The following is a 57,488-nucleotide window of genomic DNA, read 5'->3' as shown; positions in this document are numbered from 1 at the left end:
CGCGGCGGCTGACGACGACCTGGCCGGCCTTGGCTTCGTCGCAGAGGCGGGAGGAGAGATTGGTGACGCTGCCGATCGCGGCATATTCGAGCCGCTGCTCGAAGCCGATCTGGCCGAGCGTGGCGTAACCCATGGCGACGCCGACGCCGAAGCCGAGCGAGTGGCCGCGGTTCTTCCATTTCTCGGTCAATTGGCCGATCACATCGCGCATCTCGACGGCCATCTTCACCGCGCGCTTGGTGTGGTCGGCGAACTGGATGGGCGCGTTGAACAGGATCATCACGCCGTCGCCGGCGAAGCGGTCGAGCGTGCCCTCATAGCGGTGGATCAGCTCGCCGAGCGCGGCGTGATATTCGCGCAGCACGTTCATCGCCTCTTCCGGCTCGGTCGCCTCCGTGAACGAGGTGAAGCCGCGCAAATCGCAGAACACGACGGTGACCTCGCGGCGGTGGCTGTCGAGCAGCGCGTCGTGGCCGTCGGACGAGGCGATCAGTTGCGCGACTTGCGGCGCGAGGAAACGTTCGAGCCGCTTGATGCGGCCGATCTCGCCCAACTGTTTCTCGACCCGCTCTTCCAGCGAACGGTTCCAGTTGCGGAGTTGCTCCGTCTGCTCCTGGAGCTTGGCGGCCTGCTGCTGCACGGTTTCGTGCGCCGCCGCGAGCTCGCGGCCCTTGTGGTCGACCTCGGTGAACAGCCGCGCATTGCGCATCGCCAGCACGGCCTGGTTGGCGAAGGTGCGCATCAGGCCAATGATGCTTGGGGCGAACTCGCCGCTGGCGCGGCGCAGCACCACCAGCGAGCCGAGCGTGCCCTGCTGGTCGACCAGCGGCACCACCAGCACCGAATGGAAGCCGGCCTCGATCGCGACGTCGCGCAGCGGCTGCTCGGAGGCCTGGTCGAGATCGGCAATCACGATCGGCTCGCCGCTCCCGGCCGCATCGCTCAGGATATTCTCGCCTTCGTCGATCGTGACATGGGCGCCGTCGGCGGATTTGTCGATGCCGTTGGCCTCGACCAGATTGAAGCGGCGCACCTCGGCGTCATAGCCGTAGATCAGCACCGCGTCGGCATGGGTGATCTCGATCGCACGCGCGGCGATGGTCGGCAGCACGGCGTTGAGATCGAGCGAGGCGGCGACCGCGCGGCCGACCTCTTCCAGCACCTTGAGCTCGTTGATCGACTGCGCGAGATCGCGGGTGCGCTCCTCGACCTTGGTCTCCAGGTCCGAATAGGTCTCCTGGATCTGGTCGGCCATGCGGTTGAACTGGCCGGCGAGATCTTCCAGCTCGTCCGCGGTGTGGACCTCGATGCGATGGCTGAAATCGCCCTCGCCGAGCTTGTGCGCGCCGTCGCGCAGCGCCGTGATCGGAATGATCATGCGGCGCGCCAGAAGCGTGCCGGCGAGGATCGCGACCAGAAGGCCCATGCCGATCAAAAGCGCGATGCGCACCAGCTGGTCGCGGATCGGCATCAGGGCTTGCGTGGTCGGCTGCTCGAACAACACGCTCCAGCCGAGCTTCGGCACAGTGCTCGCCGCGCTCATCACTGCATGGCCGTTGAAGTCGGTGCCCGAATTGTCGGGCTCGTGGCCCGGTGCGACCGCGGCCGCAACCTGCGGCAGCTTCGAGAGGTCCTTGCCGATCTCGGGCCCCTTCGAGGACGTCGCCAGCACGCGGCCGCGCGGATCGACCACATAGGCGAAGGCGGCCTTGCCGACCTGTGCGTCGGAGAGGTACTCGGAGAGGAAGCTGAGATCGAGCTCGGCCACGGTGACCCCGGCGTTGAAACCGGAATGCGCCACCGAGATCGACATGAACGGCGTCCGGTCGGAGAACCAGGCCGGCGCGTAGCTGACGCCGCGGGCGACCGTGTCGGTGAAGCGCATGTCGCGGGAGAGATCGGCATTGCTGCCGGTCGTGGTCGACTGGCGCGAGACGCGCAGCACCTCGCGGCCGTCGCCGTTGAGCTGGAACAGCTGAGTGACGACCGAGACCTGCTGCAAGAGCTGGGCGTAGTCGGCGCGACGCTTCTCGAGCGTGTCGCGGCTGGCCGTCGTCACCCAGCTGATCTGGCGCTCGAGCTCGGAGATCGACTGCTCGATCCGCCGCGCGGCCGCCTGCGCCCTGTCCTCGAGACCGTCGGTCAGCTGTGTTTTGGTGGCGCGGTAGGAGATCCAGCTCTCCATCGCGCCGTTGACGGCGAGCACGAACACGACGAGGCCGACGAGAGAGACGACGTATTTGGCGAACAGACCCTCGCGCAGAAACCGTGTCTTGTCGTTCGCTCCTGCCATCCCGATCCTCTCGCGCCGCCATCGGCGCCGGCGCTACGGGCCGCACGGACCCTGCGAGCCTTCTAGCACAATTTGGTCCAACGGACTGTGAAGGGACTGGTCGGGGCCGCCTGACCGGCCGGTGTGGTTACCCGATGTGGGCGTCGGGGCAGGCGGAAGCATGGTGAATTGTCGCAGTCTCATCCGTTTGGGGGAAGCCGCCGCCGGGCCAGCCGATGTAAGGGGGTAGCCTTGGCAAGGGAGGGCTGGGAGTCCAGCGCTTTGGTCCTGCAATCATCGATTAAAGAGCTGCCGCAGCACGTCGTTCATCGGTTGGCTGTCCTGCTGCGCCGCCGGCGGGTCCTCCAGGCCGGGGGACGCCGGCGAAGCTTGCGGCATCAGTGTGGATGGCGCTGCAGGCAGGCTGCGGCTGCGGCCGGTGGCAGTGCCGGTGCCGGTGGCAGTCCCAGTGGCAGTCCCAGTGCCGTTTCCCGCGCCACCGGAAAGTCCCTGCTGGATCAGATTGCCGAGCGCCTCGCCCAAGGGGCCGCCGAGCGGGTTCTGTCCGGGCTGCTGGGTTTGCGGATTGGCATTGCCGGCCGCATTGCCGCCACCCGGCGCGGTTGTCCCTCCGAGGCCGAGGTTGCTCAAAATATTGCCGAGCCCGGCCCCATCAGCGCCGAACAGCCCCTTGCCCATCTCGCGCAGCTTGGCATAGGCGGCATCCGGATTGTCCAGCATGCCGGCCATGTCGGGATAGATCCGCGGCTGCGACCAGGTGCCCTGGATCATCACGGGGATGCCGAAGCCGACCGGCTCGGCGGCGCGGCCCTGGCCTTCGGTCGTCATCACCAGCTTCGGCTCGACGCGAAAGCCCATCATCTTGGTGTCGAGTGCGACCGTGCCGGCGCCGGTCACGCGGACCAGCGGTCCGGTCAGGCTGAGATCGGTGGTCACCGCCTGGCCCTTGTCGATCCGGAACGACGCCGAGAGCTGCGACAGATCCGTGCTCTGCTCCCGACCGTTGTCCTGGTTTGCCTGCCAGCCGGACAACGTGCCCGAGGTCAGCGAGCGGATCATCTGCGCGACGTTGATGCCGCGAATGGCGCCGTCCTGGAAATTGACGAAGGCCGTGCCCTGCATGTTCGCCATCAGCGCGCGCTGGCTGGTGCCGGCGCTGCGCAGTGCGAGCTTGGCCTGCAGCTTGCCGTCGATCCGGTCGAATTCGGCGAGGCCCTGCAGCAGCGGCAGCGCGCGCACGCCGGCGAGGTCGGAATGCATGGCAAAGCTCGGCGCGCCGCTGGTCGCATCCAGGATCAATTCGCCCGAGACCTGGCCGCCATAGGCGCCGAGATTGGCGGTGCCGGCCTTCAGCACGCCGCCGGCGAGTTTTGCATCGACCGCCAGCGGCGCGAGGCGTGCCTCGCCGATCACCGCCTCGTGCGCGGAGATCCTGATTTGCGCATCGACATAATTGAGCCCGGACACGTCGATCGGCGCATCGCTCCAGGGCTGCCCGGACGCGCCTTCCGGCGATTTCGCCAGCGGGATCGCGAGCCGCTGGAAATCGAGATCGACCTTGACCAAAGGCTTGCTCGCGATATCGACCGAGGCCCAGCCGTTGAACGCGCCATCGCCGAGCGTGCCGCTCACGCCGTTGATCATCACGACATCGCCGCTCAGCCGCATCTCGGCATGACCCGCGAGCCGGGACTTCAGTACGTCCGGCATGTCGATGGCGAAATCCACCGGAATGGTCGGCCGGTCGGCCGGCGGCGCCGGCGTGGTTGCCTTGATGTCGAATTTGGTCGGATGCTCGCCGACCCGTGCGGTGCCGGTGATATTGATCTTGCGATCACGGCCAACGATCGCATCGGCATTGATGGCGCTGATGCGGCTCTCGACGCGATCGCGCACGCGCGCGAATGCGATCTCGCCATCGGTGACCTTGATGCGGTCGATGGCGGCGCCGTCGGTATCGAGCGCGACCGGCTTCGACGTGCCGCCGGCATTCGGCAGGCGCTCGCGCAGCAGCGGCTGGTAGAGTACGGGATGGGTGACGACGAGTTCGCTGATCTTCGGGCGGCCCGACCAGACGCTCGAGAGCGACATGTCGGCCTGCACGCTGTCGATGGTCAGGCGCGCGATGCCGCTGCGGTCCTTGGGGTCGGCAAGCGTGAGGTCGTTCAGCGTCACGTTCAGCGTCGGCCACAGGCTGATTCTGGTGGTGCCATCGATCGACAGGCGATAGCCGGTCGCGCTCTCGACCCGCGAGGCAATCCTCGACGTCAGGAAGCCCGAGGGAATCCCGACCACGAGCAGGAGTGCGATCACGATGACGATTGCGGCCACCGCCGCGCCGGCGAATTTCACGGCTCTCATGTCGACTTTCCAGCGGCGGACGATCGGCGTCGAATCCGGCACATGACCGTCATTTGCACCCGTCCTTTGCGCCTGAGTTTATCCCGGGACGGGAAGCGGCTCCAAGCACGTAAAAATAGTCTGGGGGTGCTGCAAAGTTATGTGACTTATGGCACACTTCCCCGGCGCGGTTTTACGCGATCCTGATGTTGATGGTTCCAAGCGATTTGCCAACGAAATTCACAAGGACATTGAAATGAGCAAGCAGGCCGAATTTGCGGTCATCCTCAAGATGAATGCGATGTTCGCCGATCTCGGCGCAGACGAGCTCCAGCGGCTGGCGAATCTCTGCCACACCCAGCATCTGGGGAATGGCGAGGTGCTGTTCCAGAAGGGCGACGCGGGCGATGCGCTGTTCGGCGTGCGCCGAGGCCAGGTCCGGATCGAGACCGGCGCCTCCGACGGCAGCCGCCTGACGCTGAACTTCATGGGGCCGGGCGACCTGTTCGGCGAGGTTGCGGTGCTGGACGGCCAGAGCCGCACTGCGGACGCGACCGCGGGCGAAGCCAGCGAGCTGTTCGTGCTGCGGCGCGAAGACTTTCTCGCCTTCCTCGAACGCGAGCCGAAGGTCGGGATCAAGATCATCGCGCTGCTGTGCCAGCGCATCCGCTGGCAGAGCGAGCGCATGGAAGAGTCCATGCTCCAGCCGCTGCCGGTTCGCCTCGCGCGGCGCCTCTGCGCGCTCGCCGCCGATTTCGGCTCGGAGGTGCACATCTCGCAGGAGCAACTCGGCGTCTTCGTCGGCGCCGCCCGCGAGAGCGTCAACCGCCAGCTTCAGGCCTGGCGCAAGGAAGCGATCCTCGATCTCCAGCGCGGCCGCATCCTGCTGCGGAACATGACCAAGCTGACGGCGATCGCGCGCAACGAGTAGGGGCGTCAGGTCCGTGCCTCACGGCCATGCCAGATTCTCGTAATGAGAATATCGCCTGTCTCGGGAGCGATGACATATCGCAAGATGTAACCTGACGAGCCGAAGCGGATGATGATTTGGCGGATGACGGCATCCTCAGTCGGTTTGCCCAGCGCCGGCAATTCCGGCAGCCGATCGATTGCCTTCCAGATCGAGGCCAAGGCGCGCTTCGCGGCGCCAGGATTAGCAGTGTCGAGGAATGTTCGCAGCCGCTCGATGTCTTCGACAGCGGCTGGCGAAAGCTGGATCATTTCACCTTGCGCGGCTGGGGACGGGGCAGCTCGTCTGCCGAGTCCCAGCTTGCCACCCACGCTTTAACGTCGTTGAGTGGGACAGCTAGGCCGGTGCGCTTGAAGTCGTCGTAACGACTGCGGTCCTCTGCGAGGTCTGGACTAGAAACGTCGATCACTGAATCGAGCAATGCGACGGCCTCTGCGAGAACCGTTGCGACGTCCTTTCCCCGCTCGGACGCGATCTCCCGGAGACGGGCATCGGTGTCGGCGTCGATCTCGAGCGTTCGGCTTATGAGGTTCATTCCCGAAAGATAGCACTTCACTTGCCGATGTCGAGCCCGAGATCTGGAGGCAATAGCTACTCCGCCGCAGGGTGCACGATGTTCTTCGGCCCCGGCATGGCGTCGGCCGGCGCCGCTTCATGATGACCGGCGCCCTCCGCATCTTCGCTGTGCACGACCAGCCGCTTGGCGAAGCGCCAGATCAGGGCGCCGAGATCGTCCATCACCATGAACATCGCGGGCACGAACACCAGCGACAGGATGGTCGAGAAGATCAGGCCGCCGATCACCGCGAGCGCCATCGGCGAGCGGAACTCGCCGCCCGCGCCGACCGCGAGCGCGCTTGGCATCATGCCCGCGGCCATCGCGATTGTGGTCATCACGATCGGGCGTGCGCGTTTCATGCCTGCGTCGATCATGGCTTCTTCGCGCGGTGTGCCGGCGTGAATGGACTCGATGGCGAATTCCACCAGCATGATCGCGTTCTTGGTGACGATGCCCATCAGCATCAGGATGCCGATCCACACCGGTGTCGTGAGTTGCTTGCCGGTGATCAGCAGGGCCGCGATCGCGCCGCCGATCGAGAGCGGCAGCGAGAACAGGATGGTGATCGGCTGCAGGAAGGTGCCGAACAGCAGCACCAGCACGGCGTAGACCATCATCAGGCCCGCCGTGATCGCGGTGGCAAAGCCTTCGGACAGTTCGTTCAGGCTTTCGGCATCGCCGGAGGGTGAGACCTTCACGCCCTTCGGCCGGCTCTTCATGACCGGCAGGTCGTAGATCTTCTTGGTGGCGTCGCCGAGCGCGGCGGAGCCGACGAGGTCGGCCGCGACGGTCGCCTGTCGTTCGCGATCGTAGCGGTTGATGCTGGTCGGACCCTGGTCGAGCTTGACGTCGGCGATGACGGAGAGCGGCACGCCGCCCTTCTCGCCATGCTCGCCGAGCGGCACGCGCAACTGTTCGAGCGTCTTCAGATTGCCGCGCGCGGCATCCTCGAGCTGCACGCGGATCGGCACCAGACGGTCGCCGACGTCGAACTTGGCGAGCGCGGGGCCGACGTCGCCGATGGTGGCGACGCGGATGGTCTGCGACAGGCTTTCGGTCGAGACGCCGAGCCGTGCGGCGAGATCGGCGCGCGGTTCGACGCGCAGCTCGGGCCGCTCCAGCGTGGTTTCCGAGATCACGTTGGAGATGGTGGGAATCCGCTTCATCTGCGTCGCGAGCTCGCTGGCGACGTTGTTGACGATGTTGGCGTCTGCGCCGGTCACGACCAGCGAGATGGCGCGCAGGCCGTTCTCGTCGAGGAACCAGAAGCGGATGTCCGGAATGTTCTCCAGCTCCTGGCTGATCGAGAATTCGAGCTCGCGCTGGGTGATGTCGCGGCTGTCCTTGGGCGTGTAGTTGATGATCAAGGCGGCGCGCCGGACTTCCTGGGTCCCCGGTGGAACGCGGCCGCCGTCGACGAAGATGCTCTTCACCTCGGGCCGCTTGCGCAGGCGCGCGACGATGTCTTCAGTGACTTTTTCGGTGTAGGCGAGCTGCGTGCCCGGCGGCAGCTCGAGGGCAACCAGCGAGCGCGAGCTGTCCTGCGCCGGCAGGAAACCCTGCGGCAGCAGCGTGATGCTCCAGATCGAGGCAGCGAAGACGCCGAAGCCGGCCAGCACCGTGATGAAATAGTGCTTCACCGACCAGGCCACGAGCCTGTGATAGGACCGCAGCACGCGGCCGGGCGGCGGCTCTTGGTGATTGCCATGTTTGAGGAAGTAGGCGGCGAGCACCGGCGTGACGAAGCGCGCCGCGAGGAGCGAGAAGAACACCTGCACCGAGACGGTGATGCCGAACTGCTTGAAGAACTGTCCGGCGATGCCCGACATGAAGCTCGCGGGTGCGAAGATCGCGATGATCGTCAGCGAGATCGCGATCACCGCGAGGCCGATCTCGTCGGCGGCTTCGAGGGCAGCACGATAGGGCGATTTGCCCATGTTCATGTGCCTGACGATGTTCTCGATCTCGACGATGGCGTCGTCGACCAGAATACCGGTCGACAGCGTAATGGCGAGGAAGCTGACGAGGTTGAGCGAGAAGCCGAGCAGGTCCATCGCCCAGAACGCCGGGAAGATCGACAACGGCAGCGAGATCGCGGCGATGATGGTGGCGCGCAGGTCGCGCAGGAACAACAACACGATGACGACGGCGAGGATCGCGCCTTCGAACAGGGTCGAGATCGCCGCGTGGTAATTGCCGTTGGTATATTCAACCGAGGTGTCGATCACCTTCAGGTCGACGTCGGGATAGGTGGCCTTGAGCGTGTCGATGCGCTTCTGTACCGCCTCGGCGACCTTCACGTCGCTGGCACCCTTGGAGCGCTTGATGCCGAGCGCGACGATCGGCTCGCCGTTGAAGCGGGCGAAGGTGCGGCGGTCTGCGATGGTGTCGGTCACGGTGCCGAGATCGTCGAGCCGGACCTCGCCGCCGCCGAACAGTGGAATCATGGTGCCGGCAAGGTCGCTCAGCGTCTTGGCGCCGGCGAGGGTGCGGATCGCCTGGTCGTTCTTGCCGATCTCGGCGCGGCCGCCGGCGACGTCGACATTGGTGCCGCGCAGGCTCTGGCTGACATTGACGGCCGTCAACCCCATCGACTGCAGGCGGTCGGGATCGAGCGAGACAAGGATCTCGCGCTCGACACCGCCGATGCGCTCGACCTGGGCGACGCCGCGCACGCCCTGCAGCGCGCGCTTGACCACGTCGTCGACGAAATAGGAGAGCTGCTCCGGCGTCTTTCCGGGCGAGATCGCGGCGTAGGTGACGATCGGCAGGCCGATGACGTCGACGCGCTGGATCAGCGGCTCGGTGACGTTCTGCGGCAGGTTCGAGCGCACGCGCGTCACCGCGTCCTTGACGTCGTTGAGCGCGCGGTCGGTGTTGGTTTCCAGCGCGAACTGGATCGTCGTCACCGACAAGCCATCGGTGATCTGCGAGGTGATGTGCCTGACGCCTTCGACACCGGATACGGCGTCTTCAACCGTCTTGGTGACCTGGGATTCGAGCTCGGCGGGTGCCGCGCCGAATTGCGATACCGCGACCGAGATCACGGGAATGTCGGCCGAGGGTAGCCGCGTCACTGCGAGCTTGGTGAACGACACCCAGCCGAGGATCAGGAGGATGATTGAAAAAACCACCGACGGCAGCGGATTGCGGATCGACCATGCCGAGATATTGAGAGCCATCAGCGTACCCGCGTGCGATCGAGTTCATCAGCGAACATGGTCTTGATCTGGTCGCCGTCATGCAGCGAAGAGCCGGCGTCGGCGACGACGATCTCGCCGACGTTGAGGCCTTCCAGGATTTCCGTCGCGCTGTCCGATGACAGCCCGACCCGTACCTTGCGCGTCTCGACAATGTTGCCCTTGACGACCTGCACGGTGAGATGGTCGATCGCGGTCTTGGGAACCGCGACGCCGCAGCTTCGCTTGGCGTCGATCGAGGCGCGGGCGAACACGCCGACTTTCAGCGAGGGATTGTTGGTGACGCTGATGCGCACGCGGCCGAGCTGGGTGGCGCGATCGATTTCGGGCGCGACCAGCCTGACTCGCCCGATCAGATCGGGCGCGTCGTCGCGGCTGATGCGCACGGTCGCGCCGGAGCTGAGCTTGGCCATGTGCACAGCAGGCACCTGCGCGTCCAGCTCGATCTCGTTGTTGACGGCGATGCGGAACATCGGGCCGGCCTGCGGCGAGGCCGGCGCGCCGACGATGGTGCGGACCTCCGTGACGAGGCCCGGCGCAGAGGCTTTCAGCGAGACCGGACCTTGCGGGCCGGGCCGCTGCGGCTGGCCCGGGATCTGGGGCGGCGCGGTCAGGCGCGCCAGCTCCTGATTGTCCGTGACGAGGGTGCCCTCGGTGACGAAGAGGTCGGTGACCCTGGATCCCTCCTGGTCGGCGATGACCACGGCTTCGCGGCGCGGCACGAAGAAGCCGGTCACCCGGACCAGGTCCGAGAAGCAGGCATTGGTCGACTTGGTCACGATGACCAGCGCCTCGCTCGGGGTTTCCTTGGGCTCGGCCCGGTGCCGGTGCTCGAACAGATAATAGCCGACGCCGAGCGCGACGACGAAGACCACCGTTCCGGCCGGCTTGAGATATTGGGAGAGGTTCATTGCCGGATCGTCCTGGCCTGGCTCACGGCCATCCGCGCGCGGCCCATGAAGAGCGTTTCCCTGAAATAAAGCAGCGTCCCGCAAGCCTGCGGGACGCGCGCTGGAAGCGAGACTTTACACCACATCACGACTTGTCACTTCAAAGGATTACGTCGTGCTCACTTCGATGCGGTGGTCTTGTTTTCCATGTTGACGACCTGCACGCGACGATTGACCTCCGCCATCGGCTGGGCCGGGTCCTTCAGCTTGCTCTTGCCGTAGCCGACGGTGACGAGGTCGGTCGCGGAGATGCTGTATTTGTCGACCAAATAGCGCTTGATCGAATCCGCGCGGCGCTCCGACAGATCCTGATTATAGCTCTCGCCGCCGGCGGCGTCAGTATGCCCGGCGACCACGAAGGTCGAGCCTTTCAGGTCGGGGCTGGTCAGCGCGCGGCCGAGCGCCTGGACCGAGGCAAGTGATTTGGCGCTGATATTGGCCGAGTTGTAGTCGAACGTGATTTCCAGATCGATGTTCGGCTTGTCCTTGGCCGCCGACGCGATTTCTTCGCGCTCGGTCGATGACAGCGACCGTGTCGAGCGGCCGCGCACGGACTGGATCAGCTTGGTCTCCGTCGCACTTGGTGCGGGATCGGGCTGCGGAGCGATCGAGAGGCCGCGGGTCAGCGGCTTCTTCGACGGCGGCGCCAGCGCGCGGACGATCTCGTCCTCGGTGACGTTCTTGCTGTTGCCGTCGTCGCCCGCGAATGCCAGCGGGATCGTCAGCGACAGCGCGGCGCTAACGGTGATGATGGACAGGATTGCGGTAAGTCCCTTTGCAGCCAATCTCATAGCCAGTCCCTCCTGCGCAGCCAGCTGGCGCGGTTCGAAAATCCTGCAGTAAGCCGCCCCGTAAAGGCGGGCGGTGACATCCGTTGAATTAGTCTTCGCCGGGCCGTCGCGGGTTCGAGGCACATCGGCCCCGGTTCAAAAAAATATCAACGCACTCCGTAGCTTGCGAATTCCTGAACAATGTTCGGGTCCATTGCCTTGGCATTGGCGATGTCGAGTGCACCTTCCTGGGCCGAGCCGTTGCGCTGCTTGGCGATCCCGCGTCCGAACAGCGAGGAGGTCAGGCGCGGATTGATCCTCAGGGCAGCCTCGAAATCGGCGATGGCGTTCTTCACCGCCCCCGATTTCAGATTGACGAGCCCCCGGCTGTCCAGCGCGTCGACGAAGTTCGGTCGCAGCCGCAGGGCCTCGTTGCAATCCTTCAGCGCGCCCTGGAGGTCGCCGACCACGGTGCGGGTCCAGCAGCGATTGTTCAGGGCCTCGACGTCCTTCGGGTTGATCCGGAGCGTCTCGTCAAAATCCTTGATGGCCAGGCTGTAGGCGCCCTTGCTGGCATAGACCTGGCCGCGCCGGTAAAGCGCGTTCACGTCGTCCGGATTGGCCGCGATCTTGGCGGTCAGCCCCTTGATCGTGGGGTCCTCGGCCAGCACGGCCGCACTCGGCCCGCTCTCCATGCTCGGAGCGGTGACGGGATCGGCCGGAATGACAGGCGGTGGCGGCGGCGGTGCCGGCGGCAAGGCAGCCTCGACCTGCGGCTTCGGTGACGGAGCCGGTGCTGCCACTGTGTCGGCCGGTTTCGGCGGCACAGGTGGTGGCGCGGGCGGAGCCGGCGGCGGGTTGTTGGCGACGACCGGCGGCGGCGCGGGAGGCGCAGGTGGTGGCGTCGTTGTCGGGCGCGAGCCGCCGGCCCCCGGAATGAACGAGAAATCCTCGGCCAGTGACGACGAGATCCACGGCACCTGCTCGCCCCTGGAGGCACGGGTGACGCCCATCTTGGTGCGGTTCAGCGTCTCCTCGGCCATCAGGTCGGGGACGCGGATTTCCTTGAGGAGTTCCTGGACGAACAGGCTGTGCTCGCCGCCGGCGTCCGAGACCACCGAGGCCAGCGCCGCCGAATACATCACCAGGGTGCCGTTCGGCGCGATGACGGGGGTGAGGCCAGCCGAGAAGCTGCGGAACCGGCGCTCGAACGGGTTGCGCCTGGAGGCATCGACCAGCGCGATCTTGACGCCGGCGCCGCGGGTGTTGAGCTCGCCGAGCACGGTTTCGAGGCTGATGCCGTCGCGCCGCACGTCGGATTCGGTCCAGATCTGCGCATCGATCGGCAGCAAATAGCTCTGCCGCGCGGACTGGATGCCGAAGCCGCTGAAGAACACCAGTGCCACCGACCCCGGCTTGATCTTGCCGTAGAGCTTGTCGAAGGCGCGGCGCATGCCGTCGCCGGTCAGGTTCTCACCGGTCTCGACGGAAAAGCCGTCGCGCTTGAGCTCGTCGGCGACATCGCGCGCGTCGTTGAGCGGTTCCTTCAGGGGAGCGTCGGCGTCCGGATATTTGGCATTGCCGATGACCAGCGCAAAGCGATCGCCGGCCGCCAGTGACGGAGCGGTCGGGATGAGCGACACGAGCAAGGACAGAACGAAAAGCAGGCGAATTTTCATAATTAGCGCGATCCAGCCAAAAAGGCGCCGTTTCCAGCTTGCGCCGCGGCGACCTTAACTTACGCAATGTGCATTATCAAACCGGGGAACGGGGGCGTCAACCGCTTGCGGATTCGGCGCTATCGCGACAATTGACCGCGACACTTGGGCACCTTGCGGGGGGAATAAACGGGCGGTCACGATTGCACGCGATGCATTCTGGTTGTCATTGCGGCTGCACGTTAGGGCAGCCGTGGCGACAACAATGTGATTGGTCTCACATTGCGGACGGGCTTCCTTCGCAACCTCCGGTGTTTGACCTTTGCGGTGGACGATGGCTTGGTGCGGTCGATCGCCCTGAAGGTGCATCCACAAAAGAGCAAGATCAAAACCATGGGAAACGCCTACGAAATCTACGCCCTGCGCTATGCGACGATGTCGCCGCGCACCCCCAATATGAACTTCCTCGCGCCCGACCCGCATGACAGCGCGGCGCAGGACCTCGACTATTTCGTCTGGCTGATCCGCGGCAACGGGCGCGACATCCTGGTCGATACCGGCTTCAATGCCGAGGAAGCGTCCGCGCGGGCGCGCAAGCTGACGCTCAATCCGGTCGATGCGCTGGAGCGCTTTGGTGTCGCGGCAGCGAGCATTCGCGACATCATCGTGACGCATCTGCATTACGACCATGCCGGCAATCTCGACCGCTTCCCGAACGCGCGCTTCCATCTCCAGGAGCGCGAGATGGCCTACGCGACGGGGCGCTGCATGTGCAACGGACTGCTGCGACATCCGTTCTCGGTCGAGCACGTCACCCAGATGGTCCGCCATGTCTATGGCGAGCGCGTCAATTTCTATTCCGGCGACGGCGAGGTCGCGCCCGGCGTGACCGTGCACCGCGTCGGCGGCCATTCGGACGGCCTGCAGGTGGTCAAGGTCGAGACTGCACGCGGGCCCGTCGTGCTTGCGTCCGACGCCGCGCATTATTACGCCAATCTCCAGCGCCGCAGCCCGTTCCCGATCGTCTATAATGTCGGTGACATGGCGGTTGGCTGGGAGACGATCGAGCGTCTCGCCGGCCATCCTGACCGGTTCATTCCCGGGCATGATCCGATCGTGACGGAGATCTATCCGCGCGCCAGCGACCACGGCGATGTCTGGGCGCTGCATTTGCCGCCGTCGCGATCGTTTGCGAAGTGATCAATACGCCTGCTTGGCGTCGGCCTCTTCGCTGGTCTGGATCAGGTCGAGGCTCTGTTCGATCTTGCCGAGCAGCGTCGATAGCTGTTTGCGTTCGTGCGCAGAGAGGCAGGCGAGAATCTCGTCTTCCCGTCGCAGCAATTGCGGAAACAGTTCCTCGTAGAGCGTGCGGCCTTTCCTCGTCAGTCGGAGGCGGAATTCGCGGCGGTCGGCTTCGTTCTCGACGCGCTCGATCAAGGCCTGTTGCAGCAACATGGTCACCGCGCGGCTGATGGTGGATTTGTGCGTGCGGGTGCATTGCGCGACGTACTGCGCGCTGCAGGCATCGTTGCGGAAGCCGAGCGTCGCGATCACACGCCAGGCCGGGATGTCGAGGCCGTGACGTTCCTGATATTCGACCGAAAGCGCGGCGCTGACCTCCGCCGCGAGCCGGTTGAGGCGGAACGGCACGAACCTGAACAGGTCCAGCCGCGTTTTTGGCCGCGCTGAAGCCTCATCGGCCTCGCGTGTCTTCAGCGCGATGTCGCTGGATGTCCTCGCCAAGGATAGCGCTCCGAATTCCAGTTGACGGCCGGCCGGCTCCGGTCCAAAATAGTTGCACGTGAGACTATTAGCAGATCAGGCCTCTCCTGACCAGAGCCGAGGTTAGCGCATGGCGAAGGCCAATACGCATCAGGCCAAAACCCAGTTCGGCTATCGCCGCCACCCCGATCAGGATCGTCCCGGCCAGAGCGCGGCCGAGCATCCCGTGGTGATCGTCGGTGCGGGCCCGGTCGGGCTGTCGCTGGCGATTGACCTTGCCCAGCGCGGCCAGCGCATCGTCCTTCTGGATGATGCCGACCGCATCGGAGAGGGCTCGCGCGCGATCTGCTTCTCGAAACGTTCGCTGGAATATTGGGACCGGCTCGGCGTCGGCGACCGCATGGTCGAGAAGGGCGTGGTCTGGAGCGTCGGCCGCATCTTCCACGGCGAGCAGCAGCTCTACCAGTTCAATCTGCTGCCGGACGACGGTCACAAGCGGCCGGCCTTCATCAATCTCCAGCAATATTACGCCGAAGCCTATCTGGTCGACCGCATCAGCGAGCTGCCCGAGATCAACCTGCGCTGGCGCAACAAGGTGACGGCGCTGGAGAGCCGCAACGATTCCGTCGCGCTGACGATCGAGACGCCGGAGGGCGCCTATCGCCTGCGCGCGCAATATGTCGTCGCCTGCGACGGCGCGCGCTCGTCGCTGCGGCAGATGGTGGGCGCCGACTTTGCGGGACAGGTGTTCGAGGACCAGTTCCTGATCGCCGACGTCAAGATGACCGCGGAATTCCCAACCGAGCGCTGGTTCTGGTTCGATCCGCCGTTTCATGCGGGGCGCTCGGCGTTGTTGCACCGACAGCCCGATGATGTCTGGCGCATCGACCTCCAGCTCAATCGCTATGCCGACCCCATCGTCGAGAAGAAGCCGGAGAACGTGCGGCCGCGGATTGCGCGCATGCTCGGCCACGACAAGTTCGAGTTCGAGTGGATCTCGCTCTACAAATTCCAGTGTCGGCGGATGGACCGCTTCGTCCACGGCCGCGTGATTTTTGCAGGCGATTCCGCACACCAAGTCTCGCCGTTCGGCGCGCGCGGCGCCAATTCGGGACTCGAGGACGCCGAGAATCTCTCGTGGAAGCTCGACCGCGTGCTGCGCGGCGCCTCACCCGCGAGCCTGCTCGAGAGCTATCATGTCGAGCGCAGTCTGGCGGCCGACGAGAACATCCGCGAGTCCACCCGCTCGACCGATTTCATGGCGCCGAACTCGCATCAGGAGGCGCGACTGCGCAAGGCGGTGCTGTCGCTGGCCAAGGAAACGGAATTCGGCAAGCGCATGGTCAATGGCGGGCGGCTCTCGGTCCCGTGCAGCTATGACTCGCCACTGTCATCGCCGGATGCGGACGCCTGGCGCGGTGGACCGCTCCCGGGTTGTTCGATGCTCGATGCTCCCGTTGCGACACGCGCGGGCGAGCAAGCCTATTTGACGGATGCATTCCGGCAGGGCGGAACGGAGTTCACGTTGCTGTCGTTCAGCAATGGCACGGCGATTGAGGCGCCCGTTGGTGTGAAGGACATCTGCATCGGCGGTGAGGACGGGCTCGCAGATCCGGCGGGGCTCACCGCAAAGCGCTATGATGCGGAACCAGGCTCAGCCTACCTACTCAGGCCGGACGGCTACGTTGCGGCGCGCTTCCGTCACCCCACGCGCGCTGGCGTCGCGGCAGCGCTGTCACGCGCCCAAGGCTTGAATTGAATTGAGGATTCGCATGCCGCTCTCGACCAGCTCCAACTTCGCGCGGCCCGACGACGCCTTTCGCGCCATCGTGGAGGCGCATCGGGGCTTCACCGACGAGCAAAGCGCCGATTTCGACGCGGCGCTGGTGCTGATCCTTGCCAACCATATCGGCGATATCGACGTGCTGCGGGAGGCGATCCTGCTCGCCAAGCGGCGCATGATCGATGGCCAGCAGCAACAGCAACAACAATAATAACCCAGTGACTTGAAGGATGAACTGATGGCGAAGAACTTCGCATCCACCGGCGACCTCTCCGAGAAGAAGATCACCTTCTCCGAGATCGGCACCGATCTCTACGCCTTTACCGCGGAGGGCGATCCGAACACCGCAATCATCGTCGGCGACGACGGCTGCCTGGTGTTCGACGCGCAGTCGACGCCGGCGATGGCCAACAAGGTGATTGAGCGCGTCCGTGCCGTCACCGACAAGCCGATCAAATATGTCGTGCTGTCGCATTATCACGCCGTGCGCGTGCTCGGCGCATCCGCCTACAAGGCGCAGGGCATCGTTGCTTCGCAGGAGACCTATCGCCTGATCGAGGAGCGTGGTCAGCAGGATTGGGATTCCGAATATGGCCGCTTCCCGCGCCTGTTTCAGGACGCATCGAGCATTCCCGGCCTGACCTGGCCGACGCTGACCTTCGAAGGCGAGATGTCGATCTATCTCGGCAAGCGCGAGGTGCGCCTGATGCAGCTTGGCGCCGGCCACACCTCCGGCGACATCGTCGCCTGGGTGCCCGATGCCGAGGTGATGTTCTCCGGTGACCTGATCGAATACCACTCGGCCTGCTATTGCGGCGACGCGCATTTGCGCGAATGGCCGCTGACGCTGAACGAAATCCGCAACTTCAATCCGAAGGCGATCGCGCCGGGCCGCGGCGATGCGCTCAAGGGTGTCGCCACAGTGCGCGAAGCCATCGCGATGACGCGCGACTTCGTCGCCTCGCTCTACGGTGCCGCCGAAATCTCGGTGGCCAAGGGCCGTACGCTGAAGGAATCGATGGCGGCGACGCGCGAGGTCATGGATCCGAAATTTTCGAGCTTCGCCATCTACGAGCACTGTCTGCCGTTCAACGTGTCGCGCGCCTATGACGAGGCGTCGGGGATCGACGACCCCGTGATCTGGACCGACAAGCGCGACCAGGAGATGTGGGCGGCCCTGCAAGGAGGAGGATCATCATGAACATCAATACCTCGCCCGATCAGATCATTCGCAGCACGGCCCAGGTCACACCGGGCTACATGTCCGGGTTCGGCAACAGCTTCGAGACCGAAGCCCTGCCGGGCGCGCTGCCGATCGGACGCAACTCGCCGCAGCGCTGTGCCTACGGCCTCTATGCCGAGCAGCTCTCCGGCTCGCCCTTCACCGCGCCGCGCGGCAGCAATGAGCGCTCCTGGCTCTATCGCATTCGCCCGTCGGTGAAACATTCGGGCCGGTTCGAGAAGGCCGACGGCGGCCTGTGGCGTTCGGCACCGTGCCATGAAAACGATCTGCCGATCGCGCAATTGCGCTGGGATCCGGCGCCGATCCCAAAGGAGGACATGACTTTCCTTCAGGGCGTGCAGACCATGACCACCGCCGGTGACGTCAACACCCAGGCCGGCATGGCCGCCCATGTCTATCTCATCACCAAGTCGATGGTGGACCAGCACTTCTACAATGCCGACGGCGAGCTGATGTTCGTGCTGCAGCAGGGCAATCTTCGCATCGTCACCGAGTTCGGCCGGATCGATGCCGAGCCCGGCGAGATCGTGGTGATCCCCCGCGGCGTCAAGTTCCGGGTGGAGATTCCGAACGGACCTGCGCGCGGCTATCTCTGCGAAAACTACGGCGGCGCCTTCACGCTGCCGGAGCGCGGGCCGATCGGCGCCAACTGCCTCGCCAATGCCCGCGACTTCCTGACACCGGTCGCGCACTACGAGGACAAGGACACGCCGACCGAGCTGTTCGTGAAATGGGGCGGCGCTCTGTTCAAGACCACGCTGCCCCACTCGCCGATCGACGTCGTCGCCTGGCACGGTAATTACGCGCCGTACAAATATGATCTGCGCAGCTTCTCTCCCGTAGGCGCGATCGGCTTCGATCATCCCGATCCCTCGATCTTCACCGTGCTGACCTCGCCGTCGGAGACAGCAGGCACTGCGAATATCGACTTCGTGATCTTCCCCGAGCGCTGGATGGTCGCCGACAACACTTTCCGCCCGCCGTGGTATCACATGAACATCATGAGCGAGTTCATGGGCCTGATCTACGGCGTCTACGACGCCAAGCCGCAAGGTTTCGTGCCGGGCGGCATGAGCCTGCACAATTGCATGCTGCCGCACGGCCCCGATCGCGATGCCTTCGAGCACGCCAGCAACGGCGAGCTGAAGCCGGTCAAGCTGACCGGCACGATGGCCTTCATGTTCGAGACCCGCTATGCGCAGCGCGTCACCGCGCACGCCGCGAATTCCGCGACGTTGCAGGACGACTACGCGGATTGCTGGAAGGGCCTGGAAAAGAGGTTCGATCCGAGCAAGCCGTAGCGTTCTTCCCCTCTCCCCTTGTGGGAGAGGGTGGCTCGCCGCGTAACGGCGAGACGGGTGAGGGGTCTGTCTCCGCGAACAAGCCTCTCTCATTCGGACACGCAGATACACCCCCTCATCCGGCGCTTCGCGCCACCTTCTCCCACAAGGGGAGAAGGAAAAAGGACTGGCGAAAAGTGACAACCCACCCGAACGACCCCAGCCTCCGCTCCTTCATCGACGTCGATCCCGCCTCCGACTTCCCGATCCAGAACCTGCCTTACGGTGTGTTCTCGACCACGGCCAACCCGACGCCGCGCGTCGGCGTGGCGATCGGCGACTATGTGCTCGATCTCTGGGAACTCGAGCAGGATTCGCGGCTCGACGTCGGCCCGCTCGGCGTGTTCTCGACGCCGTCGCTCAATGCTTTCATGGCGCTGGGGCCAAAGGTCTGGGCCAAGACGCGGGCGCGGATCAGCGAGCTCCTGCGCGCCGATCATCCCGAGCTGCGCGACAATGAGGAGCTGCGCAAGCAAGCGCTGGTGCCGATGCGCGATGCGAAACTGCATCTGCCATTCGCGGTCTCCGGCTACACCGATTTCTATTCATCGAAGGAACACGCCACCAATGTCGGCGTCATGTTCCGTGGCAAGGACAATGCGCTGCAGCCGAACTGGCTGCATATGCCGATCGCCTATAACGGCCGTGCCTCGACCGTCGTGGTCTCGGGCACAAAGGTGAAGCGTCCGCGCGGGCAGCTCAAGCCGCCGAATGTGGAGGTGCCGAGCTTCGGCCCCTGCAAGCGGCTCGACTTCGAACTGGAGATGGGCGTCGTGGTCGGGCAGCCCTCGCCGATGGGCGGGATGCTTGGGGAGCAACAGGCCGAGGAGATGATCTTCGGCTTCGTGCTGCTCAACGACTGGAGCGCGCGCGATATCCAGCAATGGGAATATGTGCCGCTTGGGCCGTTCCTCGCCAAGGCGTTCGCGACCTCGATCAGCCCGTGGGTGGTGACGCGCGAGGCGCTGGAGCCGTTTCGCCTGAAGGGGCCGGAGCAGGAGCCGGTGCCGCTCGATTACCTCAAACAGGGCAAGCCGCAGAACTACGATCTCGAACTCGACGTCTCCTTGCGTGCCGCCGGAGCCAACGCGCCCGCCGCCATCAGCCGCACCAATTTTAAATACATGTATTGGTCGTCGGTGCAGCAGCTGATGCACCACGCCTCCTCCGGCTGCGCCATGAATGTCGGAGATCTCCTGGGCAGCGGCACCATTTCCGGCCCGGAGAAGAACCAGCGCGGCAGCCTGCTGGAGATCAGCTGGAACGGCACCGAGCCGGCCGAATTACCCGGCGGCATCAAGCGGTCGTTCCTGGAAGACGGCGACAGCCTCGTCATGCGCGGCTGGTGCCAGGGCAAGGGCTATCGCGTCGGTTTTGGTGAGGTCGAAGGGACGATTTTGGCGGCGGAGTAGGGCGCCGCCGCTTCCACAAACTCCGTCATTGCGAGCGTAGCGAAGCAATCCAGAATCTTTCCGCCGAGGCAGTCTGGATTGCTTCGTCGCAAGGGCTCCTCGCAATGACGTGGAGAGAGTTCATCGCCTTTCAGGCGGTACGTCCTTGACCCGCGCGCAATGCGCGGCGACATCCTCCAGGCTGTACTTCAGATGCACCCGCTTGTCCGACGGCGCCTGCTTCGTTGTGCACACGCCCGGTCGCCATTCCTGCGTTGGCCTGATCGGGCGCGGCGTAAAACCGCCGCCGCAGTTCGGGCAGACATTGGAGAGTTTCGTCTCCACGCAGTCCGCACAGAAGGTGCATTCATAGGAGCAGATCCGCGCATCGGTTGCATTCGGCGGCAGGTCGCGGTCGCAATATTCGCAGTTCGGTCGAAGCTGGAGGGCCATGGTTGAATCTCCGCAGATTGACCCGGATCATCGCAGACGGCGTGCGAAGCGCGAATGGCGTAGTTCCCTCGATTTCAGCCAGCCTTCAAATCCTTCAGCGGCAGCTTCGAGCTGTCCTTCAGCCTGTCGAGCACGATCGATGAGCGCACATGCGCGACACTCTGGTGTGGCATCAGAACGTCGTTGACGAGATTGGAGAGACCCTTCAGGTCGCGCAGCACGGCTTTCAGCACATAGTCGGCGTCGCCCGTGAGCGAATAGGCCTCCTGGATCTCGTCGATTCGATTGACCAGCGCACGGAAGCGTTTCGAGTTGTCCGGCGAGTGGGTCGCGAGCGTCACCTGGATGAAGGCGACCACGCCAAAGCCCAGTGCCTCGCTGGAGAGATCGGCGTGATAGCCCGATATCACCTTCTCCTCCTCCAGCCGCATCCGCCGGCGCGAGCATTGCGAGGCCGAGAGCCCCGCGAGGTCGGCGAGTTCCTGGTTGGTGAGGCGGCCATCATCCTGGAGCGCGCCGAGGATCTTGAGGTCGAAGGCGTCTACCGAAGTCATGCGCCATTTTCCCCTTCTATGCACAGATCGTGCGCAAGATAATGAAATTGCGCCCCATTTGCACGTTCATTGCGGGCCCCGTGAAGGATAATTCAACCCAGCAGCAATTTGGGAGAGCGCCATGGGTCCGTTTCCGCACGATGCACCGCCGGCCACGATCAGCGCCGACAATCCGATGGGCACCGACGGGTTCGAGTTCGTCGAATATGCGCATCCCGATCCGGAACAGCTGCACGCCCTGTTCAAGCTGATGGGCTATGCGGCCGTCGCGCGCCACAGAACGAAGAAGATCACGGTCTATCGCCAGGGCGACATCAACTATCTCGTCAACGAGGAGCCCGGCACCCACGGCTTTGACTTCGTCGCCGCGCACGGCCCGTGCGCGCCGTCGATGGCGTTCCGCGTCGTCGATGCGAAGGCGGCCTATGGCCGCGCGATTTCGCTCGGCGCCGAACCTGCCGATGTGTCCTCCGCGCAGAAGACGCTCGATGTCCCCGCGATCAAGGGCATCGGCGGCAGCCTGCTCTACTTCGTCGATCGCTATGGCGCCAAGGGATCGGCCTATGACAGCGAGTTCGAATGGCTCGGTGCGCGCGATCCGCGTCCCGCTGGCGCCGGCCTGTTCTATCTCGATCACCTCACCCATAACGTCCACCGCGGCCGCATGGACGTCTGGACCGGCTTCTACGAGAAGCTCTTCAACTTCCGCCAGATCCGCTTCTTCGACATCGAGGGCCGCGCCTCCGGCCTGTTCTCGCGGGCGCTGACGAGCCCCGACGGCAAGATCCGGATTCCGATCAACGAGGATGCCGGCGATTCCGGCCAGATCGAGGAATATCTCAATATCTATCGCGGCGAAGGCATCCAGCACATCGCCTGCGGCTGCCGCGACATCTACCGCACCATCGAGGACTTGCGCGAAGCGGGCCTGCCCTTCATGCCGGCGCCGCCCGCGACCTATTTCGAGCGGATCGACGCGCGGTTGCCGAAGCATGGCGAGGACCTCGCGCGGCTGCAGAAAAACGGGATCCTGATCGACGGCGAAGGCGTGGTCGACGGCGGCCAGACCAAGGTGCTGCTGCAGATCTTCTCGGCCAATGCAATCGGCCCGATCTTCTTCGAGTTCATCCAGCGCAAGGGCGATGACGGCTTCGGCGAAGGTAACTTCAAGGCGCTATTCGAGTCGATCGAGGAGGATCAGATCCGGCGTGGGGTGTTGAAGGTGGATGCGGCGTAGGCGCGCTATTTAGGCACGCCGCGGCGTCAAACACAGCCGTCGTCCTGGCGAAAGCCAGGACCCATTACCCCAGGGAGCGGTTGTTGGGTTGACTGATAACTCCGAGTCTTCGTCAAACCACGTTTGGTGGCTATGGGTCCTGGCTTTCGCCAGGACGACGGCGGAGTGTGGTGCGGCAGCGGAGATCTTGCCGCTCCTAACGCTCCGCCCACGCCTTCGTCACCGCGCCGATCTCCGCCACTTCCGGCTCGCGCACCGCCGATGGCGTCCGCGAAAAGCGTGGCGCCGGTGCCGGCTGTTTCACGCCGTGGCGCTCGACGAAGACGTTGCGGGCGACCATGTGCGGATGCTCGGTCGCCTCCGACATGGTCAGCACCGGCGCAAAGCAGATGTCGGTGCCTTCCATGATCTTGCACCAGTCCTCGCGCGTCTTGCTCTTGAACACCGTCTTCAGTTTTTCCTTCAGCGCGGGCCATGCCTTGCGGTCCATCTGCGCATCGAAATCGGCGTCGGTGAGTCCAGCGTGCTCGCGCAGCAGCGCGTAGAACTGCGGCTCGATCGAGCCGATCGAGACGAAATGGCCGCAGGCACATTCGTAGACGCCGTAGAAATGCGCGCCGCCGTCGAGGAAGTTCTCGTTACGGCCTTCGGTCCAGCGGCCGAGCGTGGTCATGTCGAAGAAGAACGACATCAGCGATGCCGCGCCGTCGCACATCGCGGAGTCGACGACCTGCCCCTTGCCTGACCGCGAGGCCTCCAGCAGCGCCGCGAGCACGCCGACAACGAGATAGAGCGCGCCGCCGCCGAAATCGCCGACCAAATTGAGCGGCGGCACCGGCGCTTCCTTCGTGCCGATCGCGGCGAGCGCGCCGGTGATGGAGATGTAGTTGATGTCGTGGCCGGCGGCATTGGCGAGCGGACCTTGCTGGCCCCAGCCGGTCATGCGGCCGTAGACCAGCTTTGGATTGCACGCGAGCACCACGTCAGGCCCGAGGCCGAGCCGCTCCATCACGCCGGGACGGAAACCCTCGACCAGTGCGTCGGCGTTCGCAAGCAGATCAAGCACCTCCGCGATCGCCGCCTTGTCCTTGAGATCGAGCTCAACCACCTTGCGGCCGCGGCCCGCGACCGACTTCATGTTCTTCCTGGCGCCGACCCGATCGAGCGTGACGACATCGGCACCCATGTCGGCCAGCAGCATGCAGGCGAACGGACCGGGCCCAATGCCGGCGAATTCGACGATGCGGAAGCCTGCAAGCGGGCCGGCGGCGCGAACGGAGGAGGTGGGGGCTGATTTGTCGAGCAATTTGTTGTTTCCTCGGGTCGCGGGCGGATGCCGATTGTTCGGCAATCGCCTCGGACATTCCTCTGTGGGCGAGTTAATTGGCTGATTAACTTTTCTCGCCTTCACGCCAGCGAGGCAAGCGGTTTTCATGTCGCGTGGCTAAAATAAAACGGCGCGCACCGAAGTGCGCGCCGCGGAAAATTTGTGTTGAGGCGCTAAGGCGCCACGATCAGCGAGCGGCAGCCACCGCGCGCTGCGCCATTACCTTGATCAGGTTGGCCCGGTACTCCGCCGTGCCGTGGATGTCGGCCAGCAGATTGCTCGCCGAAATGCTCACGCCGTCGATCGCCGAAGGTGACCAATTCGCCTTCAGCGCCGTTTCGATGGCCGGGACCCGCATCACGCCGCTTTGCGAGGCGCCGGTGGCGGCCACCCGAATCTCGCCGGACTTCGTCTGCGCGACGAACACGCCGGTCAGCGCGAAGCGAGACGCCGGGTGACGCATTTTTTCGTAGCCTGCCTTCGCCGGAACCGGGAACGACACGGCGGTGATGATTTCGCCGTCTTCCAGCGCCGTCGTGAACAGGCCCTGGAAGAAGTCGTCCGCCGCAATCGACCGCTTGTTGGTCTTCACGGTGGCGCCGAGCGCGAGCAGCGCGGCGGGATAATCCGCGGCGGGATCGTTGTTGGCGATCGAGCCGCCGATCGTGCCGCGATAGCGCACCGCGGGGTCGCCGAGCACCGAGGTCAGATAGGCGATTGCGGGAATCGCCTTCTTCACATCGGCATTCTGCATGATGTCGAAATAGGTCGTGCCGGCCTTGATGGTCAGGACGTCGCCCGAGAGTTCGACGCCCTGCAGCTCCTTGATCTTGCCGAGGTCGATGACGTCGGACGGACTGGCGAGGCGTTGCTTCATCACCGGCAGCAGCGTCTGCCCGCCGGCGAGGAACTTTGCTTCGCTGCTTTTGGAGAACAGGGAGACGGCTTCGTCAACCGAGGACGCGCGATGATAAACGGTCTGGTACATCTTCGTTCCTCCCTTAAGCCGCGTGGATCGTGCGCCACACCCTGTCGGGAGTTGCGGGCATTTCCAGATTGTTCTTGCCGATCGCGTCCGTGATCGCATTGATCACGGCCGCTGACGCCCCGATCGCGCCGGCCTCGCCGCAACCCTTGATGCCCAAGGGATTGCCCGGGCACAGCGTTGTGGTGTGGGAGAGATTGAACGAGGGAACGTCGTCGGCGCGCGGCATGGCGTAGTCCATGAACGAGGCCGTGACCGGCTGGCCGTTGGCGTCGTAGATCGCGTGCTCGAGCAACGCTTGTCCGATGCCTTGCACAAGACCGCCATGGACCTGGCCTTCGACGATCATCGGGTTGATCAGCCGGCCGAAATCGTCGGCGGCGACGAAGTTGACGAAAGAGGTCTTGCCGGTGCCGGGATCGACCTCGAGCTCGCAGATATACGTGCCGGCCGGGAAGGTGAAGTTGGTCGGGTCGTAGAAGGCGCTTTCCTTCAGGCCCGGCTCCATCCCGTCGGGCAGATTGTGCGCGGTGTAGGCCGCGAGCGCGACCATCGGGAAGGCGATCGCCTTGTCGGTCCCGGCCACCTTGAACTCGCCGTTCTCGATGACGATGTCGCCTTCCGAGGCTTCCAGCGCGTGCGCGGCGATCTTCTTGGCCTTGGATTCCATCTTCTCCATTGCCTTCAGGATCGCGGTGAGGCCGACAGCCGCCGAGCGCGAGCCGTAGGTGCCCATGCCGAACTGCACCTTGTCGGTGTCGCCATGGACGATCGAGACCTGGCTGATGGGAACGCCGAGGCGCTCCGCGACGAGCTGGCAGAACGTGGTCTCGTGACCCTGGCCGTGGCTGTGCGATCCCGTCAGGACCTCGATGGTGCCGACCGGGTTGACGCGGACTTCGGCGGACTCCCAAAGACCGACACCGGCGCCCAGGCTGCCGACGGCCTTCGACGGCGCGATGCCGCACGCCTCGATGTAGCAGGACACGCCGATGCCGCGCAGTTTGCCGTCGGCTTTCGCCTTGGCCTTGCGCCCGGCAAAACCGGCATAGTCGATCGCCTTCATCGCTGCATCCAGCGAGGCATTAAAGTCGCCGGTGTCATAGGCCATGATCACCGGCGTCTGGTGTGGGAATTGGGTGATGAAGTTGGTCCGGCGCAGCGCGGCCGGATCGACCTTCAACTGCCGCGCCGCCGTCTCCATCAGACGTTCGATCAGATAGCTCGCCTCGGGGCGGCCGGCGCCGCGATAGGCGTCGACCGGCGTGGTGTTGGTGTAGACCCCGACCACCTCGGCATGGATCGCCGGGATGTTGTACTGGCCCGACAGCAGCGTCGCGTAGAGATAGGTCGGCACCGACGACGAGAACAGCGACATGTAGGCGCCGAAATTGGCGTAGGTCTTCACCTTCAACCCGGTGATCTTGTTGTTGGCGTCGAACGCCATCTCGGCATGGGTGACGTGGTCGCGGCCATGCGCATCGGTGAGGAAGGCTTCGGTGCGGTCGCCGGTCCATTTCACGGGACGGCCGACCTTCTTCGAGGCCCACAGCGCCACCATCTCTTCGGGATAGATGAAGATCTTGGAGCCGAAGCCGCCGCCGACGTCGGGCGCGATCACGCGCAGCTTGTGCTCAGGTGCGATGTTGTAGAACGCCGACAGCACCAGGCGGGCGACGTGCGGATTCTGCGACGTCGTGTAGAGCGTGAAGTGCTCTTCCGCCGAATCGTAATCGGCAATCGCGGCGCGCGGCTCCATCGCGTTCGGCGCGAGACGGTTGTTGGTGACGTCGAGCTTCACCACGTTGGCGGCCTTGGCGAAGGCGGCATCGGTGGCGCCCTCGTCGCCGATCACCCAGTCATAAACCTGGTTGCCGGGCGCTTCGGGATGCAGCTGCGGCGCGCCGGACTTGATCGCGGCGTGGACGTCGGCGACCGCGGGCAGCTCTTCGTAGTTCACGACCACGGCTTCGGCCGCGTCGCGTGCGAGATTCTTGGTCTCGGCGATCACGACTGCGACGGCCTGACCGACGAAGCGCACCGTCTCCGGCGCCATTGCCGGCCATGCGCCCATCTTCATCGGGCTGCCGTCCTTGGAGGTGATGGCCCAGCCGCAGATCAGGTTGCCGACCTTGTCGTCGACGATCTCCTGGCCCGTCAGCACCGCGACCACGCCCGGCATCTTCAGCGCGGCGGAGGAATCGATCCCCTTCACCTTGGCATGCGCGTGCGGGCTGCGGATGAAATGGGCATGCGTCATGCCCTGCAATTTGATGTCGTCGACGTAGCGGCCCTTGCCGGTAATGAAACGCTTGTCTTCCTTGCGCACGACGCGCGCGCCAATGCCTTCAACACCCATGTCTGGTCCTCCCGACCGGAATTTGACTTGACCGCGCTTTCCCTCGAAAGCGGCGGCAGTGGTTCTTATTTCGACGCGCGCCGTTTACTCGGCCGCCTGCGAGACCTTCATGCGTCCGGCCGCGTCCAGTACGGCTTTGACGATGTTGTGGTACCCGGTGCAGCGGCAAATATTGCCTTCGAGCTCGTGGCGGACGGTGGCCTCGTCGAGCTGGCCACCATAGCGGTGCACGATGTCGATGGCCGACATGATCATGCCCGGCGTACAATAGCCGCACTGCAGGCCGTGATTGTCGCGGAAGGCCGCCTGCATCGGGTGCAGCTCGTCGCCCTTGGCGATGCCTTCGATCGTGGTGATGCTGGCGCCATCGGCCTGGCCCGCGAGCATGGTGCAGGATTTGACGGCCTTGCCGTCCATATGGACGACGCAGGCGCCGCACTGGCTGGTGTCGCAGCCGACATGGGTTCCGGTGAGGTTGAGGTGGTCGCGCAGCAGCTGAACCAGCAGCGTGCGGTCCTCGACGTCGACGGCAACAGCCTTGCCGTTCACCGTCAGTTTGACTGTAGACACGGTTGAATCCTCCCCGGGGTCGATTTTGATTGTTTCTAATTAGAGACAGCGACCCGGAACTTTGCAACTACGATTTTGGTCGCCCGCGTCATGGAAAAGTCATTGATCCGGAATGGCCAGCATTGGTGGGGGTGGCCGAGTCGACCGGATGGGGGCACGGCCCCGGGGCGCAGCTGGGATGCCAGCCTCTATATCCCTATGCAGTTCGCCTTTTCAGTTCGCCTTGGCCGATAGAGCCGGAAACTCCGCGGGCGCACCGAATTTACCGCCCCTTATCGATTCTGCCTTAGTTTTGCTCAGCTAGGTCAGGGGGCGGGACGCCACCGGATCGCGGCTGAATGAAAATGGGGGTGGGAATGTCCAGGCGTATCGCGTCGTCGTCGAAGCGCACAATAATGCCGACCCTCAGGTTCCGCGCCAAGATCATTCTGGGCTTTGCCGCCGTGCTGGTGATCTCCGCCGGCAGCATGGCTTTCTCCTATTTTGGCTTCGAGCGGGTCTCGTCCGGGGTCGGGTCCTACCGCAGCAGCGTCACCGAGGCCGATCTCGCCCGCAATATCGACCGGGAGCTGCTCGCCTATCGCTCGGCCGTCAAATATTTCGTCGTCACCGGCAAGGAGGACGACGCCAAGACGGCGCTGGACGCGGAGACCGGCCTGAAGAGCGCCATCGACCAGGCGGTCAAGAGCGCCAAGAAGCCGGCGCGCCAGGAGAGCCTGGGCAAGCTCGCCAAGGAGTTCTCCAACTTCTCAGCGACCTTCGCAAAAGTCCTCCGGGCCAAGCGTGACAGCGCGCTGCTGGTGCAGAACCAGCTCTCGCGCAACGCCAACCTCCTGAAATACAAGCTCGACGACATCGGTAACAATGCCTCCGATTCCGAGGCGCAGGCGATCGAGTTCGGGACCAAGCAGGTCAATGCTCAATTCCAGACCGCGAACGCGGCGGCGACCAATTTCGTGCTGACGTCCGACCAGGCGATCGCGACCAGCGCGCTGGCGCGGCTGAAATTCGTCGAGAACTCCCTCAACGCGGTCTATTCCATGGACGACAAGATCGTCGCCGGCCTGAAGGACGCCAAGGGATTGCTCGCTGCCTATCGGGAATCGCTGGAGAAGCTGATCGCCAATGCCAAGATGATCGACGATCTCGTCACCGAGATGAGCGGCTCGGCCGGCGCGATCCTTCAGGGTGCTACCGCCATGAAGGCGGACCTCGTTGCCGAACAGCAGCGGTTGGAGTCCGAATCGGAAGCGACCATCGGGAAGACCGAGCAGCTGGTGCTGATGCTGGCCGTCGGCGGCACGCTGCTCGGCGCGGTCCTCGCCTTCCTGCTCGGCACCGGCATTTCGCGTCCGATGATCGCAATGTGCAAGGCGATGCGCGAGCTTGCCTCGGGCAATTTCGATGTTGTGCTGCCGGGCCTGGGCCGCAAGGACGAGATCGGCGAGATGGCCGGCGCGGTCGAGGAATTCAAAGTGCAGGCCGTGGCCAAGGCCGAGCGCGACGCTGCCGCCAACGAAGCCCAGAACAAGGAAGCGAGCGCTGCTCGCCGCTCCGAACTGATTCGTTTCGCCGACGATTTCGAGAGCGCGGTCGGTGCCATCGTCTCCAACGTCTCGGCTTCCGCCGTGCAGCTGGAATCGGCGGCCTCGACGCTGACCCGCACCGCCGAGACCACCCAGAGCCTGTCGAGTCAGGTCGCCGACGTCTCCGAGCAGGCCTCCAGCAACATGCAGTCGGTGGCGACCGCGACCGAAGAGCTCTCGGCCTCGGTCGAGGAGATCGGCCGCCAGGTCCGCGATTCCAGCCGCATTGCCGAAGCCGCCGTGGTGCAGGCAAAGGAGACCGATAATCGCATCGGCAAGCTCTCGCATGCCGCCCAGCAGATCGGCGAAGTCGTCAAGCTCATCACGGCGATCGCCGAGCAGACCAATCTTCTCGCTCTGAATGCGACCATCGAGGCGGCACGCGCCGGTGAAGCCGGCCGCGGCTTTGCAGTGGTCGCCAGCGAAGTGAAGTCGCTGGCGAGCCAGACCGCGAAGGCCACCGACGAGATTTCCTCGCACATCACGGGCATGCAGGGCGCGACCGCCGAGTCGGTTGCGGCGATCAAGGAGATCGGCGCGACCATCGGCCAGATATCGTCGATCTCGACCTCGATTGCGAGCGCGGTCGAGCAGCAAGGCGCGGCGACGCAGGAAATCGCGCGCAGCGTCCAGACCGTCGCGCAGGGCACTCAGACCGCCGCCACCGACATCGGCCAGGTCAACCGCGGCGCCGCCGAAACCGGCTCGGCTTCGGAAGAGGTGCTGCACTCGGCCAAGACACTGTCATCCGAAAGCACCCGCCTGCGCGCCGAGCTCGACCGCTTCATGGGGAACATCCGGGCAGCGTAGGGGCATTCCCGTCAATGTCGTCCTGGCGAAAGCCAGGACGACGAGACCCTGCGTCACGTAACCGCCGGTTGCGGCGCCACAAATTTACCGCCGCTTATCCTTTGCCATTTACCGTGCTCACGCGTCAGGAAGCGGGCTGCTTCCGGGCTGCGCCTGGTTTTCCGCGAATGGAATGGGGTGGGGAATGCCCGTCAAGTCGAAGCCGACCACATCGAAGCTGCTCACCTTGCGTTTTCGCGCAAAAATCATCCTCGGCTTCGTGGCGGTGCTCGCCATCCTCGCCGTCAGCATGGCTTTCGCGTATTTCGGCTTCGAGCGGATCCAGGCCGCCGTGGCCTCCTATCGCTCCAGCGTCGCCGAAGCGGACCTTGCGCGGACGGTCGATCGCGAGCTGATTGCCTACCAGGGGCTGGCGCGGGCCTACACGCTGACCGGCGCGGCGGATGATGAGACCGCGGCCAAAGCAGCCGAAGAGAATCTGAGGGCCGCGATCGCCAAGTCGGCGGCGGCCACCACCGGCGTAGCGCGCCGCGAGCAGGTCGGCAGGCTCGAGGCCGACTTCAAGAGCTTTACCAAGGTGTTCGGCGAGATCATCGTTTTGACGCGCGAGAACGGCAAGATCGCGACCGATGAGCTCAACAGCGTCGGCAACAAGATCCGGTTCAAGTTCGACGATCTCGCCGATACCGCGGCACTGGCGGGCCTGAACTCGGTTCAGAGCACGGCCAAGGACATCACATCGCAATACCTTGCGGTCTCCACCTCGGTCAGCGCCTTCGTCGCCAAGCCGGAGCCGAAGACCGCCGACGGCGTGATCGCCCGCATCAAATTCCTGGAGACCTTGCTGGTCTCGATCTATGCCAACGACCAGAAGATCACCGACCGCGTCACCGAGATCAGCAACCTCCTCAAGCAGTACCGCACCTCCTTTTCAAAGTTGACCGAGAACGTGAAGGTCATCGTCAAGCTGAACGGCGACATGACCAAGACGGCTGCCTCCATTCTCAAGCTCTCGGGTGAGCTGCGGTCGGAGCTGACGGCGGATCAGCAGCGCATCGAGGTCAACGCCAATGCCACCATCGGCGAGACCGAGCGGCTGATGCTGATGATGGCGCTGGGCGGCCTTGCCGTCGGGGCTGTGCTCGCCCTGATGCTGGGCAACGGCATTTCGCGTCCGATGATCGCGATGTGCAAGGCGATGCGCGAGCTTGCCTCGGGCAATTTCGATGTCGTGCTGCCGGGCCTGGGGCGCAGGGACGAGATCGGCGAGATGGCCGGCGCGGTAGAGGAATTCAAGGTGCAGGCCGTGGCCAAGGCCGAGCGCGACGCCGCCGCCAACGAACTTCAGAACAGGGAGCAGGCCGCAAGCCGCCGCTCCGAGCTGATTCGTTTCGCCGACGATTTCGAAAGCGCGGTCGGCGCCATCGTCTCCAACGTCTCGGCTTCCGCCGTGCAGCTGGAATCGGCGGCCTCGACGCTGACCCGCACCGCCGAGACCACCCAGAGCCTGTCGAGTCAGGTCGCCGACGTCTCCGAGCAGGCCTCCAGCAACATGCAGTCGGTGGCGACCGCGACCGAAGAGCTCTCGGCCTCGGTCGAGGAGATCGGCCGCCAGGTCCGCGATTCCAGCCGCATTGCCGAAAACGCCGTGGTGCAGGCCAGGGAGACCGATAACCGCATCGGCAAGCTCTCGCATGCCGCTCAGCAGATCGGCGAAGTGGTCAAGCTGATCACGGCGATCGCCGAACAGACCAATCTTCTGGCGCTGAACGCGACGATCGAGGCGGCGCGCGCCGGCGAGGCCGGCCGCGGCTTTGCAGTCGTCGCCAGCGAAGTGAAGTCGCTCGCGAGCCAGACCGCGAAGGCCACCGACGAGATCTCCTCGCACATCACGGGCATGCAAGGCGCCACCGCCGAGTCGGTCGCGGCGATCAAGGAGATCGGTGCGACCATCGGCCAGATCTCGTCGATCTCGACGTCGATCGCGAGCGCAGTGGAGCAGCAAGGCGCGGCGACGCAGGAAATCGCGCGCAGCGTCCAGACCGTCGCGCAGGGCACTCAGACCGCCGCCACCGACATCGGCCAAGTCAACCGCGGCGCCGCCGAAACCGGCTCGGCCTCGGAAGAGGTGCTGCACTCGGCCAAGACGCTGTCATCCGAAAGCACCCGCCTGCGCGCCGAGCTCGACCGCTTCATGGGGAACATCCGGGCGGCGTAGGGGCACCCGCGCCAATGTCGTCCTGGCGAAAGCCAGGACCCATTACCCCAAGGCAGAGTTGCCGGGCGACTGCTAACTCCAAGTCATCGCCAAACTGCTCCCTGGGGTAATAGGTCCTGGATCGGCGCTGCGCTTGTCCAGGACGACCCGGCGCTCACTCCCTCCCGAATGCCCGCTTCAGCTCCACCTTTGCCCGCTCCAGCCGCGTGCGCTGCGTCTGCGGTAGCGTCTTGCCGGCGCGGTTGATGTAGAACGTCAGCATCGACAGCGCCGAGCGGTACGCGCCGGTCTTGCGACGCGCGCTGTGCTCGGCCGAGCGCTTCAACGAAGTCGCGATCTTCTTCGCGCTGGTCAGCTTGAACACGCCTTGTTTGAGGACGAGCGCGTTGCTCTACTTCGTCACGCGCTGTGACCAGCGCTTCGGTGCGGCGCGGTGGGTGCTCTTGCGCGCCGCTGTTTTGCGAGAATGTGTCGTCTTTCTGGCATGAGCCATGCGTCAACTCCTTGCGGCTCCACCGAAAACCAGCGGCGCGAGCGGTCGTTCCTGCGGGAACCTGGCCTCGCCGCAGACGTTGTCGCAGGGTGGCAGGCGGAATGCCGCACCCCCTTGATCGGATCGCCCCCGTCCACGCCATGTGAACCGGGCCATGTCCATTGGTCAGATGCAACAACGCGATGGAATTGCAGCGAAGCCCAGCGCCGAACGATGGACCTGTGGTCTCCAAGGCGGTCGCGAAGGCCCACGCGGCCGATCGCATCATCGAAACCAGCATTCCCGCACGGCTTGACGCGCTGCCGTGGAGCGGGTTTCACACCCGGGTCGTGCTCGCGCTCGGCATCACCTGGATTCTGGATGGCCTCGAGGTGACATTGGCCGGCGCGCTCTCCGGCGCGCTGAAGCAAAGCCCCTCCCTGCATTTCTCCAATCTCGATCTCGGCATTGCCAATTCCGCCTATCTCGCGGGCGCGGTGCTCGGCGCGCTCGGTTTCGGCTGGCTGACCGATCGCATCGGCCGCAAGAAGCTGTTCTTCATCACGCTCGCACTCTATCTCTCGGCAACGGCCGCGACCGCTCTGTCATGGAATGTCGCGAGCTACGCACTGTTTCGCTTCCTCACCGGCGCCGGCATCGGCGGCGAATATACGGCGATCAATTCGACCATCCAGGAATTGGTGCCGGCGCGCTATCGCGGCTGGACCGATCTCGTCATCAACGGCAGCTTCTGGATCGGCGCCGCGATGGGCGCGGTGGCGGCCATCGTGCTGCTCGATCCCGCGGTGATCGGCCCCGATCTCGGCTGGCGCCTCGCTTATCTCATCGGCGCGGCCATTGGCCTCGTCGTGCTCTTGATGCGGATGTGGATCCCGGAGAGTCCGCGCTGGCTGATGATCCACGGTCGTCCCGACCAGGCCCACGCCATCGTTGGCGAGATCGAGCGCTCGGTGATCGGACACGACCAGGACACGAGCGACGGGCGCTTCGCCAAGATTCGCCTGAAAATGCGGAGCCACACGCCGATCCGCGAGGTCGTGCACACGCTGTTCTCGGTCTATCGCCAGCGGGCGATGGTCGGCCTCGTGCTGATGATCGCGCAGGCCTTCTTCTACAACGCCATCTTCTTCACCTTTGCGCTGGTGTTGACCGATTTTTACGGGATCAGCGCCGATCATGTCGGCTGGTATCTGCTTCCCTTCGCTGCCGGCAATTTCCTCGGTCCGCTGCTGCTCGGCCGCCTGTTCGATACGCTCGGCCGCCGGACCATGATCATGTTCACCTATGGCGTGTCGGGCCTGTTGCTGGCGCTGTCGGGTTATCTGTTCTCGATTGGCGCCTTGAGCGCGCAGGGGCAGACCATCGCCTGGATGGTGATCTTCTTCTTTGCCTCGCCCGCCGCGAGCGCGGCCTATCTCACCGTCAGCGAGACTTTTCCCTTGGAAGTCCGTGCGCTCGCGATCGCGGTGTTCTATGCGGTCGGCACCGGCATCGGCGGCGTGATCGGCCCCGCATTGTTCGGGGCGCTGATCGACACGGGATCACGCACGAGCGTATTCGCAGGTTATTTGCTGGGGGCCTTTCTGATGATCGCGGCTGCGATCGTGGCGTGGCGCTATGCCGTCTCGGCGGAACGCAAATCGCTCGAAGAAATCGCGCGGCCGCTTGCGTCCATGGAGTAGACTATGAAATCGGAACTGGCTGAATTGGATCTAAAGCGTACCATGGTCGACGATGAAGCGCCCGATGCGGTGCCGGTGCCTCACGCACTCGTGCCGCATCTCAACGAAACAGCGATCCTGCTCGACATCGACGGGACGCTGCTCGACCTGATGCCGACGCCGCGTGAGGTGTGGGTGCCGCCAGGCCTGTCGGAAACGCTGAACCGGTTGACGGAGCGCACCTCGGGCGCGCTGGCGATGGTCAGCGGCCGTTCGCTCAACGACATCGACCTGATCTTCGCGCCCGATGTCTTTCGCGCCGTTGCCGGCCACGGCGCGGAGATGCGGCTTTCGGTGGACAACGAAGCCGATGCCGTCAGCGCGCCGCCGCTGGACAAGGAGTTGAAGCGGCGGCTCGCGGCGGTCGCCAAGCTCAGTCCCGGCATTCTGCTCGAAGACAAGGGCTATTCGCTGGCGCTGCATTACCGCCTTGCGCCGCATGCGGAGAAGGCGATCTATGAATCCGTTTCGCTGATCCGCGCCGACCTGCCCAATGCGCCGATCGAGGTGCTGCCTGGCAAGTTCGTTTGCGAGATCAAGCATTCCGGTTTCACCAAGGCGACCGGCGTGCGCGAATTGATGAAGCACGAGCCTTTCAAGGGACGCCGTCCGATCTTCATCGGCGACGACGTCACCGACGAGACCGTGTTTGCGATCATGCCCGACATGAACGGGCTCGCCTTCTCGGTCGGCCGCCGCGCCATGGGTGTCAACGGGCACTTCGACGCGCCGAACGACGTGCGCGCGTTCCTTGCGCGGCTGCTCGACGACTCAAGGTTGGAATAAGGCGCCGACATCTCGCAGCCACATATCGCGCGCGTAGCTCCCCAGCGCGTCCGCTTCATGCTGCGCGCGCTGCGGTTCCGAAACCGACTTTATGTAGCGAAATCGTCAGGTTCCGCGGAGGTAAACCGGTTCCAACGCGCACGCCCGATTTTGGTTTCAATTGGTGCAAAGGATGATCAGGAACCATATTGATGAACGGCAGTTAAATGGGGTGGAATGAAACAGGAGGGGACGACCTGTGAATTTAGTCGTCGTTTCAAATCGCGTCGCCCGCGGCAAGCCCAATGAGCCCATGACGGGCGGTCTCGCGGCGGCGTTGCTACCCGTCGTGGAACATTCGGGCGCGATTTGGGTGGGTTCCTCGGGCCGTGTGCGTGATGGTCATCAAAAGGAGCCGTTCGCAGAAATCGAAGCACTGGGTTCGGGTGCGATCGCGACGCTGGATCTGCCGGCGGCGCACTATGGCGGCTATTACGAAGGCTTCGCCAATTCGGCGCTGTGGCCGGCGCTGCACTCGCGCAGCGATCTGATCCGCGTCTCGCGCGATGACTATGTCAGCTATCGCGAGGTCAACGCCTTCATGGCGCGTGCCTTGATGCGCTTCCGGAAAGCGCAAACTGCGTTCTGGGTACAGGACTATCATTTCCTCGCGCTCGGTGCGGAGCTGCGGGATCTCGGCGTCGACGATCCGATCGGCTTCTTCCTCCATACGCCATGGCCTGTCGCCGCGGTGATGCAGGGCGTTCCCAATTATCGCGAGCTGATCACGGCGATGCTGGCCTACGATCTGATCGGCTTCCAGACCAATGACGACTGCCAGAATTTTCTAGGCTATGTCGCGGGCGAACTCGGCCTCGCCGTCGAAGACGGCGTGGTGATCTCGCAGCATGGCCGAACGCGCTGCGAAGTCTTTCCGATCGGCATCGACGCCGAGAAGTTCGCGCAATACGCGGCGAAATCGGCGTCGCATCCGGACGTGTCGCGGCTGCGCCGCAGCCTCAACGGTGAGCGGCTCGCGATCGGCGTCGACCGGCTCGACTATTCCAAGGGCCTCGTCAACCGCATCAGCGCGTTCGATCGGCTCTGGACCGAGCATCCGCAGTTTGCGCGCAGCATTTCGCTGTTGCAGATCGCAAATCCCTCGCGCGGTGCCATCGAAGCCTATGGCAATTTGCAGAACGAGGTCGCGCGGCTCGTGTCCGACGTCAACGGCCGCCATGGCGAGGCGGACTGGACACCGATCCGCTATCTCAACAAGGGCTTCAGCCAGGCCGTGCTCGCGGGTCTCTACCGCACCGCGCAGATCGGCGTCGTAACGCCGCTGCACGACGGCATGAACCTTGTCGCCAAGGAATACGTCGCCGCGCAAAACCCGGCCGATCCCGGCGTGCTGGTGCTGTCGAAATTCGCCGGCGCGGCCAACGAGCTCGACGCCGCGCTGCTGGTCAATCCGCACGACATCGACGGCATGGCGCGCGCGATCGCGGTCGCGGCCGCGATGCCGCTCACCGAGCGCAAGATGCGCTGGGATGCGATGATGAAGAAGCTGCGCGGCCACACCATCCAGCAATGGTCGGCGGATTTTGTCGCCGAGCTGGAGAAGTGCCGGACTGAGAAGGCCGCGGTCGCGCCGCTCGCCAACCAGCCGCCGCAAGCGTTGCGCTGGCTGAAGTCGGCAATATCAGGCGTGCGGTTGATCTAGTCTCCTTCTCTCCGTTTTTGCGGGGAGGGTACGGGCGAAGACGAGAGCTTCAATAGCAATACGACACGCCTTCCAAAATCGCGCACTGCCGCTTGTTCGGCGCGTTCGGATCGTCGAGCGGCACCATGCCCTTGCCCTGGCCGACGAACACGCCGGGCCCGACATGCACCGAGCTCTTGTTGCCGATGATGACGCTCTGATGCGGAGTCGCGCTCGAGCGCGTGCCGTCCGGCCAGAGGATGGCATCGCCCGAAAGCATCCCGCGCCGTCCGTCGTCACAGCTGACGTCGAGCCCTTGCCGGGTGCAGACCTGCGCGGCGGCCGGCCCAGCAAAGGCGACGGCCACAGCCGAAATCAGGCTCATCGCGGCGATGGTGTTGCGGATGATCATCGGGCCCCCGGTCTTGTTTGACGGTCTTGAGTGAATCGTCGCACCAAACCCGCCGCCGGTTCAGCCGGCAGGCGGTTCCGAGCGTTGCCGCAGCGCCTGATATTGTCTAGAAAATACAATATCTTACGGAAAAATCACCCGATTTCCCCGCGATCCCTTGCAAAATCATCGGCGCCCCTTCAAGAGAGTGCGCTCCGGAGAGATGGCCGAGTGGCTTAAGGCGCACGCTTGGAAAGCGTGTGTGCGGGAAACCGTACCGTGGGTTCGAATCCCACTCTCTCCGCCATGAACCATGACATCATTGCTGAATTTCAGCCGTCGCCGAAAATCTCCGAGTTTAACCCTCGGCTTTGCTAGGTCGCGCGCACAGCCCGCGCAGACCCGGTTGAACACGCGAACCTATGACATCCGAGGCTTGAACCGCGGGACCGGCGGGTATGTTCATTTTGTCCCCGATATTTGAGGGACGAAGTGTCGTCGAGTATCTTGTAGGAGGAATCCTACTGTGCGTAGTGTGTACAGAGAATTCGGTAGGGCTACCGGACCCGATTCGGACCCCGCTGAAAGCATAAAGACCGCCCGGGGTGGAAACCGGACGGTCTTTGCTCAGATGGTCCCCTTGGTCAGGGATCGCCAGTGGGGAGAGCCGGGTCGACTTGGCGGAAGACCGGCTCCCCTCCACGTTGCGCATCGGGTGGAACCGAATCGCAGGCTGTATCGTGGGGTTCTCCGTTGCCGGAGTCCACGCCAATGGCAATGATTCCTGTGTCCATCCCGCTTTTCCCCAAGGGGAGAACCGCATCTGACGGATAAGACGCCGGAAAATCAGGATAGTCCGTCTCGGAACGAAGGTCTTGAAGCGCCACCGCCTGCTCAAGATGAAACCGCCTCCACATAACGCCGGCGGCGGGCAAGACCAACTCTGCAACGAAGGCAAAGAAGAAGCCCCCGACTGAATAAGCTCTCTCAGCCTCAGTCGCATGGCATCCTTGTAGGCGAGCGCAATGCGAGTGCTTTAACGGAAGTCAAAATCGCAAGATAACGGTGCAGGTGCTTCTCAGGGAAGCGCTGGTAGATGCCCTTCGTGGGATGACATCCCTGCCCTGTAGTGAACGTATTCCTCACGTTGCGTGGTTCTTTTGAAATGGCGCCGATCTGATCAGTTGCGTCTGCTCAAGGTGGTATCGCGCTCTAGCTTCATTATCACATTGTTCAGCGAAGGCGGCGCGCCATGCAGAAACGCGCCTGTACACGGTCGTGTGACCTCCATAACTTCCGCGGCGCAATGTGAGGAGATGCGACGTGGCGAAGAAGAAGACGGCGACCAGGAAGAAAACTGCTGCGAAGAAAGCAGCGAAGACCTCCAGCAAGAAAAGCGCCATTCGCAAGGGCAAGGTCGCGAAGGCCGCAACGAAGCCGGTGAAGAAGGCAGCTCCGCGCAAATCATCAGCACCACGCCGCCCAAAAGGCCCGGCCTGGCAATGGTCGGCGGTCGAGACCGCGGCCGCCATCCGCTCCGGCGCCATCTCCGCGGTCGAGACCGTCGAGGCGCATCTCGAGCGGATGCGGGCCGTCAATCCGAGGCTGAACGCCGTCGTCGTCGATCTCTCGGAAGAGGCGCTGGCTGCGGCCCATGCGGCCGACAAGCGGCGCGCGAAGGGCGGCGAGCTCGGCCTTCTGCATGGCGTACCGATCACGATCAAGGAGAATGTCGACTACGAGGGTCGTCCGAATTTCAATGGCGTTCCCGCCAACAAGAACCTCATCGCGCCGTCGGATTCGCCCGTCGTGCGCAACCTGAAGAAATCAGGCGCGATCGTCATCGGCCTCACCAACACGCCGGAATTCTCCTTCCGCGGCTTCACCGACAATCCCCTGCACGGGCTGACGCTCAATCCCTGGGATCCCAATATCACCTGCGGGGGCTCCTCGGGCGGTGCGGGTTCGGCGGTCGCCGCCGGCATCGGCACCATCGCGCACGGCAACGACATCGGCGGCTCGCTGCGCTGGCCGGCGCATTGCAACGGCGTCGCAACCATCAAGCCGACGCAGGGGCGTATTCCCGCGTTCAACGCAAGCGCAACTGCCGAGCGGCCGATGCTGGCGCATCTGATGTCGGCGCAGGGGCCGCTCGCCCGCCACGTCGCCGACGTCAGGCTCGCGCTGGAGGTGATGAGCCAGCGTGATCCGCGTGATCCCTGGTGGGTGCCGGCGCCGCTGGTGGGTCCGAAGCCGAAGAGGCCGATCAAGGTCGCGCTGGCCAGGATTCCCGAGGACATGGACGTCGATCCGCACGTCGCGGCGGCGTTGCGTCAGGCCGCCGATCATCTGGAGCGTTCCGGCTATCGCGTCAGCGAGGTCGACGTGCCCGACATCGACGGGGTCTGGCAGACCTGGTGCGACATCATCACCAACGAGACGATGGTGATGCAGGAAGCCGGCATGCTGAAGGTGACGTCCGAAGACTTCCACAAGGCCTGGGGCGGCATGAAAGCCAAGGCCAACGTGCTCGACCTCAAGGCCTGGATGCAGGCGACCGCGGCGCGCAACGGCCACATTCGCGCCTGGCAATTGTTCTTCGAGGAGTATCCGGTGGTGCTGGCACCGACCACGGTGAAGCCGACGCCTAGCCCGCGCGAGGACACTGTCAGCCCCGAGCGGGTGCGCGAGATTTTCTGGGGCGAGATCCGCTTCATCTCCGCGATCAACGTGCTGGGGCTGCCCGGCGCCGTGGTGCCGGTGACGCTGCACGATGGCAAGCCGATCGGCGTGCAGCTCATTGCCGGACGCTATCGCGAGGACCTCGCGCTCGATGCGGCGGCCGCGATCGAGAAGCGGGCCGGCGTGCTCTCCCATCGGCTGTGGGAACAGATGGACTGACAGGGCAGCGAAGGTGTGACCTTCTCCCCTGCGCAAGGGGAGAAGGAAGCCAGTCAGCCGGCTGCGCAAACTTCATTAATCCAATTTGACTCGAATTTTAGCCAATTCCCCAATAAACATTAGGGTTACTTCCTCGATCTCTAGACGAATTATTGTCCGCTTTACCACCCGCCTCTAACAGAGGGACGGCGGACAACGCACATGCCTCATACAGGCCAATAAGTGCGGCCCGCTCCACGCGGAGGTGGCACGATGCGCAACGAGACGATCGCTATTCACGCCGGCTACGAGCCCGAAGCCACCACGCACGCGGTTGCCGTGCCGATCTACCAGACCGCGGCCTACGCCTTCGACAGCGCCGATCACGGCGCGGCGCTCTTCAATCTCGAGACCGAAGGCTATCGCTACAGCCGCATCGCCAATCCGACCAGCGCGGTGCTGGAGAAACGTATCGCCGAGCTCGAGGGCGGCGTCGGCGCGCTTGCAGTCGCGACCGGGCAGGCCGCGCTGCATTTCGCCTTCGTCAATGTCGCCGATCACGGCGGCAACATCGTTTCCGTGCCGCAGCTCTACGGCACCACGCATACGTTGCTCTCGCACATCCTGCCGCGGCAGGGCATCACCGGCCGCTTCGCCGAAAGCGACAAGCCCGAGGCGATCGAAAAGCTGATCGACGAGAACACCCGCGCGGTTTTCGCCGAAACCATCGGCAATCCCGCCGGCAATGTCTGCGACATCGAGGCGCTGGCGAAGATTGCCCATGCCCATGGCGTGCCGCTGATCGTCGACAATACCGTTGCAACACCCATCCTGCTCAAGCCGTTCGATTACGGCGCCGACATCGCCGTGCATTCGCTGACCAAGTTTCTGGGCGGCCACGGCACCACGCTCGGCGGCGCCATCGTCGATTCCGGAAATTTCCCCTGGGCCAAGCACGCCGACCGCTTCCCCGGCTACAACAAGCCGGACGCCTCCTATCATGGCCTCGTCTATGCCGAGCGCTTCGGCCGCACAGCCTATATCGAGCGCGCGCGCAGCATCTATCAGCGCACCATGGGTTCGGTGCTGTCGCCGTTCAACGCCTTCCTGCTGCTCCAGGGCATCGAGACCGTCGCGCTACGCATGGAGCGCCACTGCGAGAATGCCCGCAAGGTCGCCGACTTCCTGCGCAAGGATCCGCGCGTGGCCTGGGTCAACTACACCGGCTTCCCCGATAGTCCCTATTATCCGCTGGTGCAGAAATATCTCGACGGCAACGCCTCGTCGCTGTTCACCTTCGGCATCAAGGGCGGCATGGAAGGCGGCAAGTCCTTCTACGACGCGTTGAAGCTGATCACGCGCCTCGTCAATATCGGCGATGCGAAGTCGCTGGCCTGCCATCCGGCCTCGACCACGCACCGGCAGATGTCGGCGGAGCAGCAACGGGTCGCCGGTGTTTTGCCGGAAACGATCCGCTTGTCGATCGGCATCGAACATTGCCAGGACATCATCGAGGACCTCGACCAGGCCCTGGAAAAGGCCTGCCCGTCCGCGCGCCTCCAGGCCGCGGAGTAAGCGGCCGCGCTGATGACGATCCTGATCGACAGGGATCAAGCCATATCGAGCCCGGCGCTGGTGCCGGGCGCGGGCGATCTGGCGCGCGAGTCCGGCGGGACCGAGCTTACGATTGGCCTGATCAACAACATGCCGGATCCGGCGCTGAAGGCGACCGAGCGGCAGTTCATGAAGCTGCTGCAAGCCGCAGCAGGTCCGCGTCGCATCCGCTTTCACTGCTTCTCGCTGCCTTCGGTGAAGCGCTCGCCGGAAGCGAAGTGGCATGTCGAGAGCGAATATTCGGACCTCACCGAGCTCAGGCGTCACAAGTTCGACGGCCTGATCGTGACCGGCGCCGAGCCGATCGCGCCCGAGCTCGACCGGGAACCGTACTGGCGCGACCTCACCGAGCTGATCGACTGGGCCAAGGTCAACACGCGCTCGACGATCTGGTCGTGCCTCGCCGCGCATGCCGCGGTGCTGCATCTCGACCGCATCGAACGGCGGCCGCTGCCCGCCAAATGTCACGGCATTTTCGACTGCGAAGCCGTGACCAGCGATCCGCTGACGCGGGCCGCGCCTGCGCCCCTCAAGGTCTCGCATTCGCGCCTCAACGAGATCGCCGAGAGCGACCTCGCGCAGGCCGGCTATCAGGTGCTGACGCGTTCGGCAAAGGCCGGCGTCGATATCTTCGTCCGCCAATATGCCAGCCGCTTTGTGTTCTTCCAGGGCCATCCGGAATACGACGCGCTGTCGCTTCAGCGCGAATATTTGCGCGACATCGGCCGGTATCTCGCGCGTGAGCGCGACAATTATCCGCATTTGCCCGTGAGCTATTTTGACGCTGCGACGGAAGAGAAGCTGGTCCGCTTCGAGAAACAGGCCAGGCACCAGCGGCACCCCGCGCTCAGCAACGAGCTGCCGGCGCTGAATTTGCGTGGCGATATCGCCGCCGGTAGCACCGCGGCGGCATTGTTCCGGAACTGGCTGCAATATCTCGGCGCGGGCACCGACGCGTCGGTGCTTGCGCGTTAGGTCGGGACGACGGGCTCGACGTTAGGACTAACGAAGTGTGAAGCTTGCCTCGAGCGGCGCACGAATGCTTCAGTGAGGGGCAGGGCAAACAGGAAATGCGAGTCGTGTGGTCGGCACTCCAGGGACGCGTCAGCAATCGGCTGGCCCGGCATTTCCGCGCCGCGCCGCACCGGCTGCCCGCGCATGCGCCCATGGTGAGCTTCACCTTCGACGATGCCCCCGATAGCGCCGCAGGCGAGGGCGCCGGGCTTCTGGAGCAGCATGGCGGCCGCGGTACGTTCTATCTCGCCGGCAGCCTGGTCGATCGTCCCTCGGACCACTGGCACGGCCTGTCCAACGACGCCATCGTGCGGCTTCACCGGGCCGGGCACGAGATCGCCTGCCACACCTTCTCGCACCTGAGTGCGGTCAATCTCGACGAGGCCGCCATGGCCCGCGAGATCGAGCGGAACCGCAGCCATTTTCGCGGCATCGATTCTTCGATCACGCTGGAAAATTTCGCTTACCCCTATGGCATCGCGTCGGTGTGGCGCAAGTCGCAGCTCGCCAAGACCTTCCGCTCGGCGCGCGGCATCCTTCCCGGCGTCAATCGCGACGTCATCGATCTCCAGTTCCTGCGGGCCTCGCCGCTGGTCGATTGCGAGATCGATATTGCGGGTGTCGATCGCTATTTCGACGAGGCGGTCGAGAGCGGCGGATGGCTGATCTTCTACGGCCATGACGTCGCCAAGGCGCCGAGCCCGTATGGCTGCACGCCGGACCTGATGCGCCATGCGCTGCAGGCCGCCGGGAAGCGCGACATGCCGATCGTGACGGTCGCGGAAGCGCTGCGAAGGATCGGGGCGTAAGAAGCGTTCTTCCCACAAAGGGAGGGGGAAGGCGGCGTCCTGCGCGCAAACAGTCTTGCCACGCCTGCGCGGTCATGCGACTGGCCTTGTGACGAATCTCACGGCCTCAGCCCGACATGCCCATGTCCTCTCCTTCCACCGCTCCGCTGTCTGCGCCGGCCCAGGGCCGCGATGCGCTCTCGGTGCTGCGTTCGGTGTTCGGCCTGCCCGGGTTCCGCGGCGCGCAGGGTGAGATCATCCGGCACGTCACGGACGGCGGCAATTGCCTGGTGTTGATGCCGACCGGCGGCGGCAAGTCGCTGTGCTATCAATTACCGGCGCTGCTGCGCGAAGGCTGCGGTGTCGTGGTGTCGCCCTTGATTGCGCTGATGCGCGATCAGGTCGCCGCCATGCTCGAAGCAGGCGTCAACGCCGCCGCGCTGAACTCGTCACTGACCGCGCAGGAAGCCTCAGACATCGAGCGGCGCCTGCTCGCGGGTGATCTCGACCTGCTCTATGTCGCGCCGGAACGGCTGGTGACGCCGCGCTGCCTGGCGCTGCTGGCGCGGGCGAAAGTGGCGCTGTTCGCGATCGACGAGGCGCATTGCGTCTCGCAATGGGGCCATGATTTCCGCCCCGAATATGTCGGCCTGTCGATCATCGCCGAGCGCTTTCCCGACGTGCCGCGCATCGCGCTGACCGCGACTGCCGACGAATTGACCCGCAAGGAAATCGTCGAGCGGCTTGCGCTTGCAGACAGTCCGCACTTCGTCTCCAGCTTCGATCGTCCCAACATCCGTTATGAGATCGTCGACAAACGCAACGCGGTGTCGCAGCTCAAGGATTTCATCCGGGAGCGTCACGCGGGAGATGCGGGCGTCGTCTATTGCCTGTCCCGCAAACGGGTGGAGGAGGTCGCCGCCGCGCTCGACGATGCCGGCATTGCGGCGTTGCCCTACCACGCCGGGCTCGACAGCAGCGTTCGCTCGCGCAACCAGGACCGCTTCCTCAACGAGGACGGCATCGTCATCGTCGCGACCATTGCCTTCGGCATGGGCATCGACAAGCCGGACGTGCGCTTCGTCGCGCATCTCGATCTGCCCAAGAGCATCGAGGCCTATTACCAGGAGACAGGACGCGCCGGCCGTGACGGCAAGCCGTCGGCGGCCTGGATGGCCTATGGTCTCTCGGACATCGTGCAGCAGCGCCGCATGATCGACGAATCGAGCGGCTCCGACGAATTCAAGCGGGTCTCGATCGGCAAGCTCGATGCGCTCGTTGGCCTTGCCGAAACGCCGCACTGCCGGCGCCGGCGGCTGCTCGCCTATTTCGGCGAGATCGTGATGGGCGAGGGCTGCGGCAATTGCGACAATTGCCTGACGCCGCCGAAAATGCGCGACGGCAAGGTGCTGGCGCAAAAATTGCTATCCTGTGCCTATCGCACCGGGCAGCGTTTCGGCGCGATGCATCTCATCGACGTGCTGATCGGACGCCTGACCGAGAAGGTGACGCAGTTCGGCCACGACAAGCTCACGGTGTTCGGCATCGGACGCGAGCTCAACGAGAAGCAGTGGCGCACGGTGCTGCGGCAGCTCGTGGCAATGGGGCATTTGCTGAGTGACAGCGAAGCTTTCGGCGCGCTGAAGCTGACGGATTCGTCGCGCGGCGTGCTGCGAGGCGAAACTGAAGTGTGGCTGCGCGAGGAAGCGCCCGGCGCCCGGATCCGTTCGAGCCGCGCCAAGTCCCGCCGCGGTGATCTGGCGCCGGCGGCCGATGCGCCGCAGGGCGATGTCGATCCTGAATTGCGCACGCGGCTACGCGCGTGGCGCTCGGACATTGCCCGCGAACGTGGCGTTCCGGCCTACGTCGTGCTGCACGATGCCACCATCGACGGCATCGTTCGCGCGTGGCCGACCACGCTGGACGAGCTGCGCAACGTGCCCGGCATCGGCGACAAGAAGCTCGAGCATTACGGCGACGAGCTGCTGCAGATCGTCAGGACACGGTAGGGCGCGGTGGCGGTTGTTAGCGCGCCAACTCCCCCACATCGTCATCCCGGACAAGCGCAGCGAAGCGGAGCGCAGATCCGGGATCCATACCGCGTGATCTGTCTTGGGGCACGCGCGACGACGCTCTTCGCCAAACTGCTCCCTGGGGTTATGGGTCCCGGCCCCCGTGCGCAATTGCGCACTAGGCCGGGACGACAGCGGTAAATGAGGCGCGAGGCGGGCAACCTCACCCGTTCCTGAACGCATACCCATAGCCGTTCAGCGCCGGCGCGCCGCCGAGATGGGCGTAGAGGATCTTTGCGCCCTTCTCGAAATAGCCCTTCTGCGTAAGGTCGATCAGGCCCTGCATCGACTTGCCCTCGTAGACGGGGTCGGTGATCATGGCTTCGAGACGCGCGGTGAGGCGGATCGCCTCCTTGGTCTCTTCCGACGGCACGCCATAGGCGGGATAAGCGTAATCCTCGATCAGCACGACGTCGTCGGCGACGAGATCCTGGCCGAGCTCGACGAGCTTGGCCGTGTTCTGCGCGATCGAGAGCACCTGCGCCTTGGTCTGCGCCGGGGTGAAGGACGCGTCGATGCCGATCACCTTTCGCGCGCGGCCATCGGCGGCGAAGCCGACCAGCATGCCGGCATGGGTCGAGCCGGTGACGGTGCAGACCACGATGTAGTCGAACTTGAAGCCGAGCTCGGCTTCCTGCTTGCGCACTTCTTCGGCGAAGCCGACATAGCCGAGGCCGCCGAATTTATGCACGGAGGCGCCGGCGGGAATCGCATAGGGCTTGCCACCCGCCGCCTTCACCTCCTCGATCGCCTCCTCCCAGCTCTTGCGGATGCCGATGTCGAAGCCATCGTCGACCAGGCGCACGTCGGCGCCCATGATGCGCGACAGCATGATGTTGCCGACGCGATCATAGACGGCGTCCTCGTGCGGCACCCAGGCTTCCTGCACCAGGCGGCATTTCATGCCGATCTTGGCCGCGACCGCCGCGATCATGCGGGTGTGGTTGGACTGCACGCCGCCGATAGAGACCAGCGTGTCGGCGTTCGAGGCGATCGCGTCGGGGATGATGTATTCGAGCTTGCGCAGCTTGTTGCCGCCGTAAGCGAGCCCGGAATTGCAGTCCTCGCGCTTGGCGTAGACCTCGACGTTGCCGCCGAGATGCTTTGACAGCCGCTCCAGCTTCTCGATGGGCGTCGGACCAAAGGTCAGCGGATAGCGCGCGAATTTTTCGAGCATCGTAAGGTCATCCCGATTGGCGTTAATGTCTCGAAAAACGCTAGCATCGCTCTGTAAAAAGGTGCTTTCAATTATTGTGCCTCTGTTGCGCGCGGTCTTGCGGAAAGTGCCATATAACGTAGTGTTTCTTTCGCACTAGATGCTAATTACGGAAGTTTCTTCCATGTCGGCTCGTCTTGACCGTATCGACCTTAAGATGTTGCGATTGCTGCAAAATAACGGGCGCCTCAGCAATGCGGAGCTGGCCGAAACCGTCGCCATCAGCCCCGCCACCTGCCATCGCCGCACCCAGCGTCTGTTCGAGCACGGCTTCATCGCCGCCGTCCGCGCCATGGTCGCGCCTAAGAAGGTGGCCAAGGGCACGCTGGTGATGGTCGGGGTCGTGCTCGACCGTTCGACGCCGGAGAGCTTTGCGATCTTCGAGCAGGCGATCACCAGCCTTAAATTCGTGCTCGACTGTCATCTCGTCGCCGGCGACTTCGACTATTTCCTCAAGATCCGCGTCGGCGACATGGAGGACTTCAACCGTATCCATGGCGAGCAGCTGATCGCGCTGCCGGGCGTGCGCCAAACCCGCACCTTCTTCGTGATGAAGGAAGTCGTCGACAACGCGCCGCTGGAGTTTTGAGCGGAAGCTATTGATGCGCGATCCGCATCATGAGAGATTCAGGTGATGCAGTCATTCCCCTTCCGCCACCTCAATCCGGCCGGGCCGGCCTATCGGCGCGGTTGGGTGGACGAGGCGGTCGCCGCGATCGAGGCCGACCAGTGCCGCACGGCCGACACGCATCTGATCCGGCTGATCGTGCCGGCGCTATCAGGCATCGACATCTACCTGAAAGATGAGTCGACGCATCCGACCGGCAGCCTGAAGCACCGGCTCGCGCGCTCGCTCTTCCTTTACGCGCTCTGCAACGGCCACATCCGCGAAGGCACGCCCGTCGTCGAGGCCTCGTCGGGATCGACCGCGGTGTCGGAAGCCTATTTCGCGCAGATGATCGGCGTGCCCTTCTATGCCGTGATGCCGCGCACGACCTCTGCGGAGAAAATCGCTGCGATCGAGCATTATGGCGGCAACTGCCATCTGATCGACGACGGCCGCGCGCTGTATGCGGAGGCCGGCGCGCTGGCCGCACGGCTGGGCGGCCACTACATGGACCAGTTCACTTTCGCCGAGCGCGCCACCGACTGGCGCGGCAACAACAACATCGCCGAATCGATCTTCACGCAATTGAAGGGCGAGACGCGTCCGGTGCCGGACTGGATCGTGATGGGGGCGGGCACCGGTGGCACCTCGGCCACGCTCGGACGCTATTTGCGTTATCGCCAGTACCCGACGCGGCTCTGCGTTGCCGATGTCGAGCATTCCGCTTTCTTCGACTGTTTCAGCTCGCAGGATCGCTCCCATGTTTGCGACCGCCCCTCGCTAATCGAAGGTGTCGGGCGGCCGCGCTGCGAACCTTCTTTTGTGCCGGGCGTGGTCGACCGCATGATGAAGATCCCGGATGCGGCAACGATCGCAGCGATGAACGTGCTGTCGCGTCGGCTGCGCCGCGCGGTGGGGGGCTCTACAGGCACCAACTTCCTGGCGCTGTGCCGGCTCGCCTCGGACATGCGAAACGCGAATCAGACGGGGTCGCTGGTGACGCTGATCTGCGATTCCGGCGAGCGCTACCGGCAGACCTATTATGAGCCCGCCTGGCTCAAAGCGCGCGGTCTCGATCCGGCGCCGTTCGAGGCGGCCTTGTCGTCGTTCCTCGATACGGCGCAGCCACTGGCGCTCGAGTTCGAAGACGTAACGAATCCGCAGAACTTGCGACATCCTGGCGCCTGATAGCTGGCGCCTGCCTGCCATTTGCAAAATTGCACGGCCGTCACGGCAACTTCACTTGCCTTGCGCGTGCGTGCGGGCGAGTTTCGCGCCTTCTCAACGAGGAGACCTGCCGTGCGCCTGCCCATTCTCGATCCGAAAGACCTGAGTGCCGAACAGAAGCCGCTCTATGACGACATGCGAGCGGGCATCAAGGACCACTTCAAGGGCTTTGTGAACATGCGCGACGATGGCGCGCTGCTCGGGCCCTGGAATCCATGGATCCGCGAGCCGCGTTTTGGCAAGCCGGTGTGGGAGCTGGTCAAGGCGATCGCGGCGAACCCGCTGCTGCCGGCGCCGGTGCGCGAGGTCGCGATCCTCGTCACCGGCTCGCATTTCCGCTCCGGCTACGAGCTCTATGCGCATGTGCTGGTCGCCGAGCAGCGCGGCCTCTCCGACGAGAAGCTCGCGACCATCGTCGCTGGACAGCGGCCGGTCGATCTCACCAAGCAGGAAGCCGTCGCCTATGACGTGGCGTCCGCATTGGTCAGCGGCGGCGTGCTGCCGGAACTGACTTATCGGGCCGCGGTCAAGGAATTCGGCGAGCACGGCGCGGCCGAACTGTCCTATCTCGTCGGCGTTTACTGCATGGTGTCGGTGACGCTGAACACGTTCGACGTGCCGGTGCCGGAATAGATCGACGGTGCGATCACTCCGCCGCCTTGTTCATGGGCGGCGGGGGCGACCAGGCGACGCAGCGGTTGCGGCCTTCGGCCTTTGCCTGGTAGAGCGCGTGATCGGCCGCGCTCATCAAGGCGTCGATGCCGGACATGCTGACACTTGCTTCCGCAATGCCGATGCTCACGGTGACGCCGAACTGAATTTGATCGGCGGCGATCTGTGCGCTCATCACGCGCTTGCGGATGCGATCGGCGACGATTCTTGCACGCGACAAGCTGGTTTCGGGCAGCAGAATCGCGAACTCCTCGCCGCCGAAGCGGCCGACGACGTCCGATTTGCGCTTGCCATCGAGGCATGCGGCCGCCACGGCCTTGATCGCCTCGTCTCCGACCGCGTGACCATAGCGGTCGTTGACCGACTTAAAATGATCGATGTCGAGCATCAGGACCGAAACAGAGCGGTAGTAGCGCTGGAAGCGGCTCCATTCGGCCTCAAGCGAGCCCAGCAAATGGCGGCGGTTATAGAGGCCCGTGAGCGGGTCGGTGGTGGCCAGACGCTCCAGCATGTTGGCCTTGTTGGTGAGATCGGTAATGTCGACATAGGTCAGCATGCGGCCGCCGTTCGACATCGTGGTGCAGTGGGCCCTGATCCGCCGCGCATCCGGCGTCTGGAGGTCGCGCACATGATCGCCCGCCTTGACCTCGGCGACGCGCTTGACGGGAAATTTCGCCAGTTCGTTCGCCGGCAGATCGGGCGCGCTCGCACGGTGCACCCGGCTGACCAACGATGCATAGGTCGGGCGGGCGGCAGCTTCCTGTTCGCTCACCTCCCAGAACCGCCGCATGCGCCGGTTCATGAAGCTGGCATTGAGATCGCGGTCAAGCAGCAACACGCCGTCCTCGACATTCTCGAGGGCGTCGCGCAGCAATTTCAGCTCGTCGGAGTAGCGCACGATGTCGGTGACCGGCGTATAGGTCAGCATCCGCCCGCCGTTGGGCAGAGGCGTGCATTGCATCCGAACGACGTCGCCGCTGGTACGGCGCAGGTCGCGCGGAGACGCATCGCCTACCTGTATTTGACGGACGCGCTCGGCGACATAGGCCTCCAGCTCGGCCGGCGGAATCTCGTAGGCTAGCGTATCGCGGCCATGATGCATCAGCGTCACAAATGACGGGTTGCTGTTGGCGACTTCATCCGGCAACAGCCACATCTGCCGGAACGCCCGATTGATCAATTGCGCGCGGAGATTGGCATCCAGCAGCACGATGCCCAGTGGGACGAAATCAAGCGCTGCGCGAAGCGCCAGCATCTGTCCGCGTATCAGCGAATCGGTCCGCCGCTCCTGCTCGTCCACGGTCTTCGCCTCGACATGATCTTCCGCTCCGAGCGCAATGCCGACCTGACGGTCCGACCGCCAGAGCACATGGCAGGAGAGGATTTCCTGGCCTGCGAGCCGGAGCTGGAACCGATCGGGCACGCCGAGGCTGCTCTGCACCTCCAGCGTCGCGCCGTCTTCGGACATCCGGCGCACGACGCAATCGATCGTCGACTGACCGAAGTTGAAGAAGATCTGGCCGGCGAGGAACGTTCGTTCCGATACCAAGCGGGGCATTCCCAACCTCCCAGGCGAAAGCGGCCCAGTTTGCCCGAAGCTTACTTGCAGAAGGGTAAGCTGGTGCGCGATTTTGCGAGAGGGCTAATAATTGGTTCACGCATCCGGCCCTCGTCTACCCGATGGCGGAACTGCCTGCTGGATGGATTGTGATCGCCCGTGTGGTCACGCGGTGTCCGCAATCGGTGGACGGTGCGAATGCACGCAGGTACGTTGCCGTGACCGCACGGACACATCCTCCGCCAGAGTGCAGGCCGGACACTGGAGAACGACAGCCATGGACACGTCACGCCGCATCCTGCTCGCCGGACTGACGGGACTCGCCGTTGCGCCGAGCGTCGCAGCAGCCGCCCCCTCGGCCGCGTCCGACGACGTGACGGTCGCCGAAGAGCGCTTTGCGCGCATGATCGCGGCTGCGCATGCGCCCGAAATCACCTGCGCGTGGCAGGCGGAGCGTTATGCGGATTCGCATTGGCCAAGCTACGTCGCGGCGGCGCGTTCCGTCATCGAGGCGAGAGCGTGAGGCATTCTCTTTCCTCTCCCATTGCGGGAGGCGGCAGCACCAGGTGCTTCACGTTCCCACCGCCCGCCTGACCTGCTCACCGATCTGCGACAGCACGAGCTGCGCCTGCGGCAGAATTGCGCCCATGGCGTGGAAATTGTGGACCATGCCCTCGTGGCAGACGTGCTCGACCGCGACACCTGCGGCGAGCAGCTTGCGGGCATAGGCATTGCCCTCGTCGCGCATCGGGTCGAACTCGGCGGTGTGGATGATGGCGGTCGGCAGGCCCGCAAGCCGTGTCCCGCGCAGGGGCGAGATGCGGGGATCGGCAGCGTCCAACGCCTCGGGCAGATAGTCGGCGAGATCGGCTTCGATCGTGACGCGGTCGATCAGGTGGCCCTCGGCGAATGCTTGCCGCGAAGGCGAGGCCTCCTCGAAATCCAGCACCGGGCAGATCAGGCATTGCGCGACGATGGAAAGGCCTGCGGTCTGCGCCGCCTCCTGACACACGATCGCGGCGAGCGTTGCACCGGCGGAATCGCCGCCGAGCACCAGACGCCCGGCGTCGATGCCGAGCGATGCGGCCTCGCGCGCGACCCATTCCGTGGCGGCGATCGCATCGTCCACGGCGGCGGGGAATTTGTGCTCGGGCGCCAGCCGGTAGTCGACCGAGATGAGGCGGCAACCGGTCGCATGTGCCAACGCTGCCGCGATGCGGTCATGCGTAGCGATGCTGCCGGCAACCAGCCCGCCGCCGTGAAAGAACACGAAGCCGGGCGCGCGATCATCGGCACCTGCCGGTGAATAGAGGCGATAGGGCAGCGCACCGCCGGGACCAGGCAGCACGCCGTCGGACGTCGCCACGTCAGGCGCATCGGCGCGCGCGAACTGCATCAGCTTTGCCAATGACTGGCGCCGCGCTTCCACGCTGGGCCGGCTCCGTGCCTGCGGCGCAGCCGCAGCCATCATGGTCAACAAACGCTTTGCGAGCGGATCGAGCGGCATGGTGCTTCCTTTCCCCTCCCGGGAGGGTAACTCACCATTTTCCCGCAGGGAATCATTTAGAAATTACGCTCAATAGTGGCGCTATAGTGCGGCACCACGCCAAGGGGAGAGGCCGGTCATGGCCGAGATCAAAAAGCCCATCGCCTATTCGCCGAGCTGGACCTTCTTCGAGGGCAAATGGCATGACGGCAATGTGCCGATCATGGGCCCGCGCACGCATGCGGCCTGGCTCGGCTCGGTCGTGTTCGACGGCGCGCGTGCGTTCGAAGGCGTCGCGCCCGATCTCGACCGCCACGTCGCCCGCGCCAATCAATCCGCGATCAACTTTGGGCTGAAGCCGGTGGTCGACACCGGAACCTGGATGACACTCGCAAACGAGGGCATCGCGCGCTTCGCGCCAAATGCCGAGCTCTACGTCCGTCCGATGTACTGGGCGCGGAACGGATCGGGCGGCGGCGTGCTGTTCGATCCCGAGACCACCGATTGGTGCCTGTGCATCTACGAGGCGCCGATGCCGAAGCCCGTCGGCAACGCGATCACGCTGTCGCCGTTCCGCAGGCCCACCGCCGAATGCGCGCCGGTCGAGGCCAAGGCCGCCTGTCTCTATCCAAACAATTCGCGCGCGCTTGCCGAGGCGGCCTCGCGCGGCTTCCAGAACGCGCTGATGCTCGACATGCTCGGCAACGTCGCGGAGTTCGGCAATTCCAACGTGTTCATGGCCAGGGACGGCGTGGTCTACACACCGGTGCCGAACGGCACCTTCCTCAACGGCATCACCCGCCAGCGCGTCATCAGCCTGCTTCGCGCCGACGGCGTCAACGTGGTCGAGAAGACGCTGCGTTACGCCGACTTCCTCGCCGCCGACGAGATCTTCTCTACTGGCAATTTTGCGAAGGTCGCGCCGGTAATCCGCATCGACGATCGCGAGCTGAAGCCGGGCCCGCTCTACACCCGCGCGCGCAAGCTCTATTGGGACTTTGCCCATGCGGTGAAGCTGGCGGCTTGATTCGCGCTGCCGCCGTCGTCCTGGCGAAAGCCAGGACCCATTACCCCAGAGAGCAGTTTGGCGAAGATTCGTCGTTCGGTACGTCTAGCGCCCACAATCGATAAATCACGCGGTTTGGGTCCTGGCTTTCGCCAGGACGACATCGTGGTGGTTCGTGAGCAACGCGAACGGCCGTGGTGCGCGGGGCGCGCCTTATGACGAGACCTACTCGTCCTTCTTCGACATCCGCTCGAGGCGTTCCTGCATGTCCTTCATCTGCTGGCGCAGATCGTCGATGTTGCTGTCCTTCGGGGCTTCGGCGGTCGGCTCGGGCGCCGGCTCCGCGGAGCCCGCGGGGCGGGCCGCACCGGGCGCGAAAGGCTTGAACATCGAGAAGGTCTGCTGGAACAGCTCCATGTTGCGGCGGACCTGTTCCTCCAGCGGCGCAAACGGGGTTCCGGACAGCGAGGTGGCGATCTGCTTGCGGAACTTCTCCTGCTCCTGCGTGAGCGACGCGATGGCCTGCTCCAGATATTTCGGCACCACCATCTGCATGCTGTCGCCGTAGAAGCGGATCAGCTGGCGCAAGAAGGTGGTCGGGAGCAGGTTCTGGCCGGCCTTGTTCTCCTGCTCGAAGATGATCTGGGCAAGCACGGAGCGGGTGATGTCGTCGCCGGTCTTGGCGTCGTAGACCAGGAAATCTTCGCCGTCCTTGACCATGGAGGCGAGGTCTTCCAGCGTCACGTAAGTGCTCGTCCCGGTGTTATAGAGCCGGCGGTTCGCGTATTTCTTGATTGTGGTGGGTTGGTCTGATTTCGCCATGGGCTCTCACTTGCAAGACGCGGAGAACGGGAACCTGACGGGCTATGCCGCAGGGCGGGAAGAGTACGCAACGCAACAAAATAAGCATTTTCAAAGGGGTCACGCTACCGTTTTGTGCGCCACGGTTAATCGGGCAGCAAAAACGTGCTTGCGAAAGCGCCAAGAACGCTATTTTGAATGCGCTGCGGGATGAATTCGGCCGCCGGCCGATTGACATGCCTCAACGACGTTAACAGGATGCCGTCCGAGACTGGCGAGCCGTTTCCCCAGCCCCGTCTGCCCCCATACAACCCAGGAGATGCCCATGTCAGACGATGTCGTCATCGTCAGCGCCGCCCGCACCCCGGTCGGAAGCTTCAACGGAGCGTTCGCAACCCTTCCCGCCCATGATCTCGGCGCCATTGCCATCAAGGCCGCGCTGGAGCGCGGCGGCATCGAGCCCGGCCGGGTCTCCGAAGTCATCATGGGCCAGATCCTGACCGCCGCCCAAGGCCAGAACCCGGCCCGTCAGGCTTCGATCAATGCCGGCATTCCGGTCGAGAGCCCGGCCTGGGGCGTCAACCAGCTCTGCGGTTCGGGCCTGCGCACCGTTGCGCTCGGCTATCAGGCGCTGCTCAACGGCGATTCCGAGATCGTGGTCGCCGGCGGCCAGGAATCCATGAGCATGGCTCCGCACGCCCAGTATCTGCGCGGCGGCGTCAAGATGGGTGCTGTCGAATTCATCGACACCATGATCAAGGACGGTCTGTGGGACGCCTTCAACGGCTATCACATGGGCAACACCGCCGAGAACGTCGCGCGGCAGTGGCAGATCACCCGCGCCCAGCAGGACGAGTTCGCGGTCGCCTCGCAGCAGAAGGCGGAAGCTGCGCAGAAGGCCGGTAAATTCAACGACGAAATCGTTCCCGTCACCATCAAGGGACGCAAGGGCGATGTCGTCGTCAGCGCCGACGAATATCCGCGCCATGGCGCAACGGTCGACGCGATGGCGAAGCTTCGCCCCGCCTTCGAGAAGGACGGCACGGTCACCGCGGGCTCTGCTTCTGGCATCAATGACGGCGCTGCCGCCGTGGTGCTGATGACGGCCAGGCAGGCCGCCAAGGAAGGCAAGAAGCCGCTCGCGCGCATCGTGTCCTGGGCGCAGGCGGGCGTCGATCCGAAGATCATGGGCTCGGGCCCGATCCCGGCCTCGCGCGCCGCGCTGAAGAAGGCTGGCTGGAACGTCGGCGATCTCGACCTGATCGAGGCCAACGAAGCCTTCGCGGCGCAGGCCTGTGCCGTCAACAAGGACCTCGGCTGGGATACCTCCAAGGTCAACGTCAACGGCGGCGCGATCGCGATCGGCCATCCGGTCGGTGCCTCCGGCGCGCGCGTGCTGGTGACGCTGCTGCACGAGATGCAGAAGCGGGATTCGAAGAAGGGCCTCGCCACGCTGTGCATCGGCGGCGGCATGGGAATCGCGATGTGTGTGGCGCGCGACTGAGAATAGTTGACGCGTCATTTGTGCGTGCGCTGCACACGTGACTGAGTGCGTTGCACGCGATTAAAAAGGCAGCCGTTGCAAATCAAATATTCTTCGCAACCGTACAAGCCTCGACTAAAGAGAAACGCCCGGCTCGACGCCGGGCGTTTTGTTCTTGATGTCCGTCAAACCAACCGCATAATCCACCGTTAAAAACGATCACACAGAAACGTCCGAAGAGTCCAAGGGAAGGAAATACGATATGGCACGTGTTGCATTGGTGACGGGTGGTACGCGGGGCATCGGAGCTGCGATCAGCAAGGCGCTGAAGGCGGCCGGCTACAAGGTGGCGGCGAGCTATGCCGGCAACGACGCGGCGGCGGAGACGTTCAAGGCCGAGACCGGCATCGCCGTCTACAAATGGGACGTCAGCAGTTTCGATGCCTGCGCCGAGGGCGTGAAGAAGGTCGAGGCCGAGGTCGGCCCGATCGACGTGCTCGTCAACAATGCCGGCATCACCAAGGACGGCGCCTTCCACAAGATGAGCCTCGAGCAATGGAGCGCCGTGATCGGCACCAATCTCGGCTCGCTGTTCAACATGTCGCGCCAGGTCATCGAGGGCATGCGCGGACGCAAGTTCGGCCGCATCATCAACATCTCCTCGATCAACGGGCAGAAGGGCCAGTTCGGTCAGGTGAACTATTCCGCGGCCAAGGCCGGCGAGATCGGCTTCACCAAGGCGCTCGCGCTGGAGAATGCCAAGGCCGGTGTGACCGTCAATGCGATCTGCCCCGGCTATATCAACACCGAGATGGTGCAGGCGGTGCCGAAGGACGTGCTGGAAAAGGCCATCTTGCCGCTGATCCCAATCGGCCGTCTCGGTGAGCCCGAGGAAATCGCGCGCGCAGTCGTGTTCCTTGCCGCCGATGAGGCCGGTGCCATCACCGGCTCGACGCTGACCGTCAACGGCGGCCAATACATGGTGTGATGCGCAGGCATCACGTTCGATCGTAAAGCCAACGACTCGTCATGCCCGGGCTTGTCCCGGGCATCCACGGCCTTACAACAACCGTCGCCACAAAAGAATGTGGATGGCCGGGACATAGGCGATCGGAAGCAACGCCGTCCTTCAGACGGCTCTGCCCGGCCATGACGAGAGTATTTGGCCAAATGACTCCCCGCACCGCGACGCTGATCGGATTGACGGCGATCCTGATGTGGTCGCTGCTGTCGATGATGACGGTGGCGACCGGAAAGATCCCGGCCTTCCAGCTGGCCGCGATGACGTTCGCCATCGGCGGTCTGGTCGGCCTGCTCACCTGGATCGGCCGCGGCGAGGCGACCAAGAGCCTGCGTCAGCCGCTGGCCGTGTGGGCCGTCGGCGTCGGCGGACTGTTCGGCTATCATGCGCTGTATTTCCTCGCGCTGCGTTTTGCGCCGCCGGCTGAAGCCGGCCTGCTGAATTATCTGTGGCCGCTCCTGATCGTGCTGTTCTCGTCGTTTCTGCCGGGCGAGCGACTTGCCGTGCATCACGTCGTCGGCGCCGTGCTCGGCCTCGTCGGCACCGTGCTGCTGTTCGCCGGGAACACCTCCGGCTTCACGCAGGGACAATTGCCGGGATTGGCCGCGGCCTTCATCGCAGCCTTCGTGTGGGCGATCTATTCGGTATTGTCG

General features: G+C 64.3%; 46 protein-coding genes, 1 tRNA gene and 1 pseudogene (2 of these 48 only partly in view). 27 read left to right on the top strand and 21 right to left on the bottom strand.

Going from position 1 to position 57,488, the window contains the following annotated elements; genetic code table 11:
* Both AC0L3C_RS20895 and AC0L3C_RS20890 read right to left on the bottom strand, forming a co-directional pair.
* Window positions 1–2,293: the 5' portion of an adenylate/guanylate cyclase domain-containing protein gene (locus AC0L3C_RS20895; RefSeq protein ID WP_473408859.1), read on the bottom strand. Its footprint begins 155 nt before the window's first position; 2,293 of the gene's 2,448 nt are visible here — the first part of the coding sequence; it begins with the start codon at window positions 2,291–2,293; its stop codon lies beyond the left edge, outside the window.
* A 273-nt stretch (window positions 2,294–2,566) separates the two neighbouring features.
* Window positions 2,567–4,654 carry an AsmA family protein gene (locus AC0L3C_RS20890; protein ID WP_473408858.1) on the bottom strand — a complete coding sequence of 696 codons (2,088 nt, stop codon included), beginning with the start codon at window positions 4,652–4,654 and terminating at the stop codon, window positions 2,567–2,569.
* Window positions 4,655–4,889: 235 nt separating this feature from the next.
* On the opposite strand from AC0L3C_RS20890, the gene AC0L3C_RS20885 reads away from it, so the two are divergent.
* Window positions 4,890–5,564, top strand: coding sequence for a Crp/Fnr family transcriptional regulator (locus AC0L3C_RS20885; protein WP_007599026.1), 675 nt, complete (start codon window positions 4,890–4,892; stop codon window positions 5,562–5,564).
* Between the two features lie 5 nt (window positions 5,565–5,569).
* Here AC0L3C_RS20885 and AC0L3C_RS20880 read toward each other — a convergent pair whose 3' ends face one another.
* The 6 genes from AC0L3C_RS20880 to AC0L3C_RS20855 all read right to left on the bottom strand — a co-directional run bounded on the left by AC0L3C_RS20880 (window position 5,570) and on the right by AC0L3C_RS20855 (window position 12,761).
* A complete protein-coding gene (locus AC0L3C_RS20880; RefSeq protein ID WP_473408857.1) occupies window positions 5,570–5,854 on the bottom strand; it encodes a type II toxin-antitoxin system RelE/ParE family toxin in 285 nt (94 codons plus the stop codon).
* Complete coding sequence (locus AC0L3C_RS20875; RefSeq protein ID WP_473408856.1) at window positions 5,851–6,138, bottom strand: hypothetical protein; 288 nt, start codon at window positions 6,136–6,138, stop codon at window positions 5,851–5,853. Before AC0L3C_RS20875 ends, AC0L3C_RS20880 begins: the two co-directional genes overlap by 4 nt.
* A gap of 56 nt (window positions 6,139–6,194) precedes the next feature.
* Window positions 6,195–9,344, bottom strand: coding sequence for an efflux RND transporter permease subunit (locus AC0L3C_RS20870; RefSeq protein ID WP_473408855.1), 3,150 nt, complete (start codon window positions 9,342–9,344; stop codon window positions 6,195–6,197).
* Window positions 9,344–10,273 (bottom strand): efflux RND transporter periplasmic adaptor subunit, encoded by a 930-nt coding sequence (locus tag AC0L3C_RS20865; RefSeq protein WP_473279825.1) that lies wholly within the window; start codon window positions 10,271–10,273, stop codon window positions 9,344–9,346. Before AC0L3C_RS20865 ends, AC0L3C_RS20870 begins: the two co-directional genes overlap by 1 nt.
* 158 nt (window positions 10,274–10,431) lie before the next feature.
* Window positions 10,432–11,103 carry an OmpA family protein gene (locus AC0L3C_RS20860; protein WP_473408854.1) on the bottom strand — a complete coding sequence of 224 codons (672 nt, stop codon included), beginning with the start codon at window positions 11,101–11,103 and terminating at the stop codon, window positions 10,432–10,434.
* A 146-nt stretch (window positions 11,104–11,249) separates the two neighbouring features.
* On the bottom strand, window positions 11,250–12,761 hold the full coding sequence (locus AC0L3C_RS20855) for a caspase family protein (RefSeq protein WP_473264181.1): 1,512 nt from the start codon (window positions 12,759–12,761) through the stop codon (window positions 11,250–11,252).
* A gap of 372 nt (window positions 12,762–13,133) precedes the next feature.
* Between AC0L3C_RS20855 and AC0L3C_RS20850 the strand changes: the two genes are divergently transcribed.
* Window positions 13,134–13,940, top strand: coding sequence for an N-acyl homoserine lactonase family protein (locus AC0L3C_RS20850; RefSeq protein ID WP_473279820.1), 807 nt, complete (start codon window positions 13,134–13,136; stop codon window positions 13,938–13,940).
* On the opposite strand, the gene AC0L3C_RS20845 is transcribed toward AC0L3C_RS20850, so the two are convergent.
* A complete protein-coding gene (locus AC0L3C_RS20845; RefSeq protein ID WP_473279818.1) occupies window positions 13,941–14,483 on the bottom strand; it encodes a MarR family winged helix-turn-helix transcriptional regulator in 543 nt (180 codons plus the stop codon).
* 109 nt (window positions 14,484–14,592) lie between these two features.
* On the opposite strand from AC0L3C_RS20845, the gene AC0L3C_RS20840 reads away from it, so the two are divergent.
* From AC0L3C_RS20840 to fahA, 5 genes are all read left to right on the top strand, one after another.
* The gene (locus tag AC0L3C_RS20840; RefSeq protein WP_473279816.1) at window positions 14,593–16,221 is read left to right on the top strand and encodes an FAD-dependent oxidoreductase; all 1,629 of its coding nucleotides are present in this window, start codon (window positions 14,593–14,595) and stop codon (window positions 16,219–16,221) included.
* Window positions 16,222–16,234: 13 nt separating this feature from the next.
* The gene (locus tag AC0L3C_RS20835; RefSeq protein WP_027515089.1) at window positions 16,235–16,456 is read left to right on the top strand and encodes a DUF2783 domain-containing protein; all 222 of its coding nucleotides are present in this window, start codon (window positions 16,235–16,237) and stop codon (window positions 16,454–16,456) included.
* A 27-nt stretch (window positions 16,457–16,483) separates the two neighbouring features.
* Window positions 16,484–17,446: an MBL fold metallo-hydrolase gene (locus AC0L3C_RS20830; protein ID WP_473408853.1), complete on the top strand. Its 963-nt coding sequence runs from the start codon at window positions 16,484–16,486 to the stop codon at window positions 17,444–17,446.
* A complete protein-coding gene (gene hmgA, locus AC0L3C_RS20825; protein ID WP_473408852.1) occupies window positions 17,443–18,789 on the top strand; it encodes a homogentisate 1,2-dioxygenase in 1,347 nt (448 codons plus the stop codon). The genes AC0L3C_RS20830 and hmgA overlap by 4 nt, the downstream gene beginning before the upstream one ends.
* Before the next feature lie 176 nt (window positions 18,790–18,965).
* Complete coding sequence (gene fahA, locus AC0L3C_RS20820) at window positions 18,966–20,240, top strand: fumarylacetoacetase (RefSeq protein ID WP_473408851.1); 1,275 nt, start codon at window positions 18,966–18,968, stop codon at window positions 20,238–20,240.
* Window positions 20,241–20,360: 120 nt separating this feature from the next.
* Here fahA and AC0L3C_RS20815 read toward each other — a convergent pair whose 3' ends face one another.
* Complete coding sequence (locus AC0L3C_RS20815) at window positions 20,361–20,672, bottom strand: DUF1272 domain-containing protein (protein WP_473408850.1); 312 nt, start codon at window positions 20,670–20,672, stop codon at window positions 20,361–20,363.
* Window positions 20,673–20,746: 74 nt separating this feature from the next.
* Window positions 20,747–21,226: an Lrp/AsnC family transcriptional regulator gene (locus tag AC0L3C_RS20810; RefSeq protein WP_473408849.1), complete on the bottom strand. Its 480-nt coding sequence runs from the start codon at window positions 21,224–21,226 to the stop codon at window positions 20,747–20,749.
* Window positions 21,227–21,347: 121 nt separating this feature from the next.
* Between AC0L3C_RS20810 and hppD the strand changes: the two genes are divergently transcribed.
* A complete protein-coding gene (gene hppD / locus AC0L3C_RS20805; RefSeq protein ID WP_473408848.1) occupies window positions 21,348–22,463 on the top strand; it encodes a 4-hydroxyphenylpyruvate dioxygenase in 1,116 nt (371 codons plus the stop codon).
* Window positions 22,464–22,659: 196 nt separating this feature from the next.
* Here the strand turns inward: hppD and AC0L3C_RS20800 are convergent, their stop codons facing one another.
* The 4 genes from AC0L3C_RS20800 to AC0L3C_RS20785 form a co-directional block, all read right to left on the bottom strand.
* Window positions 22,660–23,769, bottom strand: a complete 1,110-nt coding sequence (locus AC0L3C_RS20800; protein WP_473264191.1) for a CaiB/BaiF CoA transferase family protein — start codon at window positions 23,767–23,769, stop codon at window positions 22,660–22,662.
* Window positions 23,770–23,977: 208 nt separating this feature from the next.
* Window positions 23,978–24,778 carry an FAD binding domain-containing protein gene (locus AC0L3C_RS20795; RefSeq protein ID WP_473279799.1) on the bottom strand — a complete coding sequence of 267 codons (801 nt, stop codon included), beginning with the start codon at window positions 24,776–24,778 and terminating at the stop codon, window positions 23,978–23,980.
* Window positions 24,779–24,791: 13 nt separating this feature from the next.
* A complete protein-coding gene (locus AC0L3C_RS20790) occupies window positions 24,792–27,134 on the bottom strand; it encodes a xanthine dehydrogenase family protein molybdopterin-binding subunit (RefSeq protein ID WP_473408847.1) in 2,343 nt (780 codons plus the stop codon).
* A gap of 84 nt (window positions 27,135–27,218) precedes the next feature.
* Window positions 27,219–27,704: a (2Fe-2S)-binding protein gene (locus AC0L3C_RS20785; protein ID WP_007599059.1), complete on the bottom strand. Its 486-nt coding sequence runs from the start codon at window positions 27,702–27,704 to the stop codon at window positions 27,219–27,221.
* A gap of 356 nt (window positions 27,705–28,060) precedes the next feature.
* Between AC0L3C_RS20785 and AC0L3C_RS20780 the strand changes: the two genes are divergently transcribed.
* Both AC0L3C_RS20780 and AC0L3C_RS20775 read left to right on the top strand, forming a co-directional pair.
* Window positions 28,061–30,100, top strand: a complete 2,040-nt coding sequence (locus tag AC0L3C_RS20780) for a methyl-accepting chemotaxis protein (RefSeq protein WP_473408846.1) — start codon at window positions 28,061–28,063, stop codon at window positions 30,098–30,100.
* Window positions 30,101–30,284: 184 nt separating this feature from the next.
* Window positions 30,285–32,318, top strand: a complete 2,034-nt coding sequence (locus tag AC0L3C_RS20775; protein WP_473408845.1) for a methyl-accepting chemotaxis protein — start codon at window positions 30,285–30,287, stop codon at window positions 32,316–32,318.
* Window positions 32,319–32,472: 154 nt separating this feature from the next.
* Here AC0L3C_RS20775 and AC0L3C_RS20770 read toward each other — a convergent pair.
* Window positions 32,473–32,811: pseudogene (locus tag AC0L3C_RS20770) on the bottom strand (DUF3175 domain-containing protein).
* A 182-nt stretch (window positions 32,812–32,993) separates the two neighbouring features.
* Between AC0L3C_RS20770 and AC0L3C_RS20765 the strand changes: the two are divergent.
* From AC0L3C_RS20765 to AC0L3C_RS20755, 3 genes are all read left to right on the top strand, one after another.
* The gene (locus AC0L3C_RS20765; protein WP_473264199.1) at window positions 32,994–34,493 is read left to right on the top strand and encodes an MFS transporter; all 1,500 of its coding nucleotides are present in this window, start codon (window positions 32,994–32,996) and stop codon (window positions 34,491–34,493) included.
* Window positions 34,494–34,496: 3 nt separating this feature from the next.
* Complete coding sequence (gene otsB / locus AC0L3C_RS20760) at window positions 34,497–35,318, top strand: trehalose-phosphatase (protein WP_473264201.1); 822 nt, start codon at window positions 34,497–34,499, stop codon at window positions 35,316–35,318.
* Between the two features lie 238 nt (window positions 35,319–35,556).
* Window positions 35,557–37,020, top strand: coding sequence for a trehalose-6-phosphate synthase (locus tag AC0L3C_RS20755; RefSeq protein ID WP_473408844.1), 1,464 nt, complete (start codon window positions 35,557–35,559; stop codon window positions 37,018–37,020).
* 49 nt (window positions 37,021–37,069) lie between these two features.
* On the opposite strand, the gene AC0L3C_RS20750 is transcribed toward AC0L3C_RS20755, so the two are convergent.
* Window positions 37,070–37,411: a hypothetical protein gene (locus AC0L3C_RS20750; RefSeq protein ID WP_473408843.1), complete on the bottom strand. Its 342-nt coding sequence runs from the start codon at window positions 37,409–37,411 to the stop codon at window positions 37,070–37,072.
* 196 nt (window positions 37,412–37,607) lie between these two features.
* Between AC0L3C_RS20750 and AC0L3C_RS20745 the strand changes: the two genes are divergently transcribed.
* The 6 genes from AC0L3C_RS20745 (at window position 37,608) to recQ (ending at window position 45,695) form a co-directional block, all read left to right on the top strand.
* A tRNA-Ser gene (locus tag AC0L3C_RS20745) sits at window positions 37,608–37,697 on the top strand.
* 1,016 nt (window positions 37,698–38,713) lie between these two features.
* Window positions 38,714–40,291, top strand: coding sequence for an amidase family protein (locus AC0L3C_RS20740; protein WP_473264209.1), 1,578 nt, complete (start codon window positions 38,714–38,716; stop codon window positions 40,289–40,291).
* Between the two features lie 252 nt (window positions 40,292–40,543).
* On the top strand, window positions 40,544–41,845 hold the full coding sequence (locus AC0L3C_RS20735) for an O-acetylhomoserine aminocarboxypropyltransferase/cysteine synthase family protein (protein WP_473264210.1): 1,302 nt from the start codon (window positions 40,544–40,546) through the stop codon (window positions 41,843–41,845).
* Window positions 41,846–41,857: 12 nt separating this feature from the next.
* A complete protein-coding gene (gene metA / locus AC0L3C_RS20730) occupies window positions 41,858–42,859 on the top strand; it encodes a homoserine O-succinyltransferase MetA (protein ID WP_473264212.1) in 1,002 nt (333 codons plus the stop codon).
* 104 nt (window positions 42,860–42,963) lie between these two features.
* Window positions 42,964–43,707 (top strand): polysaccharide deacetylase family protein, encoded by a 744-nt coding sequence (locus AC0L3C_RS20725; protein WP_473408842.1) that lies wholly within the window; start codon window positions 42,964–42,966, stop codon window positions 43,705–43,707.
* A gap of 122 nt (window positions 43,708–43,829) precedes the next feature.
* Window positions 43,830–45,695, top strand: coding sequence for a DNA helicase RecQ (recQ, locus tag AC0L3C_RS20720; RefSeq protein WP_473408841.1), 1,866 nt, complete (start codon window positions 43,830–43,832; stop codon window positions 45,693–45,695).
* A 226-nt stretch (window positions 45,696–45,921) separates the two neighbouring features.
* Here recQ and AC0L3C_RS20715 read toward each other — a convergent pair whose 3' ends face one another.
* The gene (locus AC0L3C_RS20715) at window positions 45,922–46,935 is read right to left on the bottom strand and encodes a 1-aminocyclopropane-1-carboxylate deaminase (RefSeq protein ID WP_007599136.1); all 1,014 of its coding nucleotides are present in this window, start codon (window positions 46,933–46,935) and stop codon (window positions 45,922–45,924) included.
* A gap of 163 nt (window positions 46,936–47,098) precedes the next feature.
* Here AC0L3C_RS20715 and AC0L3C_RS20710 point away from each other — a divergent pair, with 163 nt between their 5' ends.
* From AC0L3C_RS20710 to AC0L3C_RS20700, 3 genes are all read left to right on the top strand, one after another.
* Window positions 47,099–47,563, top strand: coding sequence for an Lrp/AsnC family transcriptional regulator (locus tag AC0L3C_RS20710; protein ID WP_473279775.1), 465 nt, complete (start codon window positions 47,099–47,101; stop codon window positions 47,561–47,563).
* 45 nt (window positions 47,564–47,608) lie between these two features.
* Window positions 47,609–48,769 (top strand): PLP-dependent cysteine synthase family protein, encoded by a 1,161-nt coding sequence (locus AC0L3C_RS20705; RefSeq protein WP_473264259.1) that lies wholly within the window; start codon window positions 47,609–47,611, stop codon window positions 48,767–48,769.
* 111 nt (window positions 48,770–48,880) lie between these two features.
* On the top strand, window positions 48,881–49,441 hold the full coding sequence (locus AC0L3C_RS20700; protein ID WP_354063357.1) for a carboxymuconolactone decarboxylase family protein: 561 nt from the start codon (window positions 48,881–48,883) through the stop codon (window positions 49,439–49,441).
* A gap of 13 nt (window positions 49,442–49,454) precedes the next feature.
* On the opposite strand, the gene AC0L3C_RS20695 is transcribed toward AC0L3C_RS20700, so the two are convergent.
* A complete protein-coding gene (locus AC0L3C_RS20695; RefSeq protein WP_473264216.1) occupies window positions 49,455–51,038 on the bottom strand; it encodes a sensor domain-containing diguanylate cyclase in 1,584 nt (527 codons plus the stop codon).
* Window positions 51,039–51,315: 277 nt separating this feature from the next.
* On the opposite strand from AC0L3C_RS20695, the gene AC0L3C_RS20690 reads away from it, so the two are divergent.
* On the top strand, window positions 51,316–51,561 hold the full coding sequence (locus AC0L3C_RS20690) for a hypothetical protein (protein WP_473264217.1): 246 nt from the start codon (window positions 51,316–51,318) through the stop codon (window positions 51,559–51,561).
* Window positions 51,562–51,609: 48 nt separating this feature from the next.
* Here AC0L3C_RS20690 and AC0L3C_RS20685 read toward each other — a convergent pair whose 3' ends face one another.
* Entirely contained in the window at window positions 51,610–52,545 is a 936-nt protein-coding gene (locus tag AC0L3C_RS20685; protein ID WP_473408840.1) for an alpha/beta hydrolase, read from the bottom strand.
* A gap of 118 nt (window positions 52,546–52,663) precedes the next feature.
* On the opposite strand from AC0L3C_RS20685, the gene AC0L3C_RS20680 reads away from it, so the two are divergent.
* Window positions 52,664–53,551 carry a branched-chain amino acid aminotransferase gene (locus tag AC0L3C_RS20680; RefSeq protein WP_473408839.1) on the top strand — a complete coding sequence of 296 codons (888 nt, stop codon included), beginning with the start codon at window positions 52,664–52,666 and terminating at the stop codon, window positions 53,549–53,551.
* 204 nt (window positions 53,552–53,755) lie between these two features.
* On the opposite strand, the gene phaR is transcribed toward AC0L3C_RS20680, so the two are convergent.
* Entirely contained in the window at window positions 53,756–54,352 is a 597-nt protein-coding gene (gene phaR / locus AC0L3C_RS20675; RefSeq protein WP_027515118.1) for a polyhydroxyalkanoate synthesis repressor PhaR, read from the bottom strand.
* Between the two features lie 304 nt (window positions 54,353–54,656).
* Here phaR and AC0L3C_RS20670 point away from each other — a divergent pair, with 304 nt between their 5' ends.
* From AC0L3C_RS20670 to yddG, 3 genes are all read left to right on the top strand, one after another.
* Window positions 54,657–55,835, top strand: a complete 1,179-nt coding sequence (locus tag AC0L3C_RS20670; RefSeq protein ID WP_275172698.1) for an acetyl-CoA C-acetyltransferase — start codon at window positions 54,657–54,659, stop codon at window positions 55,833–55,835.
* Window positions 55,836–56,076: 241 nt separating this feature from the next.
* Window positions 56,077–56,802, top strand: coding sequence for an acetoacetyl-CoA reductase (gene phbB / locus AC0L3C_RS20665; protein ID WP_473264220.1), 726 nt, complete (start codon window positions 56,077–56,079; stop codon window positions 56,800–56,802).
* A gap of 182 nt (window positions 56,803–56,984) precedes the next feature.
* A protein-coding gene (gene yddG / locus AC0L3C_RS20660) for an aromatic amino acid exporter YddG (protein WP_473408838.1) crosses the window boundary here: on the top strand, window positions 56,985–57,488 show its 5' portion. The gene runs 366 nt beyond the window's last position; the window shows 504 of its 870 coding nt (coding positions 1–504); it begins with the start codon at window positions 56,985–56,987; its stop codon lies off the right edge, out of view.

It is taken from the genome of Bradyrhizobium sp. WSM4872, from assembly GCF_055811715.1.
Note: the sequence above shows the minus strand (reverse complement) of the source record. Positions and strands in the feature narration are given on the sequence as shown.

What these genes read in the sequence shown, in the direction of transcription:
- recQ (WP_473408841.1), top strand. Translation starts at nt 43,830, where the DNA reads ATGTCCTCTCCTTCCACCGCTCCGCTGTCTGCGCCGGCCCAGGGCCGC.
- AC0L3C_RS20840 (WP_473279816.1), top strand. Translation starts at nt 14,593, where the DNA reads ATGGCGAAGGCCAATACGCATCAGGCCAAAACCCAGTTCGGCTATCGC.
- hmgA (WP_473408852.1), top strand. Translation starts at nt 17,443, where the DNA reads ATGAACATCAATACCTCGCCCGATCAGATCATTCGCAGCACGGCCCAG.
- phbB (WP_473264220.1), top strand. Translation starts at nt 56,077, where the DNA reads ATGGCACGTGTTGCATTGGTGACGGGTGGTACGCGGGGCATCGGAGCT.
- AC0L3C_RS20705 (WP_473264259.1), top strand. Translation starts at nt 47,609, where the DNA reads ATGCAGTCATTCCCCTTCCGCCACCTCAATCCGGCCGGGCCGGCCTAT.
- AC0L3C_RS20775 (WP_473408845.1), top strand. Translation starts at nt 30,285, where the DNA reads ATGCCCGTCAAGTCGAAGCCGACCACATCGAAGCTGCTCACCTTGCGT.
- AC0L3C_RS20790 (WP_473408847.1), bottom strand. Translation starts at nt 27,134, where the DNA reads ATGGGTGTTGAAGGCATTGGCGCGCGCGTCGTGCGCAAGGAAGACAAG.
- AC0L3C_RS20715 (WP_007599136.1), bottom strand. Translation starts at nt 46,935, where the DNA reads ATGCTCGAAAAATTCGCGCGCTATCCGCTGACCTTTGGTCCGACGCCC.
- AC0L3C_RS20765 (WP_473264199.1), top strand. Translation starts at nt 32,994, where the DNA reads ATGGAATTGCAGCGAAGCCCAGCGCCGAACGATGGACCTGTGGTCTCC.
- phaR (WP_027515118.1), bottom strand. Translation starts at nt 54,352, where the DNA reads ATGGCGAAATCAGACCAACCCACCACAATCAAGAAATACGCGAACCGC.
- AC0L3C_RS20685 (WP_473408840.1), bottom strand. Translation starts at nt 52,545, where the DNA reads ATGCCGCTCGATCCGCTCGCAAAGCGTTTGTTGACCATGATGGCTGCG.
- AC0L3C_RS20860 (WP_473408854.1), bottom strand. Translation starts at nt 11,103, where the DNA reads ATGAGATTGGCTGCAAAGGGACTTACCGCAATCCTGTCCATCATCACC.
- AC0L3C_RS20855 (WP_473264181.1), bottom strand. Translation starts at nt 12,761, where the DNA reads ATGAAAATTCGCCTGCTTTTCGTTCTGTCCTTGCTCGTGTCGCTCATC.
- AC0L3C_RS20780 (WP_473408846.1), top strand. Translation starts at nt 28,061, where the DNA reads ATGTCCAGGCGTATCGCGTCGTCGTCGAAGCGCACAATAATGCCGACC.
- AC0L3C_RS20690 (WP_473264217.1), top strand. Translation starts at nt 51,316, where the DNA reads ATGGACACGTCACGCCGCATCCTGCTCGCCGGACTGACGGGACTCGCC.
- AC0L3C_RS20885 (WP_007599026.1), top strand. Translation starts at nt 4,890, where the DNA reads ATGAGCAAGCAGGCCGAATTTGCGGTCATCCTCAAGATGAATGCGATG.
- AC0L3C_RS20835 (WP_027515089.1), top strand. Translation starts at nt 16,235, where the DNA reads ATGCCGCTCTCGACCAGCTCCAACTTCGCGCGGCCCGACGACGCCTTT.
- otsB (WP_473264201.1), top strand. Translation starts at nt 34,497, where the DNA reads ATGAAATCGGAACTGGCTGAATTGGATCTAAAGCGTACCATGGTCGAC.
- AC0L3C_RS20750 (WP_473408843.1), bottom strand. Translation starts at nt 37,411, where the DNA reads ATGATCATCCGCAACACCATCGCCGCGATGAGCCTGATTTCGGCTGTG.
- AC0L3C_RS20850 (WP_473279820.1), top strand. Translation starts at nt 13,134, where the DNA reads ATGGGAAACGCCTACGAAATCTACGCCCTGCGCTATGCGACGATGTCG.
- hppD (WP_473408848.1), top strand. Translation starts at nt 21,348, where the DNA reads ATGGGTCCGTTTCCGCACGATGCACCGCCGGCCACGATCAGCGCCGAC.
- AC0L3C_RS20870 (WP_473408855.1), bottom strand. Translation starts at nt 9,344, where the DNA reads ATGGCTCTCAATATCTCGGCATGGTCGATCCGCAATCCGCTGCCGTCG.
- AC0L3C_RS20890 (WP_473408858.1), bottom strand. Translation starts at nt 4,654, where the DNA reads ATGAGAGCCGTGAAATTCGCCGGCGCGGCGGTGGCCGCAATCGTCATC.
- AC0L3C_RS20875 (WP_473408856.1), bottom strand. Translation starts at nt 6,138, where the DNA reads ATGAACCTCATAAGCCGAACGCTCGAGATCGACGCCGACACCGATGCC.
- AC0L3C_RS20795 (WP_473279799.1), bottom strand. Translation starts at nt 24,778, where the DNA reads ATGTACCAGACCGTTTATCATCGCGCGTCCTCGGTTGACGAAGCCGTC.
- AC0L3C_RS20710 (WP_473279775.1), top strand. Translation starts at nt 47,099, where the DNA reads ATGTCGGCTCGTCTTGACCGTATCGACCTTAAGATGTTGCGATTGCTG.
- AC0L3C_RS20815 (WP_473408850.1), bottom strand. Translation starts at nt 20,672, where the DNA reads ATGGCCCTCCAGCTTCGACCGAACTGCGAATATTGCGACCGCGACCTG.
- AC0L3C_RS20830 (WP_473408853.1), top strand. Translation starts at nt 16,484, where the DNA reads ATGGCGAAGAACTTCGCATCCACCGGCGACCTCTCCGAGAAGAAGATC.
- AC0L3C_RS20680 (WP_473408839.1), top strand. Translation starts at nt 52,664, where the DNA reads ATGGCCGAGATCAAAAAGCCCATCGCCTATTCGCCGAGCTGGACCTTC.
- AC0L3C_RS20695 (WP_473264216.1), bottom strand. Translation starts at nt 51,038, where the DNA reads ATGCCCCGCTTGGTATCGGAACGAACGTTCCTCGCCGGCCAGATCTTC.
- metA (WP_473264212.1), top strand. Translation starts at nt 41,858, where the DNA reads ATGACGATCCTGATCGACAGGGATCAAGCCATATCGAGCCCGGCGCTG.
- AC0L3C_RS20735 (WP_473264210.1), top strand. Translation starts at nt 40,544, where the DNA reads ATGCGCAACGAGACGATCGCTATTCACGCCGGCTACGAGCCCGAAGCC.
- AC0L3C_RS20865 (WP_473279825.1), bottom strand. Translation starts at nt 10,273, where the DNA reads ATGAACCTCTCCCAATATCTCAAGCCGGCCGGAACGGTGGTCTTCGTC.
- AC0L3C_RS20810 (WP_473408849.1), bottom strand. Translation starts at nt 21,226, where the DNA reads ATGACTTCGGTAGACGCCTTCGACCTCAAGATCCTCGGCGCGCTCCAG.
- AC0L3C_RS20670 (WP_275172698.1), top strand. Translation starts at nt 54,657, where the DNA reads ATGTCAGACGATGTCGTCATCGTCAGCGCCGCCCGCACCCCGGTCGGA.
- AC0L3C_RS20880 (WP_473408857.1), bottom strand. Translation starts at nt 5,854, where the DNA reads ATGATCCAGCTTTCGCCAGCCGCTGTCGAAGACATCGAGCGGCTGCGA.